Raw genomic sequence first — 57,671 nt, 5'->3', positions numbered from 1 at the left:
ACCTGCGCACCTCTCAACCAACGCACGCTTCATGCAGTTCTCCGTCCACGGCGTCACGATTCCCAAGCTCGGCCTCGGCACTTACAAACTCACCGGCGACAGCGCCACGCGCGGCGTCGAGCATGCGCTCGACCTCGGCTACCGGCACGTTGACACAGCGCAGGTCTACAGGAACGAGGCGGAGGTGGGTCGGGGGCTCGCGAACAGCCCCGTGGATCGCGACGACGTGTTCTTGACGACCAAAGTGTGGTATGATCGACTCGCGCATGCCGATGTGATCGCGTCCGCCGAGGAGAGCCTGCGCGGTCTCGGCACGAACTACGTGGACCTCCTACTCATCCATTGGCCGAACGAGAACGTGGATCTCGCCGAAACGCTCGACGCGTTCCAGCAACTTCGCGCGGACGGCAAGACGCGGCTGATCGGCGTGAGCAACTTCCCGCCCGGTATGCTCCGCCGCGCGCTGCACATCGTCCCAGACCTTGCGACGAACCAAGTCGAGTACCATCCCTACCTCGACCAGTCCGGCCTACTCGGCGTCGTGGATGCACACGCCCTATCGCTCACGTCGTACAGCCCGCTCGCGCAGGGGAAAATCTTCCAGGACGACGCCCTGGCCGAGATCGCAGAGGCCCACGGCAAATCAGTGGCACAGGTGGTGCTGCGGTGGCACCTGCAGCAGGAGCGTGTGTTCGCCATCCCCAAGGCGTCGTCCGACACACACCGCGCCGGCAACTACGACGTGTTCGACTTTGCGTTGAGCGACGACGACATGGCGCGCATCCACGGCCTCGCGCGGCCCGACGGGCGCATCGTGAGTCCCGGATTTGGCCCCGAATGGAACGACTAGTCGCCGGGACTCAGCGCCTGGTGACAGTTGGTGACATTTATTGACGCGCCCAGGGTATCCGCCGGGTCGACGACCCCGTATGCTGCGGCCGTCCGGGTTTCTTGGCGAGCCGTAGTACTTGAGGCTTCGGGCAGTGATTTGCTTCGTCCCACAGCCTCCTCGGAATGCTACGCCTCGCCGCTCCGCTCGCTGCGCGCCCGCGCCGCGTCACGTTTTTCTACGCCCTCGCCCTCATTCTCGCCTTCGCGCCGAGTGCCGGGGCGCAAGGCTCCGGATCTGTCTCCGGCACCGTCGCCACGCCTGAGAGCGAGCCGCTGGGTTTTGCCAACGTGCAACTCCTCGTGGCTGCGGATTCCTCGTTTGTCCAGGGTGCCGTCTCCACGGACGATGGAGCGTTTTCGATGGCGTCGGTCCCGGCCGGTGAGTTTCTACTTTTCGTTTCGCTCATCGGCTACGAAGACCTCGTCACCGCCGCATTCGTGCTCAACGAGGGCGGCACCCACGACGCTGGAGCACTTGCGTTAGGGCCGGGTACGTTTCAGATCGACGAGATCGCTGTGGAAGCGCGTCGTACGCTCTACGAGCAGCGCGGTGACCGGATGGTGGTGAACGTCGGCCAGAGCGTGACGCTCAAAGGCGCGACCGCGCTCGACGTGGTGGCGCGGTCGCCGGGCGTGGTCGTCAACCAGCAGAGCAACACCATCTCGATGCTCGGCAAGGACGGCGTGCAAGTGCTCATCGACGGCAAGCTCAGCTACATCCCCGCTGACGGCCTCGTCGCCTTCCTCGACGGGCTCAACGCCGACAACATCGAGCAGATCGAACTCATCACCACCCCGCCCGCCGAGTTCGACGCGGAGGGCAACGCGGGCTTCATCAACCTTGTCCTGAAGGAGCAACTCAGCGACGGCCTCAGCGGCTCGACCACCGTCTCGGGCGGCTACGGTCGCGGTGCGGTCGCCAGTGCCAGCGCTGACGCGCGCTTGCGCCAGGGCCGGATCACGCTCTTCGGCAACGTCGCCTTCCAGTGGCAGGGGCAAGAGCAGACGATCAACAGCTACCTCGAAACGCAGAACAATGGCGCGTTTATCGTCACGCCGACTGAGACCGATCGCGACCCCATCCAACGCAACATCAACGGGCGCCTCGGCCTCGACTACGCGCTGTCGGACCGCACCACAGTCGGCGGCCTCATCGCTGGGTACGACAACCGCTGGAGCATGGACGCCGTCAACCAGTCCGCGGTCTCGATCAACGGAACGCCGACGACAGCCATCCGCAGCGCCAACGAGGAGGTCAACCACTGGCAGCACTTCATGGGCAACGTCAACGTGCGCCACGAACTGCCCTCGGGCCTCCGCACCAGCCTCGACCTCGACGCGCTCCGGTTCGACAACGACAACCCGACAACCTACCTGAACGCCACCACGGATGTCCCGAACGACCTCACGACCGAGGAGACGCTCGAAAGCGGTAAGACCACGCCGCTGCGCATCTACGTCGCGAAGGTGGACGTGAGCGCTCCGGACGAGGCGCGCTTCTCTTGGAACGCCGGTGTCAAGGGCGGCTTCTCGCGGTTTACCAACACGCCCGTCTTCCCCGAGAACGTGAACACGGACTGGGTCGGTGACGTGGGCGTCGGCGAGGAAAGCTCGTTGCGCGAGAACGTGCTCGCGGCCTACGGGTCACTGAACGTGCAGCTCACCGAGAAAACCTCCGCCGAGGTCGGTCTGCGCTACGAGCACACGACTTCGGATCTCCAGTCGTCCAACGGCACGCAGCTCATCGACCGGAGCTACGGGGATCTCTTCCCGAGCGTCTACCTCTCGCACCAGTTGCGCGACGAGCTGACCGTCTCGGCGTCGTACGCCCGGCGTATCACCCGGCCGACGTTCAACGATATGGCGCCGTTTATCTACTTCCTCAGCCCGACGACCTTCTTTACGGGCAGCACGGCGCTCCAGCCCGCCATCTCAGATGCGCTCAAAGCCGATGTGAACGTGGGCTCGGTCTTCGCCTCGGTGGAATACGCCTGGGTGACCGACCCCATCGCGCAGTTCCAGTCGCGCGTGATCCCCGAGGCCAACGTCCAAGTGAGCTTCCCGACTAACTTCGACCGTCAGCGTACGGCGACGGGCTTGATCGCTGCGCCCATCGAGCTGCTGCCGTGGTGGACGACGCAGAACACCGCCACCGTCACGTGGCTCACCATCGAGGGCGACCGCGAGGGCCGCGACTTCGAAGCGTCCCAAACGTCGTACTCCCTGAGCACGACGCACAACGTGCGCCTGCCGGTCGACTTCTCGCTCGAAGCGAGCGCGTTCTACCAGAGCGCGGGCCTCTTCGGCACGATCGAGTTCGAGCCGGTCTGGGGCCTCAATCTCGGGCTCCAGCGGGAAATCCCCGGGCTGCCGGGATCGCTCACGCTCGCCGTGGACGATGTCTTCGACACGGTGGAGTGGTCTGTGATGCAGCGCGACGACGCGGTGCCGTTCTACGCCGAGGGCTTCTTCGACTTCTCGCAGCGCACGGTCCGGCTCGCCTACACCCGCCCGATCGGGGGCAACGCCGGAGGACAGACCCGCGCTACGGCGTCTGAGGAGGAAAGCCGTCGGGTGCAGTGAGGTAGGCCGCAGGCACCACGCCCGTCAGCCAGACGCCGTTCTCGGAGCGAAAGAAGACGTGGCCGTCGGCCTGCATACGGGCTGCGTCCACGGTGAGCACGACAGGCTTGCCGTGACGCTGCCCGACCTTCGCAGCAGTCTCGGTGTCAACTGAGAGGTGGACGTGGTGACGCTGCCGTTTCACGAGACCGTGAGCGCGTATCGAGCCAAGGTTCTTGCGGGCGGTGCCATGGTAGAGCACGGCGGGCGGCTCGGACGGCGTGAGGCCGAGGTCGATCTGGACGGAGTGCCCCTGGTTGGCGCGGACGCGCGTGCTGTCGTCGCTGAGCGCGAACCGCTGCTTCGCATTGGTGGCGACGACGTGCTCCAACAGCGCTCGGTTGAGCGCCACACCGTGCCGATTCGCCGCGCCGATGAGCGCTGCGGCGTCCGTCCATCCTCCCGCTCCGAGTGTGATGCCGATGCGTCCGGGGTCGTGTCGTAGTACGAGGCTCAAAAACTTGCTCGTCGCCTTCGCAACACGGTCCGTCCAGGCTCCACTCCCCCGCCCCGGGAGCACGACGTTTCCGTAGAACTGGATCTCGTTCTTCTCTGTGTCCGCGACCGTCTCGTACGACGGGAAGAAGCCGGTCGGCCGGATGTCGCGGTCGGCGAAGGTGGTGAGGAGCTTCCGGTCGCGACGGGTGAGATACGATACCAGGACTGGCACCTCGGGCCGATGGTGCGTTAGCGTGGCCAGCGCCTGCCGCAGTTGCATGAGGGACACCGTAAAGAACGGCGGGTCGCAGACGATCGCGTCGAACTCCGTCTTCAGCCACTCAGGCTTCGTGAGGTCGTAGCGCTGGAACCCCGGCACATGCGCGAAGCGCTCATCAAGGTCGAGGAGCGTAACCTGCTGGCCGCGCTTCACGAGAGTCTCGGCGAGCGTTGGCGCGCAGAGGCAGCAGACGTGGTCGTAGGCCGCCAGTGCATCCGCGAGCGCGTCGCGGGTGTCGGCGTCGAAGAAATACTGCTCGCGGTCGTGCCGCTCGTCTATGGTCGGCAAGGCAATCCTTCGGGTGAAACGTGGGTGATCTGTGCACGACGCCTCTCAGTGAACACTTATCTGGATCACGGCGCACGATCACCGCATCAGAAAGAAAACCGGACGGTCCCCGTACCCGCCCTCGCCGTTGACAGATCAGCACATGGTGATGCAAGGTGCGCGATGCAGGGTGCGCGTGTGCGCGGTGCTGGGCGTGCGCGGTGTTCGCGTGCGCCGCCCCAGGCGCGGCTAGCGTGGTAGGCTAGGTGCCTGGAAAACCCCCAGGCTGGTGTGTGCTCGCTTCTGCCGTCGGCTACCGACGTCCGGTGTTGAGGTAAGCTATTCGATCAGATCGTGCTGCCAGTTCGCGGCCTGAATCTGCGCGTCGAGCATCCGCAGCGCCTTCGAGAGCGCGTCCGCCTGCACGCGCGTCTGGGCCACGTTGATGGCGCGGACGTACTTCACCTCGCTGCGCGTGTAGCGGTCGCGGGTCTGCGTGGCCTCGGCCGCGGCGTCGCGGTAGAGCGCCGCGCGGAGCCGCAGCACGTCGCGCTCGGCAAGGGCATCGGTCATGGTCGCCCCGGCCTCGGTCGCGACCGCGAGGTTCGTGCGGTTGATGCGCGCGATGAGATCTTGAAGGTCGGCCGCCGTCGTCTCGAACCCCGCCATGAGCGTGGCGGGGTCTTCGGCGGGCGCGTCGCCCTCCTGGGTCTTGACGTTCTGGATCACGCGCTGACGGAGCTGCGCCAGCCGCTTCTGGAGATCGGCGCGCAGGATGAGCGCCTCGGCGAGTTTCATGGGAGTTGTTGGGTTGAATGTGGGGAGGCAAAGGCAGAGAGTTGGAAGCCCCGTGCTTGACGTACACGAAACTCCCTCCTCCCCACCCCCGCTCAGTCTTCGGCCTTGCCCCCGCGGGCCATCAGCACGAGACGCGGCTTGAACGTGGCGATCGGCTCCACGAGGTCGGCTTGGAGCGCGAGCACCTCGCCGATGTCCTTGTAGGCCTGTGGCGCCTCGTCCATGCCGCCGTCAAGCAGTTCGACGCCGCGCTCGGCGAGCCAGGCGTCTCGGTCGCGCTTCGGGATGGCGCGCTTCGCGGCCGTGCGACTCATCGTGCGCCCGGCCCCGTGGCTCGCGCTGTGGAGCGCATCCTCGGAGCCCAGCCCACGGACGAGGTACGAGTTGTGCCCCTGCGAGCCGGGGATGATGCCGAGCACGCCGTTGTGCGCCGGCGTCGCGCCCTTGCGGTGGACGACCACCTCGCGCCCCTGCCACGCCTCCTTCCACGCGAAGTTGTGGTGGTTCTCGACGGTGGCGACCGGCTTGAGCTTGAGCCGCTTCGCGAGCGAGCGGTGGATCGTGTGGTGGCACGCCGAGGCGAACCGTCCGGCGAGGTTCATACTCAGCCAGTACTCCTGCCCCGCCTCGGAGTCGAGGTCGAGCCAGGCGAGGTGGCGGAGCTTGTCCGGCAGGACGGTCGTCTGCTGGGCCAGCTTCGAGTAGCGGTTGGCGATCTGCGCGCCGACGCCCCGCGAGCCGCTGTGCGACATGATCGCGAGGTGCGTACCTGCGTCGATGCCGAGTACCGCTGCGCCGCGCGGGTCCACATCGAGCAGGCCGACGTCCACGAAGTGGTTGCCGCTGCCCGACGTGCCGAGTTGCGCGACGGCCTTGTCCTTGAGCGACTTCAGGAGGCGCGTGGCCTCCCAGTCGGGATCGTCGAGGACCTCGTGGTCGCGGCGCTGGTGCTTGCCGAAGCTCGCCCCGATGCCGAAGCGCGTCTCCTCGCGGAGCACCTTCACGAGCTTGTCCTTGCGGTTGGCATTCGCGAGGTACTGCGTCGCGTGGCCCGGGTAGATCGACATCATCATGCGGCACGCGATGTCGACGCCGACCATGTAGGGCGCCACGGCGTTGTCGAGCGCGACCACGCCGCCGATTGGGATGCCGTAGCCGACGTGGGCGTCGGGCATGAGCGCCCCGGCGACCGCGACCGGCAGCCGCATCGCGTTTTCGAGTTGGTGGATCGCCTGTGGGTCGATGAGCTCGCGTCCCCAGACAAGCGCGTCGAGTGGCGTCTGGCGCACGTCCATTGGACGCGGCTCGGCGTCCTTCTGCGCCTGCTTCGCGGCGTCGAGCATGAGGGCCTTCGCCAGCGGCGCGAGCACGCTCGTGGCCTCGACGGCCTGCGGGGCCGCCTTGACGGTCGCGAGCGCGTCGAGGATGCCAGCGTCATCGAGGCCGGTGTCGGCCATCGTACGCGCCGCCTTGAGCGCCTCGCCGAGAGCAGGCCCTGCCGTCCAGCCGTGGTCGAGTAGAGTGGTTCCGGTAATCATAGGTCTAGCATTTGTGTCATGCTGAACTTGATTCAGCATCTCAACAGAGCCCGAAGCAATTGAGCCGTTAGAGATCCCGGATCAAGTCCGGGATGACATCGAAAGAAAGAAAACGACGCCGCGCAAGTGTGGAGCGCGTTGACTACGTATCTGTCGCTCTACCGGACTGAGCTACACGCGCACGATGCGCACGTGGGCGGAGTTGAACCGCCGACCTACAGATCCCTCTGAGTATGTATGCGTCCCCGGTTGGGGCGCGGCGTCGTGTTGGAGTTCGTTGGTTTGTGACTGTGGCGCGGGACGGATCCACCCGTTCGACGCGCCTGGACGGCGGTCGAACTGTCCCCCTCACGCACGAGGGGTACAGACTCGCGACTCCTTGCAGAGGAGCGAGACGGGGGGAGCCGAGACAGCTTCACCTAAGCCGCCCGCGCGAGGTCGTCCCGCTGCGGGAGCGGAAGCGCGAGGATCTCCAGCAGGAGGTCCAGGCGCGACGGGCGCGCGAGGATCGGCACGAGGTTCGGCAGCGCGTAGTAGTCGCCGCGGAACGTCACCGTCTCGACGGGCACCTGGGCCGCCTTGAGCTGGCGCTCGAGGTAGTCCGAGGCACGCCCGACGCGGACGATCACGACCTCTGGCGTCACGCCGAGCTCCTGCCCGTAGGCCTGGAGCGTCGGCACGAAGTACGGCGCGGTGTTCTCGCCTTCGTCGGTGACGATCACGACCTGCTCGACGCGTTCGCGGCGACGACGAAGCAGCTCGAGCCCGACACCGATCGACGTGGAGCCACCCGCTCGGAGGTCCGCGAAGGCCCGCTCCCAGTCGTCCAGCGACGGCGTCTCCACCGGCCCCTGTCCAAGAACAGAGCGGAGGAAACCGGCGCGGGGCACGACCTCGTACGGGACGGTGTCGAACGCGACGACGTGGAGCGCCGCCTCGGTCACGCGCGAGATGAGCGCCGCGAGCCGCTTGCCGACCTCGATCGCCTGCGTCATGGACGCCGACGTGTCGACGAGCAGCGCCGTCGGACGACGGATCGAGCCGAGGGCCGCGACCTGTGCGTCGGTGACGTCGGCCAGGGCCTCCGCCGTCTCGCGGGACACGCCCGCCGCCTCAGCCGCGACCTTCGCCTTGTAGGCCGACACGCGCCCGTCGGTCTTGGCGTCGGCGAGCTTCTGCTCGATGAGCGCCTTGACCGCGTCGTCGTCGAACGCGCCGCGCGCCTTCAGTCCCTTCAGGTGGTTGATCACCTCCTGCGGCGACATCTGCGCGACGAGCGCGCGGAGCACCTCGGACGTGAGCGCCTGGAGCGCCCCGACGGCGACCGGGTACGGGATGCGGTACTCGGCCACCAGCCGTGCCTGTTCGTCAGATGTCCCGGCGTTCGCCAGCGCCTTCACCTGGAAGGCGATGGAGTCGGCAGGCGGGTCGCTCTTGAACAGGATGCGGTCGGCGCGCTCCGACGGGCGGATGTGGAGGCCCGCGTAGAGCGTCTTCATCGCCTTGCGCTGACGCAGGGCCGCGCGGTCGAAGCGGGCGTCCGAGGCCTCGCGGTGACGGAGGTAGCGCACGACGTCCGTGCGGGCCGAGCGTGGCACCTTGCCACGGTGTCTCTTCATGAAGTTTACGACGCGTGCCACCTGGTAGGGCGGCAGGTCCTGAAGCAGCATGAAGCCCGCCTCGCGGTGGTCGGCGCGGCTGCTCGTGAGCAGCATCGCGGTGAAGACCTCCTTGTGGTCGCGGACCTGGCCGTGGCGATGGTACCACACGGCGAGGTGGCCGTAGAAGACCGGGTCGCGGTCAAGGAGGTAGGTATGGCGGTCGGCAACGAGGCCGAGCTGGCGGTGCGGCGTGGTCAGGAGGGCGTTGAGCAGCTCTAGACGCAGGTCATGCTCCGCGTTCGGCATCGTAGCCGAGCCCATCGGAGAAGTCAGGACGGTCATGGTATCCCTCTTGGTGAAGGCCTCCGGCGACGGTTGGTTGTCGATCGAAGGGTGGCGCAAACAACGGGCGGCGTGAGGCCACCGCGCCGGTCGAGGCGGCGTTCGCCTCGCTGTTCGGAGTAAGTGGTTAATCGAGAAAGGCGACGGTGCCGGTTTGGCCTTCGGCGGCCATGGCGACTTCGTGCCAGATGCGGAGGCGCAGCGTGGCGTGGTCGGCGTGACGTACCGTACCACGCGCGTAGACGCAGGGGTTGCGGCGCATCACCTGCCAACTGAGCTTGCGCAGCGCCGGCGACTTCATGAGACGACGGCGGTATTGCGCCTCGGTGAGGCCGTCCGGGAAGCGGGCATTCCAGTAGACGAGCTGCCCGCCTGTGCGGACGATCTCTTCGACGAGGTGCGGCTTGCCCCCGCTGCGTCGCAGCGGCTCATGGCGATGGATCACCCCAGTGCGTTCCGGACGCATTCCAGGACGCGGGAGGAAGAACCACTCGCCCTGGCGGACGAACGCGCGGTTGCGACGGCGATAGCGACGCTTTGGCTTGATGGCCTGGTGGCGCACCGCCCACGCGACCTCGGGAGGACGGAGGGCCTCCATCGCCTCGCGGACCGTGGTCACGTTGGTGCGTGACGTCTCGGCGACGAACCAGTGGCGCTCGTCGTGGCCGCAGAGGTACTTGTGCTTATCGGTTTGGTGGTTGGAAAGACGGATCGCGGCATGCAGGAGCAGGTGCCGCTGCGCTGCATTGGCGTTCACGACCTGGAGGTCGAGCACATCGAGGTGTGCGGGCGACGTGCGGAGGACGAAGGGCTCGCCGGGAGCGCGCTCGTCCACGTCGAGGGAGAACCACGGCACGTCGTCGCGGCGGAACCACGGGCGGCGCTCGGGCGCTTCGGCTCGGAAGGCCGCACCGATGCGCGCGAAGTGGCGCGCTAGGAGTTCGAGGTTGGGCATGGTTGGGTCGGGCAAAGGGAGTGAGTCGGACGTCACCAGAAGGCGTCATCGGGCGGCGCGGTGCGCGCGTGGAGCATCGCTGGAGTGGTTTGGGTGATGAGGGACGGCGAATCGAGTGGCGGAGGGAGTGGGAGTCGAACCCACGCTGCCTGGCGGCAGACGGTGTAGCAGACCGCTCCGGCAAACCGGCATCCGGCTCCCCTCCGTGTCGGGTGGCCGTGTTGCGGTGCGGTCGTGTGGCAGTTTTTTTATTCGGTAGACAGCCGAGAAGTCGAACCGCGAAGGCGCAGTGGCACCTGTTTTACAGACAGGCCCGGATCCCGTTACCGGTCTAGCTGTCCTGGTGTGAGCGATCGGTTATTGTGCGGAGCGTGAGGGAGTCGAACCCCCAAGGCCTTGCGGCTCAGCGGTTTTCGAGACCACCTCCGTCGCCCATCGGATTGACGCTCCAGTTGAAGAGTGATGCTGTGCGGCCGTGTGGCGGTTTTGCCGTGTTCAGCGAGAAACGCCACGGCAGTACGGCTTCACAGGTTCACAGCAACACGCGCCCTGCACGCCTGGCAGGAATCGAACCCGCGCCGCTGGTTTTGGAGACCAGCAGGATGCCCCGCATCACAAGCGTTCGTTGGTGACCGATGGGACTCGAACCCACACTGACAGGGACACAGCCTATCATGCTACCGTTACAACACGGTCACAGAGACGACGGCGGGGCTCGAACCCGCATCCCCTGGTTGGAAGCCAGGCATGCTGCCATTGCACCACATCGTCTGGTGAGCCTCGATGGCTCTAGACGGGTCGGCGAGATTCGAACTCGCACCCTCCTGGTTCGTAGCCAGGGACTCCTCCAATTGAGCTTCGACCCGTAGGATTCGCTTCGCTGCACATGGGTGAGCGTTGGAGCCGGACCGGATGGAGTCGAACCATCTCGCGCTGGGCTTCAGCCAGCCGCTCTACCGGTGAGCTACGGTCCGGAGTGGGTGCCGGTAGGCACCGCTGACCAGGCGCCCGGCCACGGCGGGGAGACCTCCCCACCCGCCGCTGGTGGCCGGGCGCGTGCGCCGTGTCCCCCATGGCACGGCGCGCTGACGGCGACCCCGTGAGGTCGGCATCGTGGTCTGAAGCGCAGGACTCGAACCTGCAACCCCCAGCTCCCAAAGCCGGTGCTCTATCCACTTGAGCTAGCTCCAGAGGGCGTCAGCGCGGGGCTGACGTGGTACACCGGGAGGGAGTCGAACCCCCACTGACGTGGTTCTGAGCCACGTGCCTCTTCCAGTTGGGCTACCGGTGCTAGGTGGCACGCACGAGGTGCTTGTGTTCAGGTAGGACCGTCGCGAGCGCGGACCACGCAAGTCCGGACGGCGGTGCCTTGCGGCATGTCGGCTACTGAGGGGCCCGACTTGCAGCGCCCTACTCAGGAGCGCTCCCATCGTTGGTGCGGGCGAGCCCGCTGGCGAGAGTATGTACGCCGTCTGCGTGTGGGCGCGGTGCTACTCGCCGTACTACCTGGAAGAAGCGGTATCCCTGGCAGCCTTGTCTTTCGATGTGAGGGCGAACTCGCAGTCTCCACGTTGCCCTGATGATTCTCCGGGCGTGGCGGCTTGCCATTCGCCTACAGGGACCTCGTCCGCTGTGCAGAGTTATCTGCGTTGCAAAGTATGTGGGACGTAGCAGCTGCCACCGCGCAAGTCGCGTAGGCGGTGACGCAGCGACCATGGTCACTGCGCTCGAAGCACATTGCATTCAACCACTCTGCCACAGCCCCCTGGCGGAAACCGAGAGGAGGGGCTGGTAGGATTCGAACCTACGAGTCTCTTGCGAGACGATGTGTGTACGCCTGCGCCGTTGGGGCGCGCTGCTGCTGCAAGGGACGTCCGCGCAAGTCGGGCACGCTGGTTGTACGTGGGAATCGAACCCACAACCTCTTGATTAGCAGTCAAGCGCTCTAACCGATTGAGCTAGTGTGTATGCGTGCTACGTGAAGGCGCGAACGAGCGGTCCAGGCGGGATTCGAACCCGCAACCGTCCGGCAGACAACCGGGTGCTCTGACCGTTGAGCTACTAGACCGTGCCACCCCGAAGGCTGAGACCTCCAGAGAAGCGGGGTACGGCACCGCGCAAGTCCTCTGAGCGACCTGCCAAAGCAGGAGCAGGGAGTCGAACCCTACCACGCCGTTTGTGGCATGGCATCACCAAGTGTGTACGCTCGGAGCATGAGGGCGCGGAGCCGCACGTTGTTGGGACAGGCACGCGCCTTACGGGGCGCACGCCGGTCGTTCGTGCAGCGAAGCAATCAATCTATCAAGGAACAAATATGCGTATTTATTTACGCAACTATGTTGATATCGCTTGTCTGAGACAGGTGACGGCCTGGGTGGCTGTAGCGTTGCTCGGTTGCCGAAACGGGGATCGGAGCGCGAGGCTGAATGCGCTTGGTTTGATGAGGTAAGCGACCGTGCGTTGTGTGCATGTCCTGGTCTGGAGACGCTGAAAGGGTGGCTACTAGGACATCGTCTTGGGCATGAAGCGCGAGGCTGGTGAACGGATGTAGGTGCTTTAGTGGTGGGCAGCACCCTGGACGCATAGTGGCTTATTCGCCCCGATAGAGCGTTTGGACACAAAAAAACCCACCTGAGCGCGGAGCCGAGGTGGGTGGACGTGCAGGCACAGCGTACCTAAGGTCACGGCCCACCTCGGGGGTAGGGTGCATCGAACTCACCCGGCATCGGGAACGAACCGCCCTGCCACAAAGCGGCAGCGTTGCCCTGCTGCCCCCGGTGAACGGTGGCGATGCCAAGGAGGCAATTCGTATGGGAGCGGCGTGAATACATGAGCGGATGCTGTTGGATTGACTGCGCAAGCTGCGCGGCGTCAGGAATTACAACATAGGGCGCGCAAGTACACATGTCAACACCAACCTACACAAATATGTCTCTTTATTTTTAGTTCATCAGATTCGTGCTCATCGCACTACGACCAGCGGGCGCGTGTGCGCAGCACTGTCGCCGACCAGACGCACCTGGTAGACGCCGCTGGACAACCGAGCCAGCGACCAGTCCGCTTCGTAGCGCCCTGCTGCATGCGGCCCCTCGGCGAGCACCGCAACGCGCCGCCCTAGCACGTCGAGCAGTTCGATGCAGAGGTCTTCCTGGCGCGTCACCTCGTAGCGGATCCAAGCCTGGTGGCTGGCCGGGTTCGGGTACGGTGCCAGAAGTCGGACAGCCTGCGGCACTGCGCGCGTCACCTCGACTTCAGGCGAGTAGGCGTAGCTACCGTCGAAGTCGACCTGGCGCAGGCGGTAGCGCAGTGCGTCGGATTCGAAGGGCAGTACGATGTCGGCCCACGTGTAGGTCTGCGCCTCGGTCGTCGTCCCCGCACCGCTCACGAACGCGAGCTCTTTGTAGGCCCCGCCATCAGCGAGCCGCTCGACGGCGAACCCGGCGTTGATCGTCTCGGAGGCCGTCGTCCAGCGCAACACCACGGCGTCTCCGTCCTGCACCGCATCAAACGTAGTCAGTTCAACCGGGATTGAGCCACCTGACTCTACCACGGCGGATGACGCTGCTGGTGTGCGCGCAAGGGTCGTGCGGAGAAGATCGGCCTCTGCCTTTGTGCGCTCTACGCCGTCAAGGGCGACGCTCCGAACCATGCTCAGTGTCCGAAGCTCACCGCTGTCGAACGAACGCAGGTCTGCAGGGTCGGTCCAGGGAACGTTGCCGCCGGTAGTCTCCCCAAAGAAGTAAACGTTGCCATTGGAGGCATAGGCTGCAGCGTCGCCGGTGCACTGCTCGACTTCAGGCGTCGTGTTGTCTTCGTAGTAGGAGTAAGGAAACAAGTCGGGGATGTTCGTCTCTACCTCGGAGCGACTGATGAGGCTGCCCTGCGGCCCCAGGAGATAGTCCCATTCGATATAGTCGGTTTGGTAATAGCCACCAGTCGGTAGATCGGGCGCGCCATCGACGGGCACCCCGTCCGGGAGGAGGTTGCTGTAGTACGTCATGCCTGCCATCGATGGGCTGTAGTCGATGTACATCGTTGTGCCGGGCGTGCTGTGCATCTGGTGGGCGATGCGATAGACGATGATGCGCTCGTAGAGAGCATAGGTAGCCAGGTTGAGGCCACCCGAGTTCGAGCCTTGCACGATGCGCAACGCCCGAATGGGGCCGTCCTTCTGGATACCAAGCGTGCCTCGGCGGGTACTACCCGTGTAGATCGACCGCGAGCAGTTCGGGTCGCGCCCCATGCGGTCCGGGCGCCCTCCCAACTTGACGCGGTCGAGCAAGTCTGCCCCGTAGGTAGCTCGCTCCCGTTCGCTCGTGCCTGCGTCCGCCAGGAGCAGCTCGCGCTGGATCCAGCGGTCTTCAAACGAGGTCTTGTAATACGCTGTCTCGACGGCGCTGTATTCGGGGTTTGCACCGAGGAAGTCGCCGTAGATGTCACGCAGGGAGCCGTCGCCCTCGAAGTTGTAGTCGTCCGGGAAGGTCCCGGCAAGCAGGTCGAACTGGTAGTCCACGAGGTCGAAGCCCCCCGCCTGGTCGAGCGGCATCGTTGGCACGTAGAGGTAGACGTAGCGGTCGTTCACCTCCAACTCAGTGACCTCCAACGGTGAGAAGGGCGGTGGCGAGACCACAGGGTCGACTTGCTCGCCGAAGAAGCGGAGCATGAGCACCAGTTCGTCGTCGCTGTCAAACGTCGGATCAGAGTCGACGGGCACGATCGGGGTAAACCCGGGGTGCGGGTAGTCCTGAGGCGCCGTGTAGAGGAGTTGGAGCGGGCCTCCGAACAGGTCGTCGGCGTCGAAGATGTCAGCGGGATAGGCGGCGGCTGGGTCCAGCGCATCGCGCTCGTCGATCTGCAGCGGACAAGGCTTCCAAGCGGCGTCTGTGTAGGTGTAGCACACGGGGGCGGTCACGGCCGCACCAAGCAGACCGGGGACCTCTGCTCCGGTAAGCACGAGCGGGCGAGGATCGTCGTCGGATTGTGCCTGAAGGCCGGATGCAGGGAGAAGCGTGCACACCGTGAGGACGCATGCCCGCAGGAGAGGCTGATACATGACGATGGAGGGTGGTACTGGGAGTGCGTCAGCAATCCGGCTCGAGTCTCCCTACAGGTAGGTCAACGACTGCGTAACGGTCTTTGTGAGTCCGGGGAGAGTAGGTGGTCGAAGATCGCGCGGCCCCTGTTACCGTCCAACCTCCCAAGGCACTGTAGCGCACGTAGCTTGCACTCTCGGTTCACGATTCGCCTTTGTCATGCTTCGATCAACCTGGATCCTCGTTCTGGTCGCGTGCATCGGGGGCTCTGCAGCGGCCCAGGAGGCCTTTCTTCTCCCTGCCCCGCTCGCGGCAACGTGGACGGACGCGGCGCCCTTCACCGTCATGCCGGAGACGCCTCTCCTCGTCCCGGACGGCGACCTCAACGCCGCGCGCATCGCCTCGATGCTCGCCCACCTCCTCAGCTTCGGCGAGGCTACGCGTCCGCGCGTGGTCGAGGCTCGTGCCTACGCCCGCTCGGAACGGCACTCCTCACTTTCCCCCATCGTCTACGACCGCCAGGCTCCCGACTCGCTTGGTGCAGAAGGCTATGTCCTCGACGTTTCCCCTGAGCGGATCACACTTTCGGCGAACGAGCCAGCGGGCTGGTTCTATGCGACGCAGACACTTCGACAGCTGCTACCACCGGCCGTCGAGTACAATGCGGCCTTCCCCGTCCCGCTGACGGTCCCGTCTGGGCGCGTCGTGGACCGGCCTCGCTTTAGCTGGCGCGGCATGATGCTCGACGTCGCGCGCCATTTCTTCGGGCCTGCCGACGTGCGCCGCGTGATTGACCTGATGGCGCTACACAAGCTCAACCGGCTGCACCTCCATCTCTCCGACGACCAGGGCTGGCGCATCGAAATCCCGGGCTGGCCGCGGCTCACCGAGATCGGCGGTAGCACCGAAGTCGGGGGCGGACCGGGCGGCTTCTTCTCGCTCGACGACTACGCCTCACTCGTCCAGTATGCCGCTGAACGCTACGTCACCATCGTTCCCGAAATCGACCTACCTGGACACACGAACGCGGCGCTTGCCTCCTATGCCGAGCTCAACTGCGACGGCGTCGCGCCGCCCCTTTACACCGGCACGTCAGTCGGCTTCAGCACCGTGTGCGTTGAACGGGATGTGACGTACCGCTTCGTCACCGATGTGGTACGAACGCTCGCCCAGGCCACGCCAGGCAGCCATTTCCACCTCGGCGGCGACGAGGTACGGGAGCTATCGCCGGAGCAATACGCGTCCTTCATGACGCATGCGCAGACCATCGTCGCTGAGCATGGCAAGAGAGTGATCGGCTGGGACGAAATCGCCGAGGTCGAGCTGCTTCCGCAAAGCATCGTGCAGGTGTGGCGCCCCGCGGAGGCCGAGACGCAAGCGCAGATCCGCGAGGCGGTCGAGGCTGGTGCGACGGTCATCCTCTCCCCCGCCGACCGCGTCTACCTCGACATCAAGTACGACGCTTCGACGGTACTCGGCCTCAGCTGGGCGGGCTTGAACAGCGTCCGTGACGCCTACGAGTGGGACCCGACGACGTTGCTGCCCGGCGTGCCCGCCACTGCCATCGAGGGCATCGAGGCACCACTCTGGAGCGAGACGATCTCGACGCGTGCCGACCTCGAATTCATGGCGTTCCCGCGCCTCGCGGGCGTCGCCGACCTCGGGTGGGCGCCTGCGGCAGCGCACGACTGGGACGCTTATCGCCTTCGCCTCGGCGCGCAGGCCCCGCGATGGACGGCGCTCGGCATCAACTTCTACCGCAGCCCCGATGTCCCCTGGGCGTCTGCGCCTCGGCGAGACTAGCACGGTCGAGACCAGCACAGCCACACCATGCCCTCCGCCCTCGACTCCGCCGACCGCTTCGAAGTCACCAGCCGTGCAGCGTGGCGCGCCTGGCTCGCTGCCAACCACGAGCAGCCCGACGGCATCTGGCTCGTCACGTTCAAGAAGCACACGGGCGAGCGCTATGTCGATTATGACAGCGTTGTCGAAGAAGCACTCTGCTTCGGCTGGATCGACAGCCTGCCACGTAAGCTCGACGCCGACCGGACGATGCTCTACCTCAGCCCGCGCAGGCCGAAGAGCATCTGGTCGCGGCTCAACAAGACGCGGGTCGATGCACTCGAAAACGCGGGGCTGATGACCGACGTGGGCCGAGCGAAGATCGAGGCCGCCAAAGCCGACGGGTCGTGGACGGTCTACGACAGCGTCGAGGACCTGATTGTGCCAGACGACCTCCGCGACGCCCTTGCCGAAGAGTCTACCGCCGCCACACAGTTCGAGGCCTTCAGCGCCTCGTCGAAGAAGGGCGTGCTGTGGTGGATCAAGTCAGCGAGGCGCAAGGCGACTCGTGTGTCACGGATCGCCAAGACGGTGAGGCTCGCCAAGCTAGGCGTCGTCGCCAACACGCCGGACGCGCGCGGACACTGACCTCTACAGGCTCGCGCCGACGACGGCAAACCCGAGCGAGGCCACGGTCGCAGCAATGAGTGCGTACGGTAACTGCGTACGGACGTGCGCCACGTGGTCGGTGGCCGCCGCTAGGCTCGACACGATGGTCGTGTCCGAGATTGGCGAGGCGTGGTCACCGAAGATGCCGCCGCTGAGCGCCGCCGCCAGGAACGGCGCAGCGGGCAGCCCGAGCGTCACGGCGACGGGCACGGCGATCGGTACCATGATGGCGAACGTGCCCCAGCTTGTCCCCGTTGAGAACGCGATGAACGCGCCCGTGAGAAAGACCACCGGAAGCAGCACCGGCGGCGGCAACGTGCCCGCCACGAGCTGCGCGACATAGACGCCCGTCCCGAGTTCGCGCGCCACAGCGCCGAGCGCGAGGGCGAGCAACAGCACGAGCGCCATCCCGAGCATCCCCCCTGCCCCGCGAAGCCCGATCTGCGTGAGCTTCTCGACGGTGAACGCGCGCTGGGCGAGCAGCAAGACCCAGGCAACGGCCAGCCCGGCGAGGACAGCCCACAGCACGCTTGTGGAGCCACTCCCGGCACGGAGGTCGCCGCCGCCTGTGATGAGGAGGCCGAGCGGCATCATCACGACCATCACGCCGAGTGGGAGCAGCATGTTGACTGGGCGGGGCGGAATCGCCGTGGTCGGGTCCGGTACGAGGGCCGCTTCGTCTAGCATCGGGGCAGCATCATCGTCGGCGATCTGTCCGGTGGCTGCGCGCGCCTCAGCCCGCTTCATCGGGCCAATCGTCCAGCCCGTCACTGCGACGATGGCCGCGAGGGTGACTGCCGCGAGCGCGTAAAGGTTAAGCGGGATCGCGGCGACAAACGTGCCCAGCGGGTCGTCCACGCCGACCTCGCCGAGGAGCGCAAGCACGTATGCGCCCCACGCGTTGAGTGGGATCAGGATGCACACGCTTGCCGAGGTCGCGTCGATGAGGTAGGCAAGCTTCTCGCGGGAGAGCCGGTAGCGGTCGAAGAGCGGCCGCCCGACGGCCCCGGCGACGAGCACGGTGATGTTCGACTCGATGAAGATGACGACGCCGATCACGAAGGCGAGCAGCCGCGCCCGCCGCCCCGACGTGACGAGCCGCCGCCGTTCGAGCCAGTCGACGAAGCCGCGCACGCCGCCGCTAGCCTCTATCGTGGCTATGAGCGCGCCGATCACGAGCGTGAAGCCGAGCACCCGCGCGTTGCCCGCGTCGCCCACGACGGCCACCGCCGCCTCGATGGCCGCGCCCAGCCCGGCGAGCGGGTTCCAGCCGTTGAGGATCGTCCAGCCGAGCCAGACGCCCGCCGCGAGCGAAGCGTAGACCTGCCGCGTCCAGATCGCCAACACGATGGCGAGGACGGGGGGCAGCAGGGAGATCCAGGTAGGGTCGGACATGGGTGCGGCGTTGGCGACAAGCGGGGTAGGATACGCCGCACCCCGGATCTCGCTCGGGCTCCACGCTTGAACGGGCTCCGCGCTCACACAGGCTCGGTCCCGACATGCTCTTGGCGTAGTACGCTTGGCCCGGCGTTCTACTGCCCGGCACGGTGCGCCGGAGATTCCGTGAGGCCGGAACAGCCCGTGCACGCCTCGGTTCTTCCCGCCCCAACCACCCATCGTCCCGTAGCCTCCATCGCCATGAGCGTCGATATCGCCGTTGCCCCGGCCAAAACGAAGAAGCGTCCGAACCCGGTCATTCTCTCCGATCGTGCCTCGACGGAGGTGAAGAAGATCATCGCCAACAAGCAGATCCCCGACGGCTACGGGCTCCGCGTGGGCGTCCGCGGCGGCGGCTGCTCGGGTATGAGCTACATCCTCGGCTTCGACAAGCAGAAGGAGCACGACCTCCAGTTCGAGCAGGACGGCGTCGCCATCTTCATGGACAAGCGCCATGGGCTCTACCTCATGGGCACGACGGTCGACTACCACGACGGGCTCGACGCGCGCGGCTTCGTGTTCGAGAACCCGAACGCCACGGAGACTTGCGGTTGCGGCTCCAGCTTCGGCGCCTAGCGACCTCCTCGCTTCTACGAATTCCCTGAACGGACCGTCTTGGCGGTCCGTTCAGCATTTCAGGGCAACCGCTCAGCACGTCGATTCACCGCTGGCCTTGACACGGGTGCCCCTACCCGTTTTACGAGGCCCCTAGGCAGGAACAGCGCGCAGAAGGTCCGGTTGGACTTCTCCGCCACCGCAGAAGCCGGGCCGCAACAGCCCGCGCCACCGCGCTTGGCGTGCTTTTTGACACCCTTCCAGGTGTGGCTTTGCTCGATGCTCTATCTAAGAGTATCGGCAAGCTTGGCCGGCTGCTTTAGTCCGGTTCGCCTGCACGGTACCCTCATCGCTCTCTTCACTCTGCCCGCCCACTCCGCATGGAAGGCAACTTTTCGAACCGCGTGCGCGACGTAATCTCCTACAGCCGTGAGGAAGCTATTCGGCTGGGGCATGACTACATCGGCACGGAGCATTTGCTGCTCGGCATCATCCGCGAGGGCGAGGGCATCGCCGTCAAGATCCTCCGCAACCTCGGCTGCGACCTCTTCAAGCTGAAAAAGGCCGTCGAGGACACGGTGCGGAATTCCGGCGGCACGCTAACCGTCGGCAATATTCCGTTGACGAAGCAGGCCGAGAAGGTGCTCAAAATCACCTACCTCGAAGCCAAGCTCTACAAGTCCGACGTGATCGGCACGGAGCACCTGCTGCTGTCGCTACTGCGTGACGATGAGAACATCGCGGCGCAGATCCTCCAGCAGGGCTTCTCGGTCACCTACGACGCCGTACGCGCCGAACTCGATGCCATCGTGTCCGGCAACGCCAATCCCCGCAGCGGCCCTGCTCAGGGCGGCGGCCGCACTCCTCGCACCCGACGCGAACGTCAGAACATGCCTCAAGAAAAAAGCAAGACCCCCGTGCTCGACAACTTCGGTCGTGACCTGACGAGTCTCGCCGAAGAGGACAAGCTCGATCCCGTCGTGGGCCGCGAGCAGGAAATCGAGCGCGTCGCCCAAGTCCTGTCCCGCCGCAAGAAGAACAACCCCGTGCTCATCGGCGAGCCGGGCGTCGGCAAGACGGCCATCGCCGAGGGCCTTGCCATGCGCATCACACAGCGCAAGGTGAGCCGCGTCCTCTACGACAAGCGCATTGTCACGCTCGACCTCGCGGCACTCGTGGCGGGCACGAAGTACCGTGGCCAGTTCGAGGAGCGCATGAAAGCGGTCATGAACGAACTGGAGAAGTCACCCGACGTGATCCTGTTCATCGACGAGCTACACACGCTCGTGGGTGCCGGCGGTGCCTCCGGATCGCTCGACGCGTCGAACATGTTCAAGCCGGCGCTCGCCCGTGGTGAGATCCAGTGCATCGGCGCGACCACGCTGGACGAGTACCGCCAGTACATCGAGAAGGACGGCGCGCTCGACCGACGCTTCCAGAAGATTGTCGTAGACCCGGCGACGCCGGAGGAAGCCGTCGAGATCCTGACGCAGATCCGGCCGCGCTACGAGGATCACCACAACGTTCGCTACTCGGACGAGGGCCTGGAACTCGCCGTGCGCCTCGCCGACCGCTACATCACCGACCGTCACCTCCCCGACAAGGCCATCGACGTGATGGACGAGGCCGGCGCGCGCGTGCACCTTGCCAACATCAAGGTGCCACCGGAGATCGTCGAACTCGAAGACCAGATCGAGAAGGTCAAGGAGGAGAAGAACCAGGTCGTCAAGCAGCAGCAGTTTGAAGAGGCCGCTCGCCTCCGCGACTCCGAGAAGAAGCTCCAGGAGGAACTGGAGAACGCCAAGGAGGAATGGGAGCGCCAAGCCGACACGCAGGTCTACGACGTCACCGACGTGGACATCGCGCAGGTCGTCGCCATGATGACGGGCATTCCCGTCGACAAGGTGGCGGTGACCGAGGGCAAGAAACTGATGAACATGGAGGAGTCGCTCCAGGGCACCGTGGTCGGCCAGGAAGAGCCGATCCAGAAGCTCTCGCGCGCCATCCGCCGCACCCGCGCCGGCCTCAAGGATCCGAAGCGGCCCATCGGCTCGTTCATCTTCCTCGGACCCACCGGCGTGGGCAAGACAGAGCTTGCGAAGCGGCTCACGGAGTACCTCTTCGACAGCCAGGACTCGCTCATCCGCATCGACATGTCGGAGTACATGGAGAAGTTCTCCGTGTCGCGGCTCGTGGGTGCACCTCCCGGGTACGTCGGCTACGAGGAAGGTGGCCAGCTTACCGAGAAGGTCCGCCGCAAGCCCTACTCGGTCGTGCTCCTCGACGAGATCGAGAAGGCCCACCCCGACGTGTTCAACATCCTGCTCCAGGTGCTCGACGACGGGATCCTCACCGACGGCCTCGGTCGCCGGGTAGATTTCCGCAACACGATCATCATCATGACCTCGAACATCGGGGCGCGGGACATCAAGAACCTCGGCAAGGGCATTGGCTTCTCGTCGGACACCGCGAGCGACTTTGACTACGCCCGGATGAAGTCGACGGTCGAGGACGCGCTCAAGCGGGTCTTCAACCCGGAGTTCCTCAACCGCATCGACGATGTGATCGTCTTCCACCCGCTGGAGAAGAGCCACATCCTGGAGATCATCGAGATCATGCAGAAGGACCTCTTCGCCCGCATCGAAGAGCTCGGCATCGACATCGAAGTCACAGACGCCGCGAAGGCCTTCCTCGTGGAGAAGGGCTACGACCCACAGTTCGGGGCCCGGCCGCTCCGCCGCGCGATCCAGAAGTATGTCGAGGATCCGATGGCGGAGGCAATTCTCCAGAACGACCTCGCCGAGGGCGCGCACATCACCGTCGACCACAAGAAGAACGCCGAGGAGTTGAACTTCAAGGCAAAGAAGGCCAAGCGGAAAAAGGCGACCCCGAAGGCTACCGAGACGGACACGCCTGAAGAGGAGCAACCAGCTTCGGAAGAGAAGGAATAGCTTTCGCCTGGACCCAACACAAAGCGCCCCGCCCTCCCGATCCGGAAGGCGGGGCGCTTTGTGTTGGTGCCTCACTACCGAGTCGGGCGACCACTCAGGCTACGTTGGGCGTGATCTCGTCGTCTTGTCACGGCGTAGCAGCCCCTCCTGTGTAGCCCGCCGGGTCGCTCGCTCGCCGAGAACGTTCCGAAAAGCGCGTCTCCTCGACCTCGCTGGTTGTACCGATGGTCGAACCGACCTCTTCCAGTGTCTAGCGAGGTGGCGAATTTAGAGCGTTGGGCATGGTCGGGAGCGCGCTGGCTGAGGCGACGTGCGTGCAACTGCAACGAGGTACCTGGGTGCGTTCCTCGCACCTAGAAATCGGGGTTTCCTCGATCCAGGACTCCGTGATTTTCCAGGCAACCTGATGAACGTTTTGGACGTTTGTACTATTCACATCTTCAAAGCCCTTCCCGTGCCATGCTCGCATTCGTCCTGTTCTTTGCCTCCTTCGTCGTGCCGTTCGTGCTCATCGGCGGCTTACTCGTCCTCGCCGCCCGTACGCCCCAGGTAGAACCGACCGCCCGCGTGTTCCCGAACTCGTTCGTAGCCATGCCCGCGCTCGCTACGGACAGGGACCGCAGAGGAAGAGGAGCACACTACGGCGGCGCGCTCCGTGTGCCCTCGTCTTCTATCCCCGGGAGGACGTGGCGGGTGCACCTGAATTAGCCCCAGCACACCCGTTCGCCTGACCTTGCGCGGACTATCCTACGCGGGCTCTGGCACGTAGTGACCGACCGTGAGCCGATCGTCAACGAACATGCTAGCCGCCACGCGCTGCACATCGGCTTCTGTGACCAAGGCGATGCGTTCGCGGTAGGTCGCGTAGAGCGTCCAGTCACCCACGGCGATGGCCTCGTTGAGTTGGCTGGCAATGGCATAGGGGCCGTCACGGCCGTAGGCATCCTGCGCCACCGTCTGACGACGCGCGCGCTCAAGTTCGGACGCCGTCAGCCCCTCGGCTGCAATCTCGGCGAGGATCGAACGGAGCGCTTCCTCAACGACTCGGTGCTCCACGTCAGGCGCGAGCGCCCCGTAGACCATAAACAGGCCGGGGTCCCGGAGTCGAGGAAAGTAGGCGAAGGTTGACGTCGTCAGTCCCTCGTCGGTGAGGCGGCGGTAGAGACGGCTCGACTTGCCCGAGGTGAGCGCTGTGGCCAGCACGTCCAAGGTGTCTGCGTCGGCATCGAGGCCCGAGCACGCTTTGTACGCACAGAGCACGGCCCCGAGTTGCCCAGCTTGGCGGATCACCAGGCGACGTTCTCCAATCTGTGGCGGCTCACGTGTAACGGCCTGAGGACTCACGAACGGTTGTGCGCCATCGCCGCCGAGGGATGCCTGGGCTTGGATATGGCCAAAGTGCTGATGCACCAGCCCGAGTGCCTCAGCCCGATCAAAGTCACCGATCACGGAGATGGTGGCATTCGAGGGCCAGTAGTACGTGTCGTAAAAGTGACGGAGGTCGTCAGCCTCGACAGTCTCCACATCGGAGCGCCACCCGATGGTCGGGTGGCCGTAGGGGTGGGCAACGAACGCCACGCTCCAGACGGCATGGAGGAGTTTGCGCAGCGGTTCGTTCTCGCCGCGGTCGAGTTCGTTGAGCACGACGGTGCGCTCGCTGGCAAGATCCTCGTCACTGACGAGTGCCCCGCGCATCCGGTCCGCCTCGATCTCGACGGCGAGGCTGAGGTGCTCTTTGGGCAGGAGTGCGAAGTAATTCGTACGGTCATACCACGTGGTCGCGTTGACCTGCGCGCCGACGCGCTGGAGCACATTGAAGATGGTCTGCCCCGCCGCCTTGTTAAACCGCTTGGTGCCCTTGAACATCAGGTGTTCCAGGAGGTGCGTCGCGCCCGTCAGCCCCGTGTGCTCATTGCGGCTGCCGACGCTGTACGTCACCATGAACGTCACGACTGGCGCCGCAGCCTGCTGAAGCAGCAACACCGTCAAATCGTTTTCACGGTGACGCAGTTCTTCGATGCCGCCGACTTCACGCACGAACGTGAACTGCGGATGAGGCGCGACGGGCGACATCAAAGGGGCGGGGTGCTTCACAACCAAGAACCAGGGCTAGAGACGGAAAATCAACTCTTCCCTTTCTGCTGCTTCAACTTCGCCGCGATGCTGATCTCGGTATGGGGAACGGCGCGGAGCCGCTCCTTTGCAATCGGCTCGCCCGTCACCTTGCAGACGCCGTACGTCTTGTTTTCGATGCGTGTGAGCGCCCGGTCGAGATAGCCCACATACTTCTGCTGGCGAGCGATCATCATGTAGCGCTTCTCTTGCTCCATGGCGTCCGTACCAGCGTCGGCCATGTGAAACGAGTACGCCGAGTCCGATTCAGCGTCGCGGGCCTCCGCGATTTGAGCGCGCATGGCGTCGACTTCCTCCATGGCGGCCGCGCGCTTGTCGAGGATCAACTGCTGAAACTCGGCGAGCTCGGCGTCGGAGAAGGGCGTAGGACGACCAGTTTTGAGGTCGGGATTGGGGAGTTCGGCCATGGGTGAATTACGGTTCACGAACTAGGCGTCGGCGTCAGCGAGCACGCGCTGCAGAGCAATGGTGATGGGGGTGCCGTCGATGGCCTCGCGCTCTGCGAACGTTTCGACCGTTTCACCCTCAGGCTGCTCGGAGGCGTGCAACGTGACGGCCAAGGTCTCGTTCCGGATCGTTGCCGCATGTGCGGCCAGCGCGTCGGTGAGGAACGTTTCGGCGGCAAAGGTGATGGCGATACGGTCGGTGACGTCGAAATCGGCGCGCTTCCGGAGGGTTTGGACGCGGTTGACAAACTCACGGGCATAGCCTTCGGCACGCAGCGAGTCTGTGATCGCAGGATCGAGAGCAACCACGACGCTCGTCACCTGGCCATTCGGGTGCGTTACGGCGTCTTGCCCGACGAGTTGGCCGTCGAGCCCTTCGCTCTGCACGTCGATGTCGCCCTCGCCAAAGGTGACAGCGCCCCCATTGAGGTCGAGCGTGAGGGTGCCCGTTTGCTCGTAGGCGACGATGTCGTCCGTGGTGAGCGAGCGGATAGCTTGGTTGGCCGCCTTCATCTGCTTGCCGAGGCGACGGCCAAGCGCCTTGAAGTTGGGCTTGGCGGTCTTCTGCACGAGGCCGCTGTCTGCCGCGATGCCTTCGACGGTCTTGACGTTCACCTCCTCACGCACGATGGCGGCGACCGCGGCGAGCGCCACCTCATCGACACCCGCATTGCCCGTCACCACGCGGAGCGTGCCGAGCGGCTGACGCACGTTGAGTTGCGCCTCGTTGCGCAGCGCGAGCGCCGTGGAAGCGACCGAACGCGCCACCGCCATGCGGTACTCCAACGTTTCGTCGCGCTCGGCCTCCACCACCTGCGGGAAGTCGGTGAGGTGCACCGACGCCGGGAGGTCGTCGCGTCCCGTGGCGAGGTTGCCGAAGAGCCACTCGCTGTAGAACGGCGCAAGTGGCGCCATGAGTTGCGCGACCGTGAGCAGGCACTCGTAGAGCGTCTCGTACGCGGCCTGCTTATCAGGTCCCAGGTCGGAAGTCGCAGGACTCGAGTCATTCTGGCTCTGACCTTCGACCAGCGACCCGAGGCCTGCGACCTTATTCCAGTAGCGCCGTCGGCCGCGGCGGACGTACCAGTTCGAGAGGTCGTCGACGAACGTCTCGACGGCGCGGGCTGCTTTGGTCGGGTGGTAGCCGTCGTACGCGTCCGTCGTCTCCGCGATGGTCGTCTGAAGCCGACTCACGACCCACCGGTCGAGTTCGGCGCGGTCCGCGACAGGCATGCGAGCCGATGCGTCATATGCGAAGCCGTCGATGTTGGCGTAGGTGGCGAAGAAGCTGTAGGTGTTGGTGAGCGTGCCGAAGAGCTTGCGGCGCGTCTCGAGGACGCGGGCGTCGTCGTAGCGCAGGCTTTCCCACGGCGGGCTCGCGGCCATCAGCGTCCAGCGCACGGGGTCTGCGCCGTGCTCGGCGATCGTAGCGAACGGGTCGACGGCGTTGCCCTTCGACTTCGACATCTTTTGGCCCTCTGCGTCGAGGACGAGACCGTTAACGACGACGTTCTCATAGGCGACCGACTGCTGCGTGAGCGCGGCGATGGCGTGGAGCGTGTAGAACCACCCACGCGTCTGGTCGACGCCCTCGGCGATGAAGTCGGCGGGGAAGTTGGCCTTGAACTGCGCGACGATCTCGGGGTCCTGCTCGTCGTCGGGGACCGAGGCGAGGTAGTGCCACTGCGCGTACGGCATCGCGCCGGAATCGAACCACACATCGAGGAGGTCGGGGACGCGGCGCATCGTCCCGCCGTTGCCGTCTGGCCAGGTGATCGCATCGACGTAGGGACGGTGGAGATCGACCTCGCCCGTCCCGGGGTTAATCGCGTCTTCGGGAAACGCACCGCCGCACCTGGCGCGCAGCTCTGCGATCGTGCCGATGACCTCGACATGGTCCGGGTAGCGGTCGCTGACCCAGATGGGGAGCGGCGTCGCCCAGTAGCGCATCCGGCTGATCGCCCAATCCACATTCCCATCCAGCCACGCGCCGAAGCGGCCTGTGCCGATCCCCTCCGGCTGCCAGTTGATCGTCTTGTTGAGCGCCACGAGCCGGTCTTTGATCGCGGTTGTGCGGATGAACCACGAGTCGACTGGGTACGACATGAGCGGCGTGCCTTTGCGCCAGTCGTGCGGGTAGTTGTGGAGGTAGGTCTGGTGCTTCAGCAGCAGCCCGCGCTGGCGGAGGTCGCGGCTGATCGCTCTGTCGGCCTCCTTGAACCACTGTCCCTCGATGAAGGCGTACGTGCCGTCGAACGTCCCATCCGCCCGCACGGGGTTAAACATCGGCAAGCCTTCTTTCTGACCGATCAGAAAGTCGTCCGCACCAAAAGCCGGGGCCATGTGGACGATGCCCGTACCGTCCTCGGTCGAGACGAAGTCGGCGGCGACAACCTTCCACGCAGCGTCTTCCCCATGCAGGTCTTCAAACGCGGAGAACACCGGTTCGTAGCGCATCCCGACAAGTTCAGCGCCGGTCATCTGGTCCACGATCTCAACGGTCTTATCGTCAAGGACCTGGCCGAGCAGCGCGGTCGCGAGGATGACATATTCGGTGTCCCCCTCTTCGTTGGTGCGCTTGACCTTGGCGTAGTCGATGGTCGACCCGACGGCCAGCCCAGCGTTCGAGGGCAGCGTCCAGGGCGTTGTCGTCCAGGCAAGGAAGTACGTGTCGGCCTCGCCACGCACGGGAAACTTGATCGTGACACTCGGATCCTGAACTTCTTTGTAGCCGAGCGACACCTCGTGGCTCGACAGGACGGTGCCAGACCCAGGGCTGTACCACTGAATCTTGTACCCGCGATACAGCAGCGGCTCGCCGTCGGGGCCGGGCGTGTCGTTGATCTTCTTGAGGAGCGACCACACCGACTCGATGTAGTCGTTCTCGAAGGTGACGTATGGGTCGTCGAGGTCGACCCAGTAGCCCATGCGCTGCGTGAGCGTGTCCCATAGGTCTTTGTAGCGCAGCACCGACTCGCGGCATGCATGGTTGTACTCAGCGACGCCGTAGGATTCGATCTGATCGCGGCCCTGGAGGCCTAACTCCTTCTCGACTTCGATCTCGACGGGGAGGCCGTGTGTGTCCCACCCTGCCTTGCGGTCCACGCGGAAGCCCTGCATCGTCTTGTAGCGACAGAAGAGGTCCTTGATGGTGCGCGCCATCACGTGGTGAATGCCCGGCTTCCCGTTGGCCGTCGGCGGCCCCTCGTAGAAGACGAAGTGCGGCGCGCCGTCCCGGATGGCGAGGCTCTGCTCGAAGATCTGCTCCGCTTGCCACTTGGCGAGGACAGCCTCCTCGGACGCGGGGTGCGCGAAGCCTTTGGGATCGGGATACATCGTGGGTGGAGCCAGCGGAAAAACGTCGTACAGGGATAGATCCGCAAGATACGTTGATTCCTGCCCGTACCCGCTCCCACCGAGGTCCTTCCGCACCGTCCGAACATAGAAGAGCCCACGCCGAGGCGCGGGCTCTTCCAACGTTTCCTTGAACGGTGGCACCGTCTCTGCAGTCTTCTCGAACACGACCGATCCGACGACAAGCCGTATCGGCTTGGGAGTTCGCGTAGCCGCGCAGCGTCGCTGCGTGCTACATCCCGCGCCGAAACGCCGCCATCGAGGCCGCTTCGTTCGTTCTGCCTTCGGGTGCCGACGCTCGCTGCCCGACAGCCGCCGAGCAGAGTGATCGTGCCTTCACCCGCCTGCGTTCGTGTCACCGGAGTGCCACGGGCGCAGTTCGAGTTAAAGCGCCGCTCACCGTCTCGCTAGCCGCGCAGCGCGCAGCCCTTGCGAGGCCGGGTGAGCCCTCACGCAACCGCTCAAATCCGAGGTCGAGCCCAGCATTCCAGCAGAGACCCACACGTAGTTGGTTCTTGCTGTGTCTACTTGGGGAAGCACATCCTGGTACTTCTGCAAGGCTCTTTGGCCCTCACTTCCTAAGCCTTGCGGCTCATTGGGAGCTCGGCACAGCGGAGCGTCGCACAACCGCGCAGTTTAGTGCGCGGTGTCGCTGGATGCACAGGGCATCCACTCGCAGGGATCCAGCATGTCGCTTCGTTTCTCGATGATTCAAGGGAGGATGCGCCGGAGCCGATCAAGGGCGCCGCGTCCGATTTGCATCGGCTGCGCGCCCCCGGGCACCACCGCACCAAACCCAGGGAGATGCTCGTATGCCGGGCCGGGAGTCGATCCGGCACAAGCCAAGCATCAATCGGAAGCATCTGTGCACACGTCGGCTTCGCTGCCTCTCCTGAGAGAGTAAGCTGGACCGACCTGCGCTATCAGACGTAAGCGTTTTGGAGCGTACAACCGTGTCAAGGAACGTCACCGCCGCTGACACCCTCGCGAGTGCTGGCAGCAGCATGAGTGAAGGAACGAAGAAGGCCGGACACGCGCAAGCGGTTTTTGTCCAACTTACCCCCATGTTATCAACGCAGTATCCACTGTCTAAACAAATACATGCGGCAAGGTTTTTTACATAGCACCTACACCATAACGGATATCGTTACACTCTCGCCCCTCCGTCACCTCATCCAAGCTCCTTCAATAACAGATGTACAGCCGCCCTCAACCTGAGCGCCCGTCTCCCGGCCAAGAGTCCGTGTGGGACTACCCGCGCCCGCCTCTCCTCGAACCCACACCGAAGCGTATCCGCATCGAACACCGCGGCGTGGTCGTCGCCGAGACAATCCGCGCGCTGCGACTCCTCGAGACCAGCCACCCGCCGACCTACTACCTCCCCCCTGACGATCTCCGCACCGATCTCCTTCGGCTGACCTCGAAGACGTCGGGCTGCGAATGGAAAGGCCGCGCGGTGTACTTCGACCTGGTGATGCCCGACGGCGAAGTCGTCCCAGAGGTTGCCTGGGCCTATCCGTCCCCTACCGCTCGCTTCGCCGCGCTTGAAGACCACCTCGCCTTCTACGCTGCCCCCTTGGATGGCTGCTTCGTCGATGGCGAGCGCGTGACGCCTCAGCCTGGAGGGTTCTATGGCGGCTGGGTTACATCGGACCTCACGGGGCCGTTTAAGGGCATTCCCGGCAGTTGGGGCTGGTGATGCCGCTTGAGGACTAGGCGGATACGCGGCGCCCCTCGATGCACTGCTCGCAACGCGCATGCCCGTCTGCGGTAAGTTGAAGGCCTGTCTAAGCAAGGCTTGTCCCCCATGCCGTATCTCCTCGCGCTCGACCAGGGCACCACGTCGTCCCGGGCCATCGTTTTTGACCAAGCTGGCCGGATCAGAGCAGTAGCTCAGAAAGAGTTCACCCAGCTTTTTCCCCAGCCAGGATGGGTCGAGCACGATCCACAGGAAATCTGGTCATCGCAGGTCGGGGTCGCCTCGGAGGCGATGACGCGCGCTGGACTGCGGCCTCGCGACTTCGCCGCGATCGGCATCACGAACCAGCGCGAGACGACCCTGATCTGGGACCGCGCTACGGGCGAGCCGATTCACCCGGCCATCGTCTGGCAAGACCGGCGAACGGCAGCCTTCTGCGACCAGCTGAAAGCCGACGGCCACGCGGACACGTTCCGCGAGAAGACCGGCCTAGTCATCGACAGCTATTTCTCGGGCACGAAGGTCCGGTGGCTCCTCGAACACGTCGAAGGTGCCCGGGAACGTGCGGAAGCGGGAGAGCTTGCGTTTGGGACCATCGACAGCTGGCTCGTCTGGAATCTCACGGGCGGCACGGCGCAGAAGGGTGCGTGCCACCTCACCGACGTCACCAACGCCAGCCGCACGCTCCTCTTCAACATCCACACCGGCGACTGGGACGACGACCTCCTAGACCTGCTGGGCATCCCGCGGGCGCTGCTGCCGGAGGTACGCTCGTCGTCGGAGGTCTACGGCTCGACAGCCGATGGCCTGTTTTCGGCAGCCATCCCCATCGCAGGCATCGCGGGCGATCAGCAGGCGGCGACGTTCGGCCAGCGGTGCACGCAGCCCGGCATGGCGAAGAACACCTACGGCACCGGCTGCTTCATGTTGATGCACACCGGCACCGAGGCGGTACCGTCGAAGAACAACCTCCTCACGACGGTCGCCTGGAAGCTGGGCGACGCGCCGATGGAATATGCCCTCGAAGGCTCGGTTTTCATCGCCGGGGCTGTGGTGCAGTGGCTCCGCGACGGCCTCGAACTGATCCGCGACGCCGCCGAAGTCGAAGCCCTCGCCCTCTCGGTGGACGACAACGGCGGCGTCTACCTCGTCCCCGCCTTTGCCGGGCTAGGCGCGCCCCACTGGGACCAGTACGCCCGCGGCACGCTCGTCGGCATGACGCGTGGGACCACCAAGGGACACATTGCCCGCGCAGCGCTCGAAGGCATCGCCTACCAGGTCGCCGACGTGCTCGACGCGATGCAGAAAGACGCCGGGCTCGCCATCCAGGAGCTGCGCGTTGACGGCGGCGCGGCGGCGAACAACCTGCTCATGCAGTTCCAGTCGGACATCCTACAAGCCCCCATCGTGCGCCCCGCCGTGACCGAGACGACCGCGCTGGGGGCGGCGTACCTCGCCGGGCTCGCTGTCGGCCTCTGGGACGACCCGTCTGAGATCGACCAGCAGTGGCAGGCCGACCGCCGTTTCGCGCCCGAACGCGAGGCGGATGCCGTCGGCCATCTGCGCGGCGGCTGGACCCGCGCCCTCGACCGCGCCCGCGGCTGGGCGGAAGAGTAACGAGCAGGCACACGTGCGCACCGTACCCGTCAGGCGTCTCACTTCTCGACCGCTCACCCGCGCCCCCCAACCCTACACCTCGTTCTGCCATGAATCGCGATTCGATGATCTCCGCGCTCCACAGCGCGACGCCAAGCCCCGGCGGTGGTCCGCCCTGGGACTTCGTGATTGTTGGCGGCGGCGCAACGGGGCTCGGCTGCGCCATCGACGCGGCGGCGCGGGGCTTCCGGACGCTGCTGCTGGAGCGCCACGACTTTGCCAAGGGCACGTCGAGCCGCTCCACGAAGCTTGTCCACGGTGGCGTGCGCTACCTCCAGCAGGGCAACGTCTCGCTCGTTCTCGAAGCGCTCAAGGAGCGCGGGCTGCTACTCAAGAACGCGCCTCACCTCGTCCACGACCTCCCGTTCATCGTCCCGAACTATGCCTGGTGGGAAGGCCCGTTCTACGGCGTCGGGATGAAGGTCTATGACCTTCTCGCGGGCCGCTCAGGCTTCGGCCGCTCCAAGATGCTCTCGAAGGAGAAGACGCTCGACGCCATCCCCACGCTGGAGCCCGAGGGCCTCGACGGCGGCGTGCTCTACTACGACGGCCAGTTCGACGACGCGCGCCTCGCGATCAACATGGCGCAGACGGCGGCCGAGCAGGGCGGCGTGCTGCTGAACTACATGGAGGTCACCGGGCTCCTCAAAGAAAACGGCGAGGTTACAGGTGTTGAGGCGCGCGACGTGGAGACGGGCGACCGCTACGAGATTCGCGCCCGCGTCGTCATCAACGCGACGGGGGTGTGGACGGACCGGGTGCGGCAGATGGACAACGACGCCGTCAAGCCGATGGTGACGGCGAGCCAAGGCATCCACATCGTCCTCGACAAGGAGTTTCTCCCGGGCGATACCGCGATCATGGTGCCCAAGACAGACGACGGCCGCGTGCTCTTCGCGATCCCGTGGAACGACTCTGTCGTCGTTGGAACGACCGATACGCCGGTGCCTCAGGCTGACGAAGAGCCGCGTCCGATGGAAGAGGAGCTTGACTTCGTGATCCGCCACGCCGCACGGTACCTCACCAAAGATCCGACGATCGCGGACGTGCGGAGTGCGTTTGCGGGACTGCGTCCGCTCGTGGGCGACCCGGACGACGAAGGCGGTACGGCGGCACTCTCCCGCGACCACACGCTTCACATCGCCCCGAGTGGGCTTGTGACCATCACCGGCGGCAAGTGGACGACGTACCGCAAGATGGCCGAGGACACGATCGATCAGGCCGCGACGCTGGCTGGTCTGCCCGACCGCCCCTCGCCGACGAAGATGCTCGGCATCCACGGCGCACACGCCAACGCCCAAGCCTTCGGTGACCTCAAGAACTACGGCTCCGATGCGCCCGGCATCCAGGCCCTCGCTCGCGAGGACGCGTCGCTCGGCGAGCCGCTGCACGAGCGTCGCCGGACCATCGCCGCGCAGGTGGTTTGGGCAGCGCGCTATGAGATGGCCCGCACAGTCGAAGATGTGCTCAGCCGCCGCACCCGCGAGTTGCTCCTCGACGCGCAGGCGAGCATCGAGATGGCGCCACGGGTGGCCGCGCTGCTCGCGGCCGAACTCGGCGGTCCTGAGAACGGTTACGACGAGGCATGGCAAATCGCCCAAGTCGAGGCCTACGAGGCGCTTGCGCGCGACTATTTGATCGTCGGCGGGACCCTAAAGGTGGGCACAGGCGACGCGTAAAGCTTCACACCTCTGACGCAGAGCCGACGAGAAATCGCCTGGTCCAACGGCGCGTTTTCGGTGATCGGGGCCACCGTGTCCCGACACCGCTTCGTTTCCCGAACCTGCCCCCCGGGGCTTCTGCGATGAGCGACGCTCGATCTGACTACGCCGGTTTCTCCCACAGCTACGCGGGCAAAGACCTCCTACCGCTGCATGCTACGCCGACCGTCTCACGCTCGCAGTGGACCAACGTGCTCCTTCGCAAGCTCGGCGACGGGTTTGCGCTCGTTCAAGACCCTACCGGCAGACGGTTCGCGTTCTACCAACCCGGTCACCCTACGCAGGCCTGCCCCCTGCACGCAGCCAAGCACCTGCTCGCCTCCGGGATGCCGGTCGCGGCGCGCACGAGCGCACGCGGCCTCCACTACGCGCTCTCCGACGGCTCGGCGGTACCTGCATTGGTTCCCAGGCACGAACTCGACAACGATACCAGCACCGACACGGACCATGCCCTCAATGCCGAACTAGTGGCGATGGCGAACGACGCAGGAGGCAAGGATCTGGACTAACGAAACTCCGGGCGAACCAATACATTCTTCGTCCCTATACAATTCGTGTGTATGCCCCGCTCCTGAATCCCTGCCCATCCATGCGCCTCGCCATATTCTTGCTGCTCGCGCTCCTTGCCGCACCCATTGCGCTCGCCCAAAACAGCACTGCCGACGAGCGGGAGCGTGTGCTTCGTTCGTGGTCCGAACCCGTCAAGCTCGCCAACGGCGAACGCGGGACGTACCACCACGAAGTCATTTTCGACTACGAGACGGGCGTGACCCGCCAGGTCGTCCGTGACGAGGCGGGGGCACTCGTGGCCGACTTTCCCATTCAGCAAATTCGCCCGACGCCCGAGGAGTTTGACGAGGCCGTGGCGATCCTGATGGCGGAGCCGGACTTCCAAGCAATCCGCTCTGCGCGCCCCTTCGAGGCTGATGGCGGCTTCATCCTGGTGCAGGATGAAGGCCAGGCCTGCGGCCCGGGCAGCCGCTGCCTCCAGATCGACCTCCTCGACGCTACAGACCGCACTCAACGGGTCCGCTACGTTGTGGTCGACCTCGTGAGCCAGACCGTCGCCTATCCCAACTTTAACCCTGCTCGCGACGGCAACCGTTTCTAATCGTTTTATCTCGATCCCGCCGCCTCTTGCTCCGACCTTTGCGACCGATGCGATTCCCTAGTCTGTTCGTCCTGCTTCTCGCGGCCGCTCTTCTCGCGCCCGCCGTCACCGCCCAGTACTACACGCAGGTTCGCGACCGCGTCGACATCGCTTGGCCGGAGTCCAACCCGATCTGGGAGATGGAGGTCTACAGCCCCAGCAACAGCTCGGGCACGGAGGGTTCGGGCCTAGAGATCCGCAAGGTCTACTACAACGGCCGCAAGGTCTTCGAGCGGGCCCACGTGCCCATCGTTAATGTGGAATATGACCCCAGCGGCGGCTGCGGCTGCTACCGCGACTGGAACGACTTCGAGATATTCTTCGCAACAGAGCCCGAGTCCGGCGGCGCGGCCTTCCTGGATGCGGTGCCTGGCTCGGTCAAGACGACCTGTGACTTTGACGGGCAAGTAGACCCGCTCAGCGACCAGGGCGACATGGTCGGCATTGCTGGCGAGTCGTTCGACGATCGACTCGTTCTCACCACACAGATGGCAGCGGGCTGGTACCGCTACCGCGTCCGCTGGACGTTCTGGTCGGACGGGCGCATCCAGCCTGAGTTCACATTCGGCCACACCTTCAACGTGTGCACCGAAGCTGGGCGCAACCACAACGCCTACTGGCGCTTCGACTTTGACATCGAAGGGGGCGAGGACGACTACGTGGTCGAGCGGACGCCGTCGGGCCCGATCGAGTTTGACGAGGAAGCCAAGCGCAACCACGGCGACGGCATCTCGTGGGGGGTGTTTGACCGTCTCACGGAGCGCGGCTACGTTCTCACGCCCGGCGCTGAGACGGAACTTGTCGTCGACGACTTCGCGTACGCCGACGCCATCGTGCTCGCCTACAACCCGCTGGAAGTTGACGACGGCGGCGGCTTCTCAGCCGAGTACTGCGCGATCGACTTCGAAAGCGAGGGGCCGCCCAGCCCGGATCCCTTCATGGGCCGCAAGCCTGCACTCCTCGACGGCGAGGATGTCCTCGACACGGATGTCGTGCTGTGGTACCGCACCGGCACGTTCCGCGCTGGCGAAGGCGACAACGCCTGCCGACGCCTCGGCCCCACGCTCTCCCCCGTTGGCAACTGGACAGCGGTTGACAACGAAGCCGATGCTCCTGCTCTGCCTCAGGTCGCCGAACTTACCTCCGCGTATCCAAACCCGTTCGAGCGTGTTACGACCGTCCGCTTCCGGGTCACCGAGGCACGTGCTGTGACGCTCACGCTCGTGGACGACCTCGGGCGCACCGTGCGTGCACTCTACCAGGGCACGCCGTCGCCGGGCCAGTTCGTGACGACGGAGATCGAAGCCGGCTCGCTGCCGAGCGGGTCGTACACGGTGCGCCTCTCAGGCGAGGGCATCAACGAGACGACGCGCGTCGTCCTGCTCCGATAGCGTCAGACTGAACCGTGTCCCCGCACAGACGATAGCGCGCGCGTTCGTAGCTTCGAAGGTTCGATGAACCTTCTCAGCCGCGCGCCCTATGCTCGACCTCCTTATCGTCCTCGGCTTCGTTCTCTACGCCGTCGGCTCAGGGCTCGCGTCGCGCAAGAAAGCCTCTGAAGGGCTCGGCGAATACTTTCTCGCGGGAAAGACGCTCGACGGCTGGCGCGCCGGCTTTTCGATGGCGGCCACGCAGTTCGCCGCGGACACGCCGCTGCTCGTGATGGGGCTCATCGCCACGGGCGGGGTGTTTCTCCTGTGGCGACTCTGGATCTACGGCCTCGCGTTTCTACTGATGGCGTTCGTCTTCGCCGTGGGGTGGCGCCGGGCGGGCGTCCTCACGGATGCGCAGCTCACCGAGGTGCGCTACAGCGGGCGTGGGGTGCTCACGCTACGGGTGTTGAAAGCGCTCTACTACGGCACGCTCATCAACTGCGTCGTGATGGCGTTTGTGCTGGTCGCAGCCGTGCGGATCGCCGAGGTGTTTCTCCCCTGGCACGAGTGGGTCCCGGCGATCCAGGGCGTCTTCGTCGGCGTGGTCGAGGCGATGGGCCTCGTGGACGTGCTCGGCACAAGCGCACTGGGACTCCCGCCCGAAGTCGCGGCGGCGAACAACTTCCTCTCGATCTTCCTCATCCTCGCCTTTACCACGCTCTACTCGACGACGGGCGGCCTTCGCGCCGTCGTTGCAACCGATGTGGTGCAGTTTGGGCTGGCGATGGTCGGCACGCTGTTCTACGCGTGGGCAGTCGTCAGCGAGGTCGGCGGGCTAGGCGGCCTGACGGAACGGGTCGCCGACCTCTACGGCGCAGCGAAGGCGAGCGAATTGCTCTCGTTCGGGCCGCCCGACTCGGCGCTCGGGGTGCTCGGCCCATTCCTCACCATCGTCGGGCTGCAGTGGTTTTTCCAGATGAACTCGGACGGTACGGGCTATCTCGCCCAGCGCTCGATGGCGTGCAAGTCGGACCGGGATGCGCGGCTGGCGGGCGTGGTGTTCGCCTGGGCGCAGATCGTCTTCCGGAGCCTGATCTGGCTCGTGATTGGCGTCGGGTTGCTGGTGCTCTACCCCTTCGAACTCACGGACGTAGGTACCGACGGCTTCGTCGCGGGGCGTGAGATCCTGTTCGTCACCGGTGTGGCCGACCTGCTGCCGGATGGCATTCGCGGCCTCATGCTCGTCGGGCTCCTCGCCGCGCTCGCGTCCACCATCGACACGCACCTCAACTGGGGCGCGGGCTACTGGAGCAACGACATCTACGGACGGCTGGTCGCGCAAGAGTGGCGCGGGCGTGAGGCGTCGAGCCGTGAATTGGTCGTGGTGGCGCGGCTCTCGAACCTGCTCATCCTGTTTATCGCGCTCGCGATCATGACGCAGCTCGGCTCGATCCAGGCGGGCTGGACGCTCTCTTTGCTGCTGGGTGCAGGGATGGGCTCGGTGCTAGTCCTGCGCTGGCTCTGGGAGCGCATCAATCTCTGGAGCGAGCTCGCCGCCATCGTGGCGAGCCTGGTGATGGCGCCTATGCTGCTCTTCGTCTTTGACCTCTCGGACACGCCCGACGAGGACGCGCTGCGCCTTGCAATCATGGCCGCGGTGTCTACGGCGGCTGCCATCGGCATCACGTTCGTAACGCCCAAGACCGATGAAGAGACGCGCGTCGCCTTTTACCGCCGCGTCCGCCCGTTCGGCTTCTGGAAGGCGACGGCCGCCGCAGCCGGTGACGATCCGCAGCGTTCCCCTCGGGCGCTCGCCCATCGCCTCGCGCTCACGGCTACGACGGGCGCCTCGCTGTTTCTCGTGCTCGTCGGGCTCGGCCGCTTGCTCATCCCCGCGCCGGATGCGTCGATGTTGCTGTCGATGGGCTTCTTGCTAGCAGGCATCGCTCTCGTACCGGTGTGGATCCGCTGGGGCTTCGGCGCCGACGCGCTTACGGAAGACGCGGAGTTCGCTGCAGCTGCGGACAAAAACGTGGGATCAACGTGACAGCAACTCGGCCGTACCGGCGTCGCACGGCCGGTTGATCGAGCGGATCGTGCTCGCGTTGCCGAGGCGGTCCACGGCTTGCACGGCAACTTCAGCGGCGCACTCATTGCCCTTGCCGATATAGGCGGATTGTTGCCAGGCGGGCAGCACGTCGGTGTCCCACGTCGCGCCGTGGCGTTGCTGGACGACCCAAAGCCATACCGGCTCATCGTCACCCGGCAGCATCGTCAGCATCGTGCCATCGGGGAGGCGCTCTGTGGTGAGCATCGGTGCCGCCGGAGCGATGCTGTCGAGCCACGGCGACGCTGGGATCAGCGCCGGCCCCGCATAGACCTCCTCCATGAGGGCGGGCCCCATCGTGCTCGACGTGTCCCGGAGCACCTTTGCGCTAAAATGGATGTTGCCGTCTGTGACGCCATTCGCGCGCGTCAGGCGGATTTGCTCCACAATCTCGGCTGGCTCCCACGTGTCAAAGAGCAGGCGGCTCGTGTAGTTGCCAGGCCATAGGTGCCGGCCCGCCGTGTTCTGCGACGCCCACCATTCGAGCAGTTCGTTGTAGCGCTGTCCCTCTTTGTCGATCGCCCAGTATAGCTGCGGCGCGAGGTAGTCCACCCAGCCTTCCTGTTGCCAACGTCGCGCGTCGGCGTAGAGCCGCGCGTAGGCATCGAAGCCCACGACCGTCTCAGGGTAGCCGGGCCGCCATATCCCGAACGGACTGATACCGACCTTCACGTGCGGCTTGGCGGCCTTGACTTCACGGTAGAGCCGCTCGACGAAGCCATCGACGCTTTGCCGCCGCCAGTCGCCCTGGTCGAGCGCCGGGTCGGTCGCCTGCGCCCGCGCCCAACTCGTGCTGTCCGGGAACGGGATCTCGGCGCCGAGCGAGTCGCTCTTGGGATACGGATAGAAGTAGTCGTCGAGGTGGACGCCATCGACATCGTAGCGCTCGACGACATCGAGGATTACGTCGAGGCTGCGCTGTTGGACGACCGGCTCGCTCGGGTCCATCCAGAGCAGGTCGCCGTAGGCTTTGACCACGTCCGGGTTGGTGAACTGGATGTGGCTCACGTCAAGTTCGCCCGGGTTGGTCGGGTGGTAGGCGCGGTACGGGTTGAACCACGCGTGGAGTTCGAGCCCGCGCTTGTGGGCCTCGGCGATGGCAAAGGTGAGCGGGTCGTAGTATGGTTCCGGCGCGATGCCTTGCTGGCCGGTGAGGTAGGCCGACCACGGCTCGTAGCGCGACGCGTAGAACGCATCGGCGGTCGGGCGCACCTGGAGGATGACGGCGTTGAAGTTGAGGCGGGCGAGCCGATCCAGAAGGCTTCGCAGCTCGGCCTGCTGCTCGGCGGTGGACAGGCCAGGGCGCGAGGGCCAGTCGATGTTGTCGACGGTGGCGATCCAGGCTGCGCGGAACTCCCTTGGGACCTCTGGACGAGGCGGCGGCCCTGTCATTTCCTGCGCCACCTCCCGCGCAGGCGTGCAGGCAGCCAGGACGAGCGCAGCAAACAGGAAGAACGAGAAGCGGAGCATAGGCGGACAGGCCAAATCGACGATCGCGTAGGACGGGAAAGCATACGAACCGGGTCCCGCGGTTCGGTCGGGAATCCGCTCAAATAGGCGATGGGAGCGCTACCAAAAGGCGTCCCCGATACCGGTCGCGATAGTTCGGAGCCTATACTACCCCGCCCTGCTTCGCTACCGTCCACGCCGATGCCAGCCTCGACCCCTTCCCTATCTCGCGCTCTCGTAGCGTTGCTCTGTCTCGTTGCCAGCGCGGGTGCACCCGCATACGGCCAGCTGCGTGCCGTCGGCACCGCCGTGCCCGTCGTCGGCGACGCGTCGGAGCCCTTCGCCCATCCGAGTTGGTCGCCCGACGGCACCCAACTTGCGTTCTCCCGACCGAGCTACGACGGTCTATGGGTAGCGAACGCTGATGGGGCCGCGCCGCAGCAAATCACGGCGGAAGCAGGCGCCGGCTTTACCGCTGCATGGGCGCCCTCCGGCAACGCGATCGTGGCTCGGGTCGCCCGCTTCGAAGGACCGCGTCGCTCGGATGCCGTGAAGGTCTTCGACTTGGCAACCGCGGAGACACGCACGCTCACCGACTACCGCGCAAGTATGCCTACGCTCCCCCGCTGGCGGGCGGACGGCACCGTGGTGCTGGTCGCCGACGACGAGGCGGAGGCTCTCGCGACGGGCCTTTCTGGCATAGAGGCCAGGCAGAAAGCACGCACGGTCTACGCTGAGCATCCCGCCTCCGGGCTCGTCGTGCTCCGCCCCGACGGCAGCCGCGCGCGCTACCTCCGCACGGAGCGCATCATCAATGCGGCGGGTTCGCCAGACACCCGGCAGGTCGCCTTTGAGGTGGTTGGCGGGGACCTGTTTGTGATGAACGCCGACGGCTCGGGCCTGACAAGCCTTGGTCGGGGCCACCGCCCCACGTGGTCGCCCGACGGGCAGTGGGTGGCGTTCATGCGGACGCAGGACAACGGCTACACCTTCACGGCCGCGGACCTCTTCGCCGCGCGCGCCGACGGCTCCGACATCGTCCAACTCACCACGAGCGAAGCGCTGGAGATGAACCCCGCGTGGTCGCCCGACGGCACCCAGATCGCCTTCGACGACAACGCCGGCACGATTTACACACTGACGATTGACGATGAGTGATCTGCGACCAGGCTCGCCCCACACCTCGCAGATCGGACATCTATCAATGACTAGGCCTATGCGCTTTTTTGCCACCGCCCTCGTCCTTCTCCTCGCCCTACCTGCCTCAGCGCAGGAAGTCACCGGTCTCTCCGGTTGGAGCCTCTATCTCGACCCGGGCCATAGCCAAAACGAGAACGTCGGCGTGTTTGGCTACTCCGAGGCCAACAAGGTGCTGCGCATCGGCCGCGAGCTGCAGCGCATTCTGATGGAGGAAACCGACATCGACACGGTCTACCTCTCGCGCACCAACGACAGCCAGCAGGTAGGCTTGAGCCAGCGCACGGACGATGCCAACCGCGTCGCGGCAGACCACTTCCACTCGATCCACAGCAACGCCGGGCCACCCGAGGCGCGGTCGATCTTCGTGCTCTGGCCGCAGCTTATCAGCGGGGCAGAGCCGTCGCCGCCCTACAACGGCGGACGCCGTTGGAGCGAACTCATGGGGCAGATGCTCGGCCGCAGCATGCGCGCGCCGCTCTCCAACCGCGGCGCCTGGGGCGAGTGCGACTTCTACGGCGCATCGTCGTGCCGCTCGACGGCCACAACACCGAAAGGGTCGCGCAACTTCGTCCAGAGCTTCTCGCTGATGCCGTCGGCGCTCTCGGAGGCCAGCTTCCACACCAACCCGACGCAGAACCAGCGAAACATGAACGCGGACTGGAAGCGCCTCGAAGCCCGGGCCATGTTTTGGAGCATTCTGCAGTACTTCGAGCTAGAGCGTCCGGCGAAGGCCATCGCCACGGGCATCATCGCAGACGCCGAGAACGACCAGCCCATCAACGGCGCGACGATCACGATCGGCGACCAGACTTACACGACCGATACGTTCGAGTCGCTGTTCAATCAGTACTCGCCCGACCCCAATCGCCTCCGCAACGGCTTCTACTACCTCGACGCGCTGCCCGGCCCAGGCACTTATCCGGTGACGATCGCGGCCGAGGGCTTCCGCTCGCTGGAGACGACGGTCGCGGTGTCCGACACGTTTTTCACCTTCGCCGATTACGGCCTCTTCTCGACGGTGGCCCCGTCGGTCACTGAGACGATCCCGGTCGCGGACGACGGCAACTACCGGCTCACCGACCCGCTCACGGTCGCCTTCAGCCGCCCGATGGACCGGAACAGCGTAGAGCAGGCCGCCTCGCTTTCGCCTGCGCAAGCCCTCTCGTTCGCCTGGAACGATGAGAGCACCCGCCTCACCATCGATCCTGACACGCTGCTCCCCCGCACGGCCTACACCTTGACGCTCGCCAGCACAGCGCAGGGCGCACTCGGTGACCCCTTCGACGGCAACGCCGACGGCACACCGGGCGATGCCTTCACGCTAAGCTTCACGACGAGCTTTCCGGACACGGCTCCGCCACGCATCGCAGGCGCGCGCCTCAGCCGCGCGAGCGACGTGGAGCTCCGCCCCGTCGTGACGGTGGCCTACAGCGAGCGCGTCAAGCCTGAGTCCGCCGAGGGACGCATCCGCCTCGAAGAGACGGCGAGCGGCCAGCCTGCCTCCGCTACGGTGGAGCTGTATGAGATCGAAGTGGGCGATGTCGTCCAGAGCGTTGTCACCATTTTCCCCGAGGAGGATCTGCGCCCGGAGACGAGCTATAGATACATCGCGCTCCCCGGTCTCGAAGACGACTTCCTGAACCAGCAGCCCGACACCCAGCAGTTCACCTTCACCACCAGCGACCAGGAGTGGGTCGCCACCGAGATCGACAGCTTCGACGAGGACTTCGACCGCCGCTGGTGGGTCCCGCAGCAGAGCGGCTCCACGATTGGCATCGTGACCGAGGCTACGGATGCTTCGGCCGACGACTCGATCGTCAACCTGCTCACCGACAGCGAGCTCGCCATGCGCCTCGACTACGGGTGGGACACGCAGGCTTCTGTGTGGCTGATCCGCGAGTTTCTCAACGCGGGGCCGCCGTTCGAGCTGCGGTTCCAGCCGAACCGGCAGTTACAGGCCTACGTGTTTGGCGATGGCAGCGGCAACCAGATCCGTTTCGCCGTAGACGACGGCCTCGGTACGGCCTCCGCAGGCACCGAGGTGAGCCCCTGGTTCACGATCGACTGGCTCGGGTGGAACGTCGTCTCGTGGGACATGGCGAGCGGCGAGGTCGGCAGTTGGATCGGCGACGGCACACTCGACGGTACCCTGCGCTTCGACAGCATCCAGCTCACCTACGTCCCTGGCAGCCCGGCCTTTGGTTCGATCTGGATCGACGACCTCCGACTCGTCGAGGAACGCATGGTCGTCGACGTCGAGGACGATGGCCCGTTACCGGATGTCTTCGCGCTCGACGCCGCCTACCCGAACCCGTTCACGAGCACGACGACGCTGCGCTTCTCGCTTCCCGAGGCCGCCGATGTGACCCTCACGGTCTACAATGTCCTCGGCGCGGAAGTAGCCCGGCTCGCCGCAGGGCAGCCGCACGCTGCTGGACGGCACGCGCTGACGTGGGACGCTTCGGGCCTGGCAAGCGGCGTCTATGTCGTGGAGGTGCGCGCCGATGGGCAGCGCGCAACCCAGAAGGTGCTGCTCGTCAGGTAGACTCGGATTCGCAACATAAACAGAGAAGCGCCGAGACGTTTTGACATCGTCTCGGCGCTCTCGTGTGGTCTCCGCCTGCACGTTAGCGTAGCAGCGTCATCTTGCCCGTCTGCCGCTGGTTGTCCACGTCGAGCATGTAGAAGTAGGTACCGCTGCTGAGGGAACGACCTGACGTTTCCCACTCGGCGGTATGCGGGCCAACGCCCAGGTCTGCACGGTCGAGTAGTGTGGCGACCGCGCGGCCTAGCGCGTCGTAGACGCGCAGCGAGACCGTCGCGGGGCGATCCAGCACGAACGCGATAGTAGTGCGACCCACGAACGGGTTCGGATAATTCTGGACCAGCCGCGCCATGACAGGCTGATCGGCTTCCGCATCTACCGCGCGCCCTTCGAGGACGACCTCGTTGCTGCGGACGCTCTCGATCGAATTCGCGCTGACGGCCCGGACGGTGTAGTAGTACGGGTTCGCGCTTTGGACGGGCGTGTCCGTGTAGGTAGTCTGGTCCGTGAGGGCGAGCAGGTTGCGCGGGTCCTCGAACGCCGCTTCGTAGTCGGGTTCTTCGGCTGCGTTAATGCGGTAGACTGCGTAGAACCGAGAGGCCGCCGCGCCTTCGACTTCGACCGAGGCGTCCCAATTGAGCACCGCCTCATCGCCGTCCCACGTGAAGTTTAGCATCCCCGGACCCTCGGGGGCCGTCATGTCCTTCCATGGCATCGTTGGTGGGAGCGCCGGATGGCGGTAGTACTCCGCCTGCAACGAGTCGCGGAGCGACAGGGAGTTCCCCGTCACGTTGAGCGCGCGGAAGAGAATCTGCCCCTGGATGTCATCATTACCGCGATTCAGACGGATCTGGCGCGGAATCTCGTCGCGCGAGTAGTTCGTCCGGTAGGCGCCGAGTCCGTGATAGAGGTGCCGCTCGTTGGCGACCGAGGCCCACCACGGCGCGAGCTTGCCGTAGTCCTGGCCGCCGCCAAAGGCCCAGTAGAGTTGTGGAGAGAGGTAGTCGATGGTCTGCTCGTTGAGCCACGTGACCGCATCGCCGTAGATCACGCTGTAGGCATCCAGTCCGACGATTCCGGGCGGGACGCCGTTCTTCCAGATGCCGAACGGGCTGATGCCGTAGTTGATATCGGGGTTGATCGCGAGCAGCGTGTCCTGGACGGCTTCCACGAACAAGTCGATGTTCTCGCGGCGCCAGACGCCCCGGTTGGTGATCCCGCGGTTGTACTCCGCGAAAGTGTCGTCGTCCTGGTTCGTGATCTGGTTGGGCGGATACGGGTAGAAATAGTCGTCGAAGTGGATGCCGTCCACATCGTAGTTGTTGGCGACTTCGGCCACGACATCGACCACGTAGTCGCGGGCTGCAGGGATACCGGGATCGAGCACCTGGATGCCGCCGATTGTGAAGGTCCACTCCGGGCGACGATTCGAGATATGGTCGGGCGAGGTCGGGCTGCTCCCCACAGCGCGCTGCACGCGGAAGGGATTCAGCCACGCGTGGAGTTCCATACCGCGCTTGTGTGCCTCTTCGATCGCGAACGCGAGTGGATCGAAGAACGGATCGGGCGGCGTGCCCTGCGAACCCGTGAGCCACACGGACCAGGGCTCCGTCTCGGAAACATACATGGCGTCCGCCTCGGAGCGGATTTGGAAGAGCACCGCGTTGACACCGGCAGCCTGCAGACCATCCAGCAGGATTTCCATGCGGCGCTTCTTCACGTCGGTGGGCTCAACAGGATTGAGCGGCCAGTCGAGGTTGATGACTGTAGCAATCCAGGCTCCGCGGAATTCCTGCTTGGGTGGCACCTCTTGAGCAATCGCTGGCCACGATACACATACACCAAGGCACAATAACAGAATCAATCGAGACATAGTCGCAAGCAGTTGAGTGGAGTCGATCGGAATAGTCTGAGAACAACGGGGGTGCCAGGCTCCATGTGCCTGGCACCCCCGAATGACGAACAGCAACGTCAAGTTCAGAGGGACTTAGTCCACCTTCGTCATCTGGTTGCTGCTGACGACCTGGCCGTTGACCCGGAGCGTGTAGACATACGTGCCCGGCGCCATGTTGCGCGTGTCGACGGTGGCGGTGTAGGTGTTCGGCGTGAGGTAGTCGTCCATCGGCATGGCGACTTCACGGCCCAACATGTCGTAGACGACGAGCTGCACCTGAGCGGCCTGCTGCACTTCAAAGCCGATCTTGGTTTCGGAGGTGAACGGGTTCGGGTAGTTCTGTCCGAGCGTCACCGAAGTCGGCAGTTCGGCGCCTTCTTCGATGGCGACGTTCATCAGTTCAAACAACTGGACCTGACCACCGGGGTCGGTCGAGAGCGCGCTGAAGCCCGTCACGTAGGCACGCATGCCGTCCGGCGAGAACGCGATGCCGCGCGGGCGAGCCTTCATGCGTCCATTTGCTTCGTTCGGGTCCTCGCAAAAGCCATCATACTGAGGTGTGGCCTCGTCATCCTCGAATGAGGTGCAACCTCCCCACACGAGCGAGTCGAGCGGGGTTTCCGTCCCATCGAGGTCGTGTACGTCTCCGGGTGTAAACTCATACCAGGTATTGGCATTCCAGAACGACGTTTCATCGGGGTCCTGGTTGGGACCATTGAGCGAGTTACCAGAGCTGAACCAGAGGTTGCCCGTCACCGGGTGTACCGCGCCCGATTCCGTGCGCATGCCGCGGAATGCTACACCCACCGAGTCGAACGGGCTGAACTCGTCCGCCCGGTTGTGGAGGATCGTGTAGGTGTTCTCGTAGTCCGTCTCGTAGACCCAGAGGCCGTTCGCGGACGCCGTCACCGAGCGCGAGAAGTTTGACGACTCGGCCGCCACGTTCGCGATGAAGTTGAGGTTAGAGTCGAGTTCGCGGATCGGCACGGTGAAGGGGCAGACGCCCATCACGTAGACACTGCCATTGTCGTCCGAGGCGGCCTGCGTAAGCGAGCAGTAGTCCGGGAAGTCAGCGCGGGCGAGACCCTCGCCGGTCTGGTAGTCGAGCTTGAACAGCGTGTTGAAGTTCGAGGCCAGGATGTTACCGTCCCGATCCGCGCGGAGGCCGCGGTTGGAGCGGCCCTCCCACGCGAGGTTGCCGTCGCCGTCGCGCGTCACGAAGCCACCGAGCGTGTCCCGCGGCGTTACGCCGTCGGCGTAGTCCACGAACTTGACCGGGTTGAAGCTCGCCGGGGTCCCGTCGGCGTTGTAGACGTAGATGACGCGGACCGGGAAGAACTCGTTGCCGAGCGCCGCCACCTGAACGCTGTCGGTAGCGCCGAAGCCTTCGAACCAGAATTTGCCATCCGGGTCCACCGCGACACCATGGCCGCCGAGACCGCCGAGCTCAACGATTGGATCCGGGAAATTGCCTTGGAAGACGTAGGACTGCGCGAACGCAGTCGAAGCTGTTAGGCCCAGTATGAGGGCCGAGAGTATCAGTTTGTGCATGGTGCTGGAGCACTTAGTGAGAGAGGACGGCGGCGCCGTGTGCGCTGCCTAGAGGTTGAGTGGGTCCCAAGAAGCCACTCAGGATTGAAGAGTCTGAAGCGGAACGGTGCGCATTAGCTGCCTTGGGTGCGCGTCTCGATACGGACCAGGTCGTAGGTAATGGTGAGCGGGTTGGCCACGCTGCCCGCCTCGCCAATTTCGAAGCGACGGATGGTGTACAGCCCCGTGCCGCCATCCCAGGCAAAATTGACGATCGCTACACGGCCGCCACTTTGCTGCGACCCCAAGATGCCGGTGTAGAGCGGCTCCACCACACGGTCCGTTGAGATCACGTAGACCGGGTCGCGGAAGGACGTTCGCTCGATGAAGTCAGTACCGACGAACAACGTCCCATCCTGGGCAACCGCAATCGACGTAGCGATGCCTTGGTCGACACTCAGGGTGGCGTAAAGCTCTTCTGGTCCGAGCATAGACCCGCCCATCACAGGGAACCGGACAATCTCGCTCACCCCAGCGCGCGTGACCGCTGCGTAGAGAAAGCTGTCGAAGTAGGCCACGGCCCGGACGGCTCCGATTACCTCACTCGGCTCAGAGCTGCCGCCCCCCGCCGGCACGTAATAGATGTTGCCGTTGCTGCTGCCTGTCCAAACTCCTCCCATGTCATCAAACGCGACAGATACGAGGGTGGGATTCGGCGACCCTGATATGGCCTGGTACGTTTGCGGCGGCCCCCCTTCTGGGAGCCGAAACAGGGCCCGCTGGCCGCGTGCACCAACAATGACGTTGTCCGGACCGAATGCAATGCTGCTGTAGAGAAATTGGGGGGCTGTTAGGTAGTTGCTCCGTCCCGTGGCCGCAGAGAGGCGGATCAAGCCGGTGTCATCTCCGCCCTGCGTGTCACCGTCGAGGATGGCCACGACTGCATCGCCTGTAGCCGCCTCCACGACGACTGAGCCCGGTTCGTCGGTGCCGAGCAGGCCCTCCACCTCCGTCGTGGCCGAGACCAGCGCGTAGGGTAGCGTCGCACTGTAGTTCTCAGCGCCGAGCACCGCGATGCGGACGCCCACATCGTCGCCAGGGACGTTGGGCGCACGGACGATCAGCTGGGTAGCGGACGCTTCGAGGACCTCTGCCCGCGTCTGGTTGAAGTACACCAGGTTGTCGCTGGGAGTCGCCGAGAAGTTCTGCCCCGTCAGGGTGACGGCGTCGATCCCAGCCAAGACGATGCTGGCGGGATCAGGTGCCAAGCCCCCGAGCACCGGATCGGGGCCAGCTTGGAGATCCGGATCAAAGAGCGTCGTGGTATCCGTATCGCACCCGAAGAGGAGCACGAGCGGCACCAGGAGGAGCAGGGTACGGACCAAAGAAGCCCCAGAAGGAACGAGCGTGAGCATGGAGGCTGGGGTAGAGAGGCAAGTGAGAGCAGGGGTCGGGTGGCCCGTCAGAACATGAGGCGGAAGCCGATGCGCTGCACCGCGTCGAACACGCCAAAGTTGGTGTAGGCGTAGTCCGCACCGAAGCCGATCCCGCCGAACGACTGCTGGAGGCCCGCGCCAAGGCTGATACTCTCTTGATCGGCGGGGAAGACGTAGCCGCCTCGGACAGAAAAGGTGTTGGCGAAGGTGTATTCGCCGCCCAGCTTGATCTGCTCGGAGAAGTCCCGCGGGTTGTTCGCGTCGACCGCCACGACGAACTGGTGCACGTCCCCGGCGCCCACTTCGGTGAGGTCGAGTACGTCCATCGAAACGCCGATCTGGAGGGTGAGTGGCAGTTGAAAGCTCTCCTGCTCGAAGGTGACCTCCGGGGCGAAGTTGCGCGCACTCACCGCAAAGTTGAGGCTGCGGAATCCGGTCTTGTAGAGCACGCCGAAGTCGTAGGCCACCACGCCCTCCTGATTGGCTTGCGTCAGAAAGGCGCCACTGCTGGTGATCTCCTGGACGCTGTCACCGAGGTCTTGGCTCGCGTATTTGATCTGGCCGCCTACCGAGAAGCGGTCGGTCAGCGCGCGCGCATAGCCGACGCCCACGCTCCATGCCTGCGGCGAGATGGGCTGATCGAGGACGAGATAGCCCTGCTCGTTCTCGGCAAAGATGGTCTGCTGCAGGTCGCCGTAGTCCGCGAAGGTGAGGCTCACACCAATCACGCCGAGGCGTCCGCCGAGCGGGCGGTAGGCGATGCTTCCGAAGTTGTACGAGATGTCCGCAATCCATTGCGTCTGCCCAAACATCGCATCCACAGCGCCATCGAAGCGAACCATCCCGGCGGGGTTGTAGAACAGCATGGCCGAGCCACCTTCGCGCGCCGTGGCTGCGCTGCCCATCGCCGCGGCACGCGGGTCAGCGGAGATGCTGAGGAACTTCATCCCCGTCTGCGCGAGCTTGTCCCGCTCGATGTCGTTCTGCGCCTCGGAGGTCGGGGCAGCCCCGAGCACGAGGGTCAGCGTGAGGACGGTCAGGAGTAAAAGTCGCATGGTCGTCGAAGATGCGAAGGCAGGCGGAGGCGACGGGCGGCAGCCCTTGTACTAGCGGATGACGACGAACTTCTTGATGGACTGCTCGCCGTTGCGGAAGAGCAACTCACCCGTCGTGGAGTTCGGGTCCGGGATGTCTTGCGTGACGGTGACGACAGCGATGTATATGCCACTCACGATGGTCTGCCTCGATGAGGTGGTGTGGTCCCAGAATTCGTCGCCCGAGCCGTCGTTGTGCTCGATGGAGTCCACCAGTTCGCCTAGCTCCGTGTAGATGTCGATCCGGCAGAAGCCCGGGATGTCGTAGAAGGCGAGTTGGTCCGTGAACCCTGGAAAGCGGATCTGCCCGCTTTGCGAGGAGATGCTGAACGGGTTGGGCACGATAGCGAACCCGTCGATCTGCCGCCCCTGCTCCCGCTTGAGCCGTGTAGGCGTGTAGGTCTGGGTATAGTACCGGCTCGACCGGAGTGCGCCCGCGGGCGACAGCGCGGACCCGTCCGAGGCGTCGTCATCGATGGCTTGGATGTAGTAGTAGTATTCCACGCCGCGAATGGGCGTCGTGTCGTCGAAGAAGCGCTCTCCTGGCTCCGCGGTGTGGATCAAGGTCGCGGTGCTGTCGAAGCGGACGCGCGAGCGGTAGATCTCCCAGCGGTCCGGGTCGGGCTCCCCGGGCAGCGACGTCCATGCGAGCGAGATGCGGTCGCCCCCACCCGTGACATCGAACGTGGCCGGAGGCGCGGGCGACTGCGGGATATCGTAGCCGCTCTCGAAGTTGGCGATGGCACGACGGAACGTCTGCATCAGCGAGTCTTGGCTCGTGAACACCCACTCGTTCTTCGTCTTGGTGAATTCCTGGCCGCCTACGGTGTAGGTGATCAGGGCAGCCGGGTCGGCGTCGGCCTCTTTCCAGGCGCGGCCGATGTCGATGGTCGCCTGGCGGCTGAGGCCAGCAGCGCCCTCGGCGATCACAAACCGGACGCTCTCGCCCGGCGCCAGCGTGTACGGACCGTACCCATTCGCGTACGACATGCCTCCCGGTGTGTTGAGGGACGGATCGCCCGTCGGGCTGAGCCATCCCGGCAGCCCTGTCGGCTCGACCACGTAGGCGTGCCGCTCGCGGTGCCCCGACGCCATCAGGTCGTACTCCTGCTGCATCTTGCCGGGGCTGAATGCGTCGTTGTTGGACGTGAACGGGTCGTCCGAGCCGAACCAGGTCGTGGTCGCAGGCTGCGAGAAGTCGTCCATGCCCGAGTCGGGGGAGCCCTCGGCGAAGAGCGTCACCGTCCCGGCAAACGCTGAGCCAGCCAGGCGCCCGGACGTGTCCGACGCCGCCACGAACGTGGCCGGGGCGCGGGCGGGCAGGATCGGCCCTCCGATATTGTCGTAGATCGTGAACGGCGGGAAGTTGCCGTGCCACGAAAACTGCGCGCGGAACTGCTCCCCTTCTGGGTCGGGCCGCACACCGTCCCCGCGGGCGTCGTTCATTGTGTGCTTGCCCCAGCCCGTCGGGTTGTCGCCGATCACGAACCGTGTCTCACGCACCACCGAGAGGCGGTTCTGCAGGAAGATGACGACCCCTTCGAGCGTCTGGTTCGGCTGTTCGATCACATCGTCGCCGTTGGTGTTGCCGGTGTTGGTGAAGATGTACTCGATGACGTGGTAGTTGTCGTGGTAGTCCTGGCTGAACTGCATGATGCGCCGCTCCATCGTGAGGCCGAGCAGCGTGTTCGCCTTGTTGATGTACATGTAGTCGGCCGGGATGGTCGGGTCGACTTCGTCCACCACCATCTCGGCGGGTGAAAACGTCTGGATGCCATCGACGGAGACGACCGTCGGGTCGCGCTTGCTGATCAGGTCGAACTGGACCGGGAAGAACTCGCCGACGCCGTTGACGCGCGGACCAGCGTGGACGACGCGGGCGGGATAGGTGAAGCCGTCGGCCGTGACGTTGGTGGCACCGATCCAGAGGCCCTTCGCCGCCTGCATGTCGGTGGCAGGCAATAGGTTGCGGTCGGCAAAGATGGCAGGCCAGCGCCAGCCATACTGCTGGTCCTCGCCGCCGCTGCGGAAGCCGAGTTCGCGCTCGCTGCCGACCTCGGAGTACCAGTTGTGGAACGAGCCGGCGGAGAGCCACCGGTTCTGGAATTGGGCGGTCGCCTCGGGTGCGCTGGCGAGCAGCAGCCCACCGACCAGCACGGCGGCGAGCGCCCAGGAACTAAACAACGACCGAACGAACGGGGTCATGGCGAAAATGCGAGAGCGGGTGCGTAGAGCAGTCTGAACACAGCCTAGGCAGTGACGCTGCCCAGGCTCCAACGGGAGCGCCTAGAACTCGAAGCGGAGCCCAAAGAAGAAGTCGCGACGGCCAAGGAAGGCAAGGAAGCGCTGCCCCGGCATGTCGATGTAGGCCTTGGTGTCGAGCACCTCGTTGATGCGACTCTGCTCGACCTCGCGCCAAGCGCCGTCGACGAACTCGAGGTAGGACTCGGTCGCCCGTTCCCAGTAGATGGTGCCGGCTTCGCCCTGGAAGGCATCGCGGGACACATCGAGGCGGTCGATGGGCTGGAAGGCGACGCCCTCGTCGGGGAAGTCGCCGAATTTGTCGTCGCCGGGGATGTTGGAGTAGATGTCCGACTCGGGCAGGTGCAGCGAGTTGACGTAGTTGATGCGGTCGTTGCCGTCGATGTAGCCGAGGTTCGAGAACTGGCGGCGGTTGGTCAGGTTGAGGATGTCGGCGAAGAAGCCTACTTCGTAGCCTGCCAGGTCAAAGACACGCTCGAAGCGGAGGTCGATCTGCCACGCGTCGCGCACGTCCACGTTGTTGATGACACCGGGCGGGGCGTTGAAGGACTCGTCCCCCCACGTGATCTTGCCGCCGTCGCGCCAGCGACCGATGAAGCTGGTGCGCCAGCCTGCGAGCGGACGGAGGCCGCCGTAGCTCGGCCCGAAGTTGTCGGGCGTGAACACGTTGATGTTGATCGTGCCGAAGGAGTCGGCTAGCGGGCGCGACTGCGCGGCTCGGCGCGGCCCGTCCGCCGCCTCGAAGTTGCGCTGCGCCTCGGCGTTCTCGTTGAGTTGGCTCAGCCCAAAGAAGCCATCCGTGTCCACAGCGAACGTGTAGTTGAGGAACCCGCGCACCCAATCGCCTCCTGACTTGGCGAGCGTCAGCTCAAACCCGCGCGTGTCCTGGTAGAAGTTGGGCGTCACGAGGTCATATTCCACGTTGCCGTTGCGGCTCGTCACGTCGATGGTGAGCGGCTCGAAGCGCACGTCGCGGTAGTAGCCGGTGATTGCCGCGCTGTACTGCCCGAAGAACGACTGCTCGTAGCCGAGCTCGTAGGCGACGGTCTTCGGCAGCGGCATATCCGGGTTGGGCACGTTGAGGATGCGCCCGGTGGTCGTCGAGAACTCGTAGAGGTAGAGGTTCGGCGACGACGGCAGCGACCGGAAGTGGCCGTAGTTGAAGAAGAGCTTGCTCACCTCGGTCACCGGGAACGACACGCCCAGGCGGGGGCTCAGCGCGAAGAACGTGGAGGCGCTGGCGAGGAGGCTGTCGGGAAAGGCCGGCTGGACATCCGTCTCGGCACGCGTTCCTAGGAAGTTGTCGAAGAGTGCCCCGCCGTAGGCTTCAGCTCCCGTGTTGAACACTTCAGCACGGAGCCCCAGGTTAGCGATCAGGCCGTCGAATTCGAGGGTAGCCTGGCCGTAGAAGCCGAGCTCCCACGGCGTCGCGTCGTAGCGCGATTGCGCGTTGAACTCGGGCAAGAATTGGTCGAAGCGGCCGTAGTTGATGTCGTAGTCGGTGACGCTGAGGAGGGCACCGCCTTTGACCTCGAGGACCGGCGAGAGCTGGTTGGTGTAGTCCGCGCGGACATTGTAGATAGCCACGCGGCTGCTGTCGCGCGCGTTCGAGAAGCCAACGCTCGTGCGGAACTCGTAGACCCCAAAGGTTGGCGCCTCGAAGTAGCCGAACGGCGACTCGTCGAACCCGACGCCGCCGAACGTGACTTGCGTCGTGGTGTCGCGCGGGGCGCCGAGGAAGGTGTCGTGCTGGTAGGCAAGCCGGTTGGCGCGCACCTCGTAGAAGGAGGTGTTCGACACGTTGTGGCTAAACGAGACGCCGACCATGTTGAAGGCCGTCTCGGTCGGGTTGTAGTAGTCGTTGGCGAAGAGGCGCGCGTTGAGGAATTCCTCGGAGGTCCCAGAGAAGGCACCGCCGACGTCGCGCTGGCGGTCGAAGAGGAAAAGGCGGGTGCCCGCCGACTCGCCGAACGTGTCGGACAGCCCCGAGCGGCTCAGCAGCGTACCCTCTTTGATACCATACATCCCCTCGGCGCTGAGCTTCATGCCCGACCCGACGTTGCTCGTGAACTTGAGGTGTCCCGTGCGCTCGTCGAGGCCGTCGGTCTGCAGCGGGATTGCGTACTGCGAGTTGTTCTGGCGATAGGACGCCCAGAAGCGCAGGTTTCCAAGGCGGTCACTGATGCCGGGGACTGGTCCACCGAAACCGAGGTCGAGGTTGAGGTCGGGCTCGGTGATCTCGAAGGTCTTGCGGTGTTGGTAGAGGAACGCTTGCTGGAGGGCCTCGGGCGAGAGGTCGTTGCTGGGGTCATCGTCCCGAAGCAGCTGCTCCGAGACAGCGATCCAACCTTCAAACTCGCGGTACTGCTCCCGCGTGGCCATGTCCCAGGCCCCGTTGTTGGTGCCTGTGAACGCAACGTCCGGGTCGAGGAAGGGGCGGATCCAGTAGGAATCGAAGTCGTTGGGCAGGCCACCGAAGTTCTTTTGGCCTGGCGGGCTGTAGATGACGCGGGCGTAGGCGCCGTAGCGGTCAGGGTCGCCCTCGCGCGTGAGGTAGTTGATGACGCCAGCACGCACGCCGCCGTACTCGGCCGAGAAGCCACCCTTCTGCACCTGCACTTCGCCGACGGCGGCCACAGGTACGCTGAGGAGCGGTTCGTTGTCGCGCGGGTTGCGCATCATGAAGCCGTTCAGGAAGACGCCCACCGAGCGGCGGTCCTGACCGCGGATCTGCAACCCATCTTCGACGCCGGCCTGCAGCGTCACGACCGCCTCAATCGATTGCAGTGGCAAGGCTTCGATCTCTTCCGTCGTCACGTTGACGCGGCTGTTGGACACGTCGAGTTGCACCGGGGGCCGTTCGGCGCGCACCACGACCTCGTTCATGCCCGCCATTTCTTCCTGCATCTCCGCGTCAATCGTCGTGGTCCGGTTGAAATCGACATCCACGTTCTCGATCAACAGGGGGGCGAACCCGATGAACGTGAACTCGAGGGTGTACGTCCCCGGACGCACGTTCAGGATGGTGTAGAGCCCGTCGACGTTGGTAGACCCGCCCTGCGTGGTGCCCTGGATGACCACGTTGACGCCCGGGAGCGGATCGCCGGAGGCGTCGACGACTTGGCCGGAAACCTTGCCGCTCTGTGCGACAGCCGAGGAGGCTGCTAGCAACGAAACCACGAACAGGAGCGACGGAAGCAGTAACGCAGATCGCATAGAGAGGTGCTTGGCAGGTGGCTGAGGCCGGGCCGCAGGAGGCGGCCGCACACAGTTCGAAGGCTGTGTGATTTTGACCGCTAGCAATCTAGGATGCCATCTTGAGTTAAGCAATGTTGAACCCCGGGGTCGCAGCATTGGGAACGATCCCGGTTCGCGAAAACCTTGAAAGCGCTTTTCCGCGGGTCGTTTTTTTCCGCGACGCCCGGTTTGTCTTTGTTCATCGTCCCGCCTCGTTCGCGCTAAGCCTCGTTCGTGCCCTGCGACCCGCTGTGGCGGGCCGCCCCCTGGCTCGTTGCCACGCTCCTCGACCGTCATGCACTCATCTACACGCTCTGATTCCACTCCAGACTCTGGGACCCGTGCCGTACGTGATGACGTGGCTCGCCCAGCAGACTGGTGGAGGTCGCACCTTGCACCCGTGATGTCGTTTGCGGAAGCATCGACTCCCCACTATGTCTACCACCTACCGACCGCACGCGCTGCCGCCCGACGCCTGCTCGACCTTCCCCCGACCGCGCGCATCTTATACGCGCTGAAAGCAAACCCGCATCCCGCCCTCCTACGCACGCTCTATGGTGAAGGTGTAGGCCTTGAATGCGTTTCTCCAGGCGAGGTCCGGCGCGCGCTCCACACCCTCCCGCACCTGTCGCCTCACCAGGTCCTCTTCACGCCCAACTTTGCACCGCGCTCGGACTATGCGTGGGCGTTTGACCAAGGTGTGCGTGTCACTCTCGACAACGCGCATGGGCTGACGCACTGGCCTGACGTGTTCGCCGGCCGTGACATCTTCTTGCGCATAGATCCTGGTGAAGGTCATGGCCATCACGCCCACGTTCAGACAGCCGGAATCACTTCGAAGTTTGGCATCGACCTCGACGACCTGCCCGCCGTGGCAGCGCGTGCCAACGAGATTGGCGTGCGGGTCACTGGTCTCCACGCCCATGTCGGCAGTGGCGTCACGGAACCGACGGCATGGCGGACGATTGCGCAGCGCATGCGTGAAGTCCGCCCACTCTTCCCCGATGTGGAAGTCTTTGACCTGGGCGGCGGCCTCCCGATCCCTGACACCGCCGAGGCCCTGCCATTCGACGTGCAGCATGCGGCCGCGTTGCTGGGCGACCTCGCGAACGAGCTTCCTGGTATCGAACTGTGGTTGGAACCGGGGCGCTACCTTGTCGCAGAGGCCGGGGTCTTGCTCACCCGCGTGACCCAAATCAAGCGCAAGCGCACTCGGACCTTTGTGGGCGTGGACGCCGGCATGCACACGCTAATCCGGCCCGCGCTGTACGGCGCCTTCCATGCAATCGTCAACCTTACACGGTTGGGAGAACCTGATGCGCTCGTTGCCGACATCGTGGGCCCAATCTGCGAGACGGGAGACGTGCTGGGCCACGCTCGTCCGTTGCCGGAGACTCAGGAAGGGGACGTCCTCCTGATCGCCACTGCTGGCGCCTACGGTCAGTCGATGGCCTCGCGCTACAACCTCCGCGAGATGGCTACCGAGTCTGTCCTGGAATAGCACCGTTGTCTGGAACGCTCTGGACCCTACATCCCCGTGGTCCGCATCCTGTGGCGAGATTCTCCAGACTCCCGGCAGCGGTCGGGGAAAGCAAAAGGCCCAGCGGACGCGGGTGCGTTCCGTCTGGGCCTTCGGGGAGCCAACGACCGGACTTGAACCGGTGACCTGCTCATTACGAGTGAGCTGTCTATGTTGTATCTCCGAGGCCAGAAGGCTGCAATCCGGCGTGTCTGGCTAGATACCGAGGGTTATGAGGGATTGTGAGGAATGATGTTGCCCGCATGTTGCCCACAGACCTTAGGAATGTGGTGCGGACAGGATTAATGCGATACGCCAGCACACGAAGGCGTCAGACTGTAGACCAACTCTTTCGCGTACTGATCCGACTGATCATCGACCGACTAACCCCAAACTCCTGAGCCAGTTCGCGCTGAGTAGGCCGGTCCTTCGCTGGTCTGCGTAGTCTGCGTCGGATCTCGCGCACCTCGTCGGGCTGCAGCTTGGCGCTACCGTGGTTTCCAGTCTCCACCATGTGCTTCATGTTGCCCTCATGGTCAGTCACACGAAGGTGTGACAATCGTACGCAGGTAGGGTTGTTGCACAGATGATCGACAACGTCTCCTTGCCTGAGCATCGTACCAGCGAAGACAACTGCCCACCGATACGCGTAGTCAGTCAGCCCGTTGGCTGAGAAGCGACCCCGTCCTTCTGCGTTGAGCTTGCCCTTCCATAGGTGACATCCATGCAGAGATGAAGCGACATCAATCTTCGACTCGAAGCGGGCACGCTGCTTCTGCGAGAGGACTGGAGACCTGTTCGTTAGGGTGTGCTTACTCATCGCCTCCCCCTGGTTGAGGCGTTTGCTCCGCCTGTTGAGCATGGCTGCGGCGTTGAGCCAATCGTGCTCGCTTGCGCTTGATGAAGCGTAGTGCTTGCCGCTTGGAAGTAGTCGCACCCAGTCTCACCAGTGCTTCCCCTGAGTCAGTCTCGATCACGCGGCACGGGTAGACTACGACGCTTTTCTCAGCACTGATGTATTCCCTCTGGTAAGCATAACCTGGATATCGTGTGCGTCCAGTGACGAGGAGGCAGTTGCGACGGTGCTTCTCGACGCGTTTCTCGAAGTCGTCCTGAGATATGCATGGGATACGGCGCGCCAGCTGCTGATCATCGAGAACTCCTTCCTCTTCTAGCCTCTCCTGGTATGCTTCGATGAGGACTTTGCAGTAATCGCTATGTTCGTCCTTGTCCTTCTCCCGGTCCTCGTCTTTCGCCCCGTCTTCCCCCTTGGGGACATGCTGCACTTCGTGACTGAGCTCTGATATGGTCGCGTTAGATTCAGGCTCGCGACCTGGCATCCAGATCTCGTCGGGATTCCACGTGTGACCGTACTGCTCGTGCGCCCACGCAGCGCGGGCTGCGCGCGCTGCCTTGGAGTAATACCCGAGGCCATGGCTGACCATCTCGCGACCGTGCTCCGCAATCAGCGACCCTTTGAGCGTGTAGAGGAGTACCCTGGCTAGGTAGCGTTGACATTTGAGTCGGACGGCCGATGGTCGATACCGGCAGTAACCAACCTCTGCTGCCCGTGCCCGCTCACACCCTCACCGACCAACAGTTCGCCCGCATCGCTCCCCTGCTACCCGGTAAGCCCGGCGACCGAGGACGCACCGCCCGCGACAACCGCCTCTTCCTCGAAGCCGTCCTCTTCGTCGCCAACAACGG

The 57,671-nt window shown here is 64.8% G+C and carries 35 protein-coding genes and 12 tRNA genes; 18 read left to right on the top strand and 29 right to left on the bottom strand.

What is annotated here, in order from left to right; all coding sequences use genetic code 11:
• Positions 1–31 precede the first annotated feature (31 nt).
• Together AAFU51_13435 and AAFU51_13430 are read left to right on the top strand one after the other, a co-directional pair.
• Positions 32–850 (top strand): aldo/keto reductase, encoded by an 819-nt coding sequence (locus tag AAFU51_13435; GenBank protein MEO1572249.1) that lies wholly within the window; start codon positions 32–34, stop codon positions 848–850.
• Positions 851–1,014: 164 nt separating this feature from the next.
• Positions 1,015–3,474 (top strand): TonB-dependent receptor, encoded by a 2,460-nt coding sequence (locus AAFU51_13430; GenBank protein ID MEO1572248.1) that lies wholly within the window; start codon positions 1,015–1,017, stop codon positions 3,472–3,474.
• Here AAFU51_13430 and AAFU51_13425 read toward each other — a convergent pair.
• The 17 genes from AAFU51_13425 to AAFU51_13345 form a co-directional block, all read right to left on the bottom strand.
• The gene (locus AAFU51_13425) at positions 3,437–4,519 is read right to left on the bottom strand and encodes an RNA 2'-phosphotransferase (protein ID MEO1572247.1); all 1,083 of its coding nucleotides are present in this window, start codon (positions 4,517–4,519) and stop codon (positions 3,437–3,439) included. The genes AAFU51_13430 and AAFU51_13425 overlap by 38 nt on opposite strands.
• A 318-nt stretch (positions 4,520–4,837) precedes the next feature.
• Positions 4,838–5,296 (bottom strand): DIP1984 family protein, encoded by a 459-nt coding sequence (locus AAFU51_13420; protein MEO1572246.1) that lies wholly within the window; start codon positions 5,294–5,296, stop codon positions 4,838–4,840.
• A 92-nt stretch (positions 5,297–5,388) separates the two neighbouring features.
• Positions 5,389–6,834 carry an RtcB family protein gene (locus AAFU51_13415; protein MEO1572245.1) on the bottom strand — a complete coding sequence of 482 codons (1,446 nt, stop codon included), beginning with the start codon at positions 6,832–6,834 and terminating at the stop codon, positions 5,389–5,391.
• 419 nt (positions 6,835–7,253) lie between these two features.
• Complete coding sequence (locus tag AAFU51_13410; protein MEO1572244.1) at positions 7,254–8,741, bottom strand: hypothetical protein; 1,488 nt, start codon at positions 8,739–8,741, stop codon at positions 7,254–7,256.
• 163 nt (positions 8,742–8,904) lie between these two features.
• Positions 8,905–9,732, bottom strand: a complete 828-nt coding sequence (locus tag AAFU51_13405; protein ID MEO1572243.1) for a hypothetical protein — start codon at positions 9,730–9,732, stop codon at positions 8,905–8,907.
• 116 nt (positions 9,733–9,848) lie between these two features.
• A tRNA-Ser gene (locus tag AAFU51_13400) sits at positions 9,849–9,937 on the bottom strand.
• A 160-nt stretch (positions 9,938–10,097) separates the two neighbouring features.
• Positions 10,098–10,182 (bottom strand) — tRNA-Ser (locus AAFU51_13395).
• 102 nt (positions 10,183–10,284) lie between these two features.
• A tRNA-Trp gene (locus tag AAFU51_13390) sits at positions 10,285–10,354 on the bottom strand.
• 5 nt (positions 10,355–10,359) lie between these two features.
• Positions 10,360–10,430, bottom strand: a tRNA-His gene (locus AAFU51_13385).
• A gap of 2 nt (positions 10,431–10,432) precedes the next feature.
• A tRNA-Gly gene (locus AAFU51_13380) sits at positions 10,433–10,503 on the bottom strand.
• 22 nt (positions 10,504–10,525) lie between these two features.
• Positions 10,526–10,598 (bottom strand) — tRNA-Arg (locus AAFU51_13375).
• Positions 10,599–10,635: 37 nt separating this feature from the next.
• Positions 10,636–10,706 (bottom strand) — tRNA-Phe (locus tag AAFU51_13370).
• Between the two features lie 140 nt (positions 10,707–10,846).
• Positions 10,847–10,923 (bottom strand) — tRNA-Pro (locus AAFU51_13365).
• A gap of 23 nt (positions 10,924–10,946) precedes the next feature.
• A tRNA-Leu gene (locus AAFU51_13360) sits at positions 10,947–11,023 on the bottom strand.
• A 602-nt stretch (positions 11,024–11,625) separates the two neighbouring features.
• A tRNA-Ser gene (locus tag AAFU51_13355) sits at positions 11,626–11,695 on the bottom strand.
• A 32-nt stretch (positions 11,696–11,727) separates the two neighbouring features.
• Positions 11,728–11,800 (bottom strand) — tRNA-Asp (locus AAFU51_13350).
• 894 nt (positions 11,801–12,694) lie between these two features.
• Complete coding sequence (locus tag AAFU51_13345; protein ID MEO1572242.1) at positions 12,695–14,785, bottom strand: T9SS type A sorting domain-containing protein; 2,091 nt, start codon at positions 14,783–14,785, stop codon at positions 12,695–12,697.
• Positions 14,786–14,984: 199 nt separating this feature from the next.
• Here AAFU51_13345 and AAFU51_13340 point away from each other — a divergent pair, with 199 nt between their 5' ends.
• Both AAFU51_13340 and AAFU51_13335 read left to right on the top strand, forming a co-directional pair.
• On the top strand, positions 14,985–16,568 hold the full coding sequence (locus AAFU51_13340; GenBank protein MEO1572241.1) for a family 20 glycosylhydrolase: 1,584 nt from the start codon (positions 14,985–14,987) through the stop codon (positions 16,566–16,568).
• 27 nt (positions 16,569–16,595) lie between these two features.
• Complete coding sequence (locus AAFU51_13335; GenBank protein MEO1572240.1) at positions 16,596–17,195, top strand: YdeI/OmpD-associated family protein; 600 nt, start codon at positions 16,596–16,598, stop codon at positions 17,193–17,195.
• Positions 17,196–17,198: 3 nt separating this feature from the next.
• Here AAFU51_13335 and AAFU51_13330 read toward each other — a convergent pair whose 3' ends face one another.
• On the bottom strand, positions 17,199–18,611 hold the full coding sequence (locus AAFU51_13330) for a Na+/H+ antiporter NhaC family protein (protein ID MEO1572239.1): 1,413 nt from the start codon (positions 18,609–18,611) through the stop codon (positions 17,199–17,201).
• 243 nt (positions 18,612–18,854) lie between these two features.
• On the opposite strand from AAFU51_13330, the gene AAFU51_13325 reads away from it, so the two are divergent.
• The 3 genes from AAFU51_13325 (at position 18,855) to AAFU51_13315 (ending at position 22,867) form a co-directional block, all read left to right on the top strand.
• A complete protein-coding gene (locus tag AAFU51_13325) occupies positions 18,855–19,229 on the top strand; it encodes an iron-sulfur cluster assembly accessory protein (protein ID MEO1572238.1) in 375 nt (124 codons plus the stop codon).
• Between the two features lie 359 nt (positions 19,230–19,588).
• Positions 19,589–22,159, top strand: coding sequence for an ATP-dependent Clp protease ATP-binding subunit (locus AAFU51_13320; GenBank protein MEO1572237.1), 2,571 nt, complete (start codon positions 19,589–19,591; stop codon positions 22,157–22,159).
• 459 nt (positions 22,160–22,618) lie between these two features.
• On the top strand, positions 22,619–22,867 hold the full coding sequence (locus AAFU51_13315; protein MEO1572236.1) for a hypothetical protein: 249 nt from the start codon (positions 22,619–22,621) through the stop codon (positions 22,865–22,867).
• 39 nt (positions 22,868–22,906) lie between these two features.
• On the opposite strand, the gene AAFU51_13310 is transcribed toward AAFU51_13315, so the two are convergent.
• Genes AAFU51_13310 through ileS form a run of 3 tightly spaced genes read right to left on the bottom strand, consistent with a single transcriptional unit; the run spans position 22,907 to position 28,074 of the window.
• Complete coding sequence (locus tag AAFU51_13310) at positions 22,907–24,232, bottom strand: pitrilysin family protein (GenBank protein MEO1572235.1); 1,326 nt, start codon at positions 24,230–24,232, stop codon at positions 22,907–22,909.
• A 50-nt stretch (positions 24,233–24,282) separates the two neighbouring features.
• Positions 24,283–24,699 (bottom strand): TraR/DksA C4-type zinc finger protein, encoded by a 417-nt coding sequence (locus AAFU51_13305; GenBank protein MEO1572234.1) that lies wholly within the window; start codon positions 24,697–24,699, stop codon positions 24,283–24,285.
• Positions 24,700–24,720: 21 nt separating this feature from the next.
• A complete protein-coding gene (gene ileS, locus AAFU51_13300) occupies positions 24,721–28,074 on the bottom strand; it encodes an isoleucine--tRNA ligase (protein MEO1572233.1) in 3,354 nt (1,117 codons plus the stop codon).
• A 1,213-nt stretch (positions 28,075–29,287) separates the two neighbouring features.
• On the opposite strand from ileS, the gene AAFU51_13295 reads away from it, so the two are divergent.
• The 7 genes from AAFU51_13295 (at position 29,288) to AAFU51_13265 (ending at position 37,738) form a co-directional block, all read left to right on the top strand.
• Positions 29,288–29,791: a DUF427 domain-containing protein gene (locus tag AAFU51_13295; protein ID MEO1572232.1), complete on the top strand. Its 504-nt coding sequence runs from the start codon at positions 29,288–29,290 to the stop codon at positions 29,789–29,791.
• Between the two features lie 108 nt (positions 29,792–29,899).
• Positions 29,900–31,408: a glycerol kinase GlpK gene (gene glpK / locus AAFU51_13290; GenBank protein ID MEO1572231.1), complete on the top strand. Its 1,509-nt coding sequence runs from the start codon at positions 29,900–29,902 to the stop codon at positions 31,406–31,408.
• 104 nt (positions 31,409–31,512) lie between these two features.
• Positions 31,513–33,126, top strand: a complete 1,614-nt coding sequence (locus AAFU51_13285) for a glycerol-3-phosphate dehydrogenase/oxidase (protein ID MEO1572230.1) — start codon at positions 31,513–31,515, stop codon at positions 33,124–33,126.
• A gap of 125 nt (positions 33,127–33,251) precedes the next feature.
• Positions 33,252–33,677: a hypothetical protein gene (locus AAFU51_13280; protein MEO1572229.1), complete on the top strand. Its 426-nt coding sequence runs from the start codon at positions 33,252–33,254 to the stop codon at positions 33,675–33,677.
• A gap of 80 nt (positions 33,678–33,757) precedes the next feature.
• Positions 33,758–34,279 (top strand): hypothetical protein, encoded by a 522-nt coding sequence (locus AAFU51_13275; protein MEO1572228.1) that lies wholly within the window; start codon positions 33,758–33,760, stop codon positions 34,277–34,279.
• A gap of 47 nt (positions 34,280–34,326) precedes the next feature.
• Positions 34,327–35,709: a T9SS type A sorting domain-containing protein gene (locus AAFU51_13270; protein ID MEO1572227.1), complete on the top strand. Its 1,383-nt coding sequence runs from the start codon at positions 34,327–34,329 to the stop codon at positions 35,707–35,709.
• 88 nt (positions 35,710–35,797) lie between these two features.
• On the top strand, positions 35,798–37,738 hold the full coding sequence (locus AAFU51_13265) for a sodium:solute symporter family protein (GenBank protein MEO1572226.1): 1,941 nt from the start codon (positions 35,798–35,800) through the stop codon (positions 37,736–37,738).
• On the opposite strand, the gene AAFU51_13260 is transcribed toward AAFU51_13265, so the two are convergent.
• Entirely contained in the window at positions 37,730–39,268 is a 1,539-nt protein-coding gene (locus AAFU51_13260; protein ID MEO1572225.1) for a family 10 glycosylhydrolase, read from the bottom strand. The two genes, AAFU51_13265 and AAFU51_13260, sit on opposite strands and share 9 nt — an antisense overlap.
• 288 nt (positions 39,269–39,556) lie before the next feature.
• On the opposite strand from AAFU51_13260, the gene AAFU51_13255 reads away from it, so the two are divergent.
• Both AAFU51_13255 and AAFU51_13250 read left to right on the top strand, forming a co-directional pair.
• Positions 39,557–40,405 (top strand): hypothetical protein, encoded by an 849-nt coding sequence (locus tag AAFU51_13255; protein ID MEO1572224.1) that lies wholly within the window; start codon positions 39,557–39,559, stop codon positions 40,403–40,405.
• Positions 40,406–40,463: 58 nt separating this feature from the next.
• On the top strand, positions 40,464–42,992 hold the full coding sequence (locus AAFU51_13250) for an Ig-like domain-containing protein (protein MEO1572223.1): 2,529 nt from the start codon (positions 40,464–40,466) through the stop codon (positions 42,990–42,992).
• 82 nt (positions 42,993–43,074) lie between these two features.
• Here AAFU51_13250 and AAFU51_13245 read toward each other — a convergent pair whose 3' ends face one another.
• From AAFU51_13245 to AAFU51_13220, 6 genes are all read right to left on the bottom strand, one after another.
• Positions 43,075–44,799, bottom strand: coding sequence for a family 10 glycosylhydrolase (locus AAFU51_13245; protein ID MEO1572222.1), 1,725 nt, complete (start codon positions 44,797–44,799; stop codon positions 43,075–43,077).
• A 180-nt stretch (positions 44,800–44,979) separates the two neighbouring features.
• Positions 44,980–46,437 (bottom strand): T9SS type A sorting domain-containing protein, encoded by a 1,458-nt coding sequence (locus tag AAFU51_13240; protein MEO1572221.1) that lies wholly within the window; start codon positions 46,435–46,437, stop codon positions 44,980–44,982.
• A 113-nt stretch (positions 46,438–46,550) separates the two neighbouring features.
• Entirely contained in the window at positions 46,551–47,831 is a 1,281-nt protein-coding gene (locus tag AAFU51_13235) for an IPT/TIG domain-containing protein (GenBank protein ID MEO1572220.1), read from the bottom strand.
• A gap of 47 nt (positions 47,832–47,878) precedes the next feature.
• Positions 47,879–48,907, bottom strand: coding sequence for a PorV/PorQ family protein (locus tag AAFU51_13230; GenBank protein ID MEO1572219.1), 1,029 nt, complete (start codon positions 48,905–48,907; stop codon positions 47,879–47,881).
• Between the two features lie 51 nt (positions 48,908–48,958).
• Positions 48,959–51,151, bottom strand: coding sequence for a hypothetical protein (locus AAFU51_13225; GenBank protein MEO1572218.1), 2,193 nt, complete (start codon positions 51,149–51,151; stop codon positions 48,959–48,961).
• A gap of 81 nt (positions 51,152–51,232) precedes the next feature.
• Positions 51,233–54,424 (bottom strand): TonB-dependent receptor, encoded by a 3,192-nt coding sequence (locus AAFU51_13220; GenBank protein MEO1572217.1) that lies wholly within the window; start codon positions 54,422–54,424, stop codon positions 51,233–51,235.
• A gap of 424 nt (positions 54,425–54,848) precedes the next feature.
• On the opposite strand from AAFU51_13220, the gene lysA reads away from it, so the two are divergent.
• Positions 54,849–55,946 (top strand): diaminopimelate decarboxylase, encoded by a 1,098-nt coding sequence (gene lysA, locus AAFU51_13215; protein MEO1572216.1) that lies wholly within the window; start codon positions 54,849–54,851, stop codon positions 55,944–55,946.
• A 137-nt stretch (positions 55,947–56,083) separates the two neighbouring features.
• Here the strand turns inward: lysA and AAFU51_13210 are convergent.
• A tRNA-Thr gene (locus AAFU51_13210) sits at positions 56,084–56,172 on the bottom strand.
• Positions 56,173–57,498: 1,326 nt separating this feature from the next.
• Here AAFU51_13210 and AAFU51_13205 point away from each other — a divergent pair.
• Positions 57,499–57,671 (top strand): transposase (locus tag AAFU51_13205; GenBank protein MEO1572215.1); only part of this gene is annotated, 173 nt, incomplete at its 3' end.

It is taken from the genome of Bacteroidota bacterium (assembly GCA_039821555.1).
Taxonomy (GTDB): Bacteria; Bacteroidota; Rhodothermia; order Rhodothermales; family Rubricoccaceae; genus JBCBEX01.
This window is presented reverse-complemented; position numbering and strand designations above follow the sequence as displayed.

What these genes read in the sequence shown, in the direction of transcription:
- AAFU51_13435 (MEO1572249.1), top strand. Translation starts at nt 32, where the DNA reads ATGCAGTTCTCCGTCCACGGCGTCACGATTCCCAAGCTCGGCCTCGGC.
- AAFU51_13430 (MEO1572248.1), top strand. Translation starts at nt 1,015, where the DNA reads ATGCTACGCCTCGCCGCTCCGCTCGCTGCGCGCCCGCGCCGCGTCACG.
- AAFU51_13420 (MEO1572246.1), bottom strand. Translation starts at nt 5,296, where the DNA reads ATGAAACTCGCCGAGGCGCTCATCCTGCGCGCCGATCTCCAGAAGCGG.
- AAFU51_13415 (MEO1572245.1), bottom strand. Translation starts at nt 6,834, where the DNA reads ATGATTACCGGAACCACTCTACTCGACCACGGCTGGACGGCAGGGCCT.
- AAFU51_13410 (MEO1572244.1), bottom strand. Translation starts at nt 8,741, where the DNA reads ATGCCGAACGCGGAGCATGACCTGCGTCTAGAGCTGCTCAACGCCCTC.
- AAFU51_13405 (MEO1572243.1), bottom strand. Translation starts at nt 9,732, where the DNA reads ATGCCCAACCTCGAACTCCTAGCGCGCCACTTCGCGCGCATCGGTGCG.
- AAFU51_13345 (MEO1572242.1), bottom strand. Translation starts at nt 14,785, where the DNA reads ATGTATCAGCCTCTCCTGCGGGCATGCGTCCTCACGGTGTGCACGCTT.
- AAFU51_13340 (MEO1572241.1), top strand. Translation starts at nt 14,985, where the DNA reads ATGCTTCGATCAACCTGGATCCTCGTTCTGGTCGCGTGCATCGGGGGC.
- AAFU51_13335 (MEO1572240.1), top strand. Translation starts at nt 16,596, where the DNA reads ATGCCCTCCGCCCTCGACTCCGCCGACCGCTTCGAAGTCACCAGCCGT.
- AAFU51_13330 (MEO1572239.1), bottom strand. Translation starts at nt 18,611, where the DNA reads ATGTCCGACCCTACCTGGATCTCCCTGCTGCCCCCCGTCCTCGCCATC.
- AAFU51_13325 (MEO1572238.1), top strand. Translation starts at nt 18,855, where the DNA reads ATGAGCGTCGATATCGCCGTTGCCCCGGCCAAAACGAAGAAGCGTCCG.
- AAFU51_13320 (MEO1572237.1), top strand. Translation starts at nt 19,589, where the DNA reads ATGGAAGGCAACTTTTCGAACCGCGTGCGCGACGTAATCTCCTACAGC.
- AAFU51_13315 (MEO1572236.1), top strand. Translation starts at nt 22,619, where the DNA reads ATGCTCGCATTCGTCCTGTTCTTTGCCTCCTTCGTCGTGCCGTTCGTG.
- AAFU51_13310 (MEO1572235.1), bottom strand. Translation starts at nt 24,232, where the DNA reads ATGTCGCCCGTCGCGCCTCATCCGCAGTTCACGTTCGTGCGTGAAGTC.
- AAFU51_13305 (MEO1572234.1), bottom strand. Translation starts at nt 24,699, where the DNA reads ATGGCCGAACTCCCCAATCCCGACCTCAAAACTGGTCGTCCTACGCCC.
- ileS (MEO1572233.1), bottom strand. Translation starts at nt 28,074, where the DNA reads ATGTATCCCGATCCCAAAGGCTTCGCGCACCCCGCGTCCGAGGAGGCT.
- AAFU51_13295 (MEO1572232.1), top strand. Translation starts at nt 29,288, where the DNA reads ATGTACAGCCGCCCTCAACCTGAGCGCCCGTCTCCCGGCCAAGAGTCC.
- glpK (MEO1572231.1), top strand. Translation starts at nt 29,900, where the DNA reads ATGCCGTATCTCCTCGCGCTCGACCAGGGCACCACGTCGTCCCGGGCC.
- AAFU51_13285 (MEO1572230.1), top strand. Translation starts at nt 31,513, where the DNA reads ATGATCTCCGCGCTCCACAGCGCGACGCCAAGCCCCGGCGGTGGTCCG.
- AAFU51_13280 (MEO1572229.1), top strand. Translation starts at nt 33,252, where the DNA reads ATGAGCGACGCTCGATCTGACTACGCCGGTTTCTCCCACAGCTACGCG.
- AAFU51_13275 (MEO1572228.1), top strand. Translation starts at nt 33,758, where the DNA reads ATGCGCCTCGCCATATTCTTGCTGCTCGCGCTCCTTGCCGCACCCATT.
- AAFU51_13270 (MEO1572227.1), top strand. Translation starts at nt 34,327, where the DNA reads ATGCGATTCCCTAGTCTGTTCGTCCTGCTTCTCGCGGCCGCTCTTCTC.
- AAFU51_13265 (MEO1572226.1), top strand. Translation starts at nt 35,798, where the DNA reads ATGCTCGACCTCCTTATCGTCCTCGGCTTCGTTCTCTACGCCGTCGGC.
- AAFU51_13260 (MEO1572225.1), bottom strand. Translation starts at nt 39,268, where the DNA reads ATGCTCCGCTTCTCGTTCTTCCTGTTTGCTGCGCTCGTCCTGGCTGCC.
- AAFU51_13250 (MEO1572223.1), top strand. Translation starts at nt 40,464, where the DNA reads ATGCGCTTTTTTGCCACCGCCCTCGTCCTTCTCCTCGCCCTACCTGCC.
- AAFU51_13240 (MEO1572221.1), bottom strand. Translation starts at nt 46,437, where the DNA reads ATGCACAAACTGATACTCTCGGCCCTCATACTGGGCCTAACAGCTTCG.
- AAFU51_13235 (MEO1572220.1), bottom strand. Translation starts at nt 47,831, where the DNA reads ATGCTCACGCTCGTTCCTTCTGGGGCTTCTTTGGTCCGTACCCTGCTC.
- AAFU51_13230 (MEO1572219.1), bottom strand. Translation starts at nt 48,907, where the DNA reads ATGCGACTTTTACTCCTGACCGTCCTCACGCTGACCCTCGTGCTCGGG.
- AAFU51_13225 (MEO1572218.1), bottom strand. Translation starts at nt 51,151, where the DNA reads ATGACCCCGTTCGTTCGGTCGTTGTTTAGTTCCTGGGCGCTCGCCGCC.
- AAFU51_13220 (MEO1572217.1), bottom strand. Translation starts at nt 54,424, where the DNA reads ATGCGATCTGCGTTACTGCTTCCGTCGCTCCTGTTCGTGGTTTCGTTG.
- lysA (MEO1572216.1), top strand. Translation starts at nt 54,849, where the DNA reads ATGTCGTTTGCGGAAGCATCGACTCCCCACTATGTCTACCACCTACCG.